We start from the raw sequence: 57,278 nt of genomic DNA, 5'->3' as shown, positions 1-57,278 counted from the left end.
ATAAGATTGGCGTGATTGAAAACCTCCTGGGCAAGGTGGACGCCCTGCTCATTGGCGGGGGCATGGCCAATACCTTCCTGGCCGCCCGGGGTTTTGCGCTGGGCAAGTCGCTGCTGGAAGCGGATCGGGTGGCTCTGGCCCGGGATTTAATGGCCCGGGCGGAAAAGGCGGGCGTCAAGCTGCTGCTGCCCGTGGACCTGGTGGTTGCCGAGGCGGCCCGCCCGGAAGCGGAACCCAGGGTGGTACCGGCGGATGCCGTGCCGGAAGAGTGGATGGCCCTGGACATCGGCCCGAAAACGGTAGAATCCTTTGCCGCCGAAGTGCGCGATGCCGGTACCGTCATCTGGAACGGCCCCATGGGTGTCTTCGAGATGGCCCCCTTTGCCGCGGGCACCTTTGGCCTGGCAAAGGCGCTGGCCGATAGCAAAGCCACCACCATCGTGGGCGGGGGAGATACGGCGGCGGCGGTGGAAAAGGCCGGGGTGGCCGGCAGGATGTCCCATATTTCCACCGGCGGCGGCGCCTCCCTGGAGTTTCTGGAAGGGAAGGTCCTGCCCGGCGTGGCCGTGTTAATGGACACAGGGAAGTGAGGGAGAGATAAACATGCGTATACCCCTTCTGGCGGGTAACTGGAAAATGTATAAGACCGTCACCGAAGCGGTAGAATTCGTGCGGGGGCTAAAAGAGGCCCTGGCCGGCGTCCAGGGGGTGGAGGTGGCCGTCTGTCCCCCCTTTACCGCCCTGTACGCCGTGGCCCGGGAACTGGAGGGCAGCAACATCGTCCTGGGCGCACAGAATATGCACCGGGCCGAAGAAGGAGCCTATACGGGGGAAATTTCCCCGGTCATGTTGAAGGAAATCGGCTGCCGCTACGTGATCCTGGGCCACTCGGAACGGCGGCAGTATTTCGGCGAAAGTGATGAGGATGTCAACGCCAAGGTAAAAGCGGCCCTTAAACACGGGCTCGTTCCCATTGTTTGCGTGGGCGAACGCCTGGAGGAGAGGGAAGCGGGACATACGGAAAGGGTTGTCGGTGCACAGGTGCGCCGTTCACTGGCCGGCCTTTCCGGCACCGAGCTGGCCGGCCTGGTGGTGGCCTACGAGCCGGTGTGGGCCATCGGCACCGGACGCACGGCTTCGCCGGAAGACGCCCAGCAGGTGAACGCCTTTATCCGCTGCCTGCTGGCCGAGATGGGCGGCCGGGAGGCGGCCCGGCAGGTGCGCATCCAGTACGGCGGCAGCGTTAAGCCGGAAAATGCCGCCGAACTGCTGGGGCAGCCCGATATAGACGGCGCCCTGGTGGGCGGCGCCAGCTTGAAGGTGGACAGCTTTGCCGCCATTGTCCGGGCGGCGCTGCGGGAATAGATCGCCAAACGGTGCTTTTGCTGCAAAACAAAGCAGGCCAAACCAGTATTTTCAACATCCTGGAGGTTTCCGATGGAAATAAAGCATATCCCCATGGTCCTGGTTATCCTGGACGGCTGGGGCCTGAGGGATGAACAAAAAGGAAATGCCATAGCACAGGCCAAAACACCCAATATGGATCGCTTTTGGGCCACCTATCCCCACACCACCCTGGGAACATCGGGGGAGGATGTGGGCCTGCCCGACGGCCAGATGGGCAATTCGGAGGTGGGGCACCTCAATATCGGGGCCGGGCGCATTGTCTACCAGGAGCTGACCCGCATTACCCGGGCCATCAGGGACGGCAGCTTTTTTACCAATGAAGCCCTGGTGGCGGCTGTGGAGCATGTCCGGGCCGGCAACGGGGCCCTGCACTTGATGGGCCTTTTGTCCGACGGCGGCGTGCACAGCCACATCACCCACCTTTTTGCCCTGCTGGAACTGGCCAGGAGGCATAATTTGCCGCGGGTATACGTACACTGTTTCCTGGACGGGCGGGACGTTCCCCCCGACAATGCCGGGGAATACATCCGGCAGCTGGAAGAAAAGTGCCGGGAACTGGGTACGGGCAGGATTGCCACGGTCATGGGGCGCTACTACGCCATGGACCGGGACCGCCGCTGGGACCGTACCAGAAGGGCATATGAGGCCATGGTCCTGGGGGAAGGGTTAAAGGCGCCTTCCGCCATGCAGGCCCTGGAAGAATCCTACCGGCGCGGGGAGACCGATGAGTTTGTGCAGCCCACGGTAATTACCGGGGGAGATGCTCCCGTGGCGGTGGTCAAAGACGGCGATGCGGTGATCTTTTATAATTTCCGCCCCGACCGGGCCAGGCAGATCACCCGGGCCTTTGTGGACGAGGATTTTACCGGTTTTGAGCGCCCGGCAAACCGCCCGCGGGTGCATTTTACCTGCATGACCCTTTACGATAAAACCATAAACGCTCCGGTGGCCTTCAAGCCCCACCATCCCACCAACACCCTGGGGGAAGTGATCAGCCGCCTGGGGCTCAAGCAGCTGCGCCTGGCCGAAACGGAAAAATACGCTCATGTCACCTTTTTCTTCAACGGGGGAGTGGAAACGCCCTATCCCGGGGAAGATCGCCTTTTAATTCCCTCTCCCAGGGTGGCCACCTACGATCAGAAACCGGAAATGAGCGCCCCGGAGGTTACGAACGCCTTCCTGGAGCAGCTGGCTGCGGATAAATACCAGGTAATCATCATGAATTATGCCAATGCGGACATGGTGGGCCATACCGGCGACATGGCTGCGGCGGTCAAGGCCATTGAAACCGTAGACCGGTGCCTGGGGAAGGTGGTGGGGGCCGTGCTGGAAAAGCGCGGTACGGTCATTATTACCGCTGATCACGGCAATGCCGATGAAATGCTGGATCCCAACGGGCATCCCCATACCGCCCATACCACCAACCGGGCCCCCTTTATACTGATCGGGGAGGAGCTCGGACAGGTAAAACTCCGTCCGGGGGGCATTCTGGCGGATATTGCCCCAACCATGCTGGACCTGATGGGGATTTCCAGGCCGCCGGAAATGACCGGCGAGTCATTGATTATAGAGCGTTAACCGGGCTGCGCAGTGCGCTCCGGACAGCGCCGCATCTTTGCCATAATACAAGCGAGGAGGAAGAGATTCATGAGCACAACCATAGTTGACGTATACGCCAGGGAGATTCTCGATTCCCGGGGCAACCCCACCGTGGAGGTGGACGTGCTGCTGGAAGACGGCACCCTGGGACGGGCGGCCGTTCCTTCCGGGGCCTCCACCGGCGCCCACGAAGCGGTGGAACTGAGGGATGGCGACCCGTCCCGTTACCTGGGTAAAGGCGTGCAAAAGGCCGTAAACAACGTAATTGAAAAAATCGCCCCCGAGATCATCGGCTTTGACGCCACGGATCAGGTGGGCCTGGACATGACCCTCATCGAGCTGGACGGTACGCCCAACAAGAGCAATCTGGGCGCCAACGCCATCCTGGGTGTTTCCCTGGCCGCGGCCAGGGCGGCGGCCCAGGCGGTGGGGCTACCCCTCTATCAATATCTCGGCGGAGTCAACGCCCGGCGTCTGCCCGTGCCGATGATGAACATTTTGAACGGCGGCAAGCATGCCGACAACAACGTGGACATCCAGGAATTCATGATCATGCCCGTGGGGGCCCCCAGCTTTACCGAAGCCCTGCGGATGGGGGCCGAGGTCTTCCACAACCTGAAAAAGGTGCTCAAGAAGAAGGGCCTGAATACCGCCGTGGGCGACGAGGGCGGCTTTGCGCCCAACCTCGGGTCCAATGAGGAGGCCTGCGCGGTAATTATAGAGGCCATCGAGGCTGCCGGCTACCGGCCGGGGGAAGATGTGGCCCTGGCCATCGATGCCGCGGCCACGGAGTTCTTCAAGGACGGCCGCTACATGCTGGAAGGGAAGACCTTCACCGCGGAGGATTTGATCGATTTTTATGCCTCCCTGGTGGAGCGCTATCCCATCCTTTCCATTGAGGACGGCCTGGCCGAGGACGACTGGGAGAACTGGCCGAAGCTCACCGCCCGCCTGGGTGACAGGGTGCAGCTGGTGGGGGACGACCTTTACGTTACCAATACACAAAGGCTGCAGAAGGGAATCGAACTGCGGGCCAGCAATTCCATTTTGATCAAGGTGAACCAGATCGGCACCCTCACCGAGACCCTGGAAGCCATTGAAATGGCCCGCCGGGCCGGGTTCACCGCGGTGGTCAGTCACCGTTCGGGTGAAACGGAAGATGCCACCATTGCCGACCTGGTGGTGGCCACCGGTACCGGCCTGATCAAGACCGGAGCGCCTTCCCGTACCGACCGGGTGGCCAAGTACAATCAGCTACTGCGCATAGAGGAAGAGCTGGGAGATACAGCTATTTATCCGGGCCGGAACGCTCTGAAAACCTTGCGTCTCTCAAATATCCCGCATGTATAATTGTCAATTATTATTGTTATGTGCTATAATAACAACGAATGGAAGGGGAGGTGCCAGCGGGTGCTAAAGGGCGTTTTAATAGCCTTCCACGTGCTTTTAAGCCTTGCTCTCATCGCAACGGTGCTCTTGCAGTCGGGCAGAAGTGCCGGGCTCTCCGGGGCCATTGCCGGAGGGGCGGAGGTTTTGTTCGGCAAAAAGAAAGGGTTGGACGAATTTTTCAGCAAACTGACTACGGTAGTGGCGGTGTTATTTGCTATTACATCACTGGTTTTGGGCTTATGGATATAAGCCCATTGTCTTATTCTCCGGCAGGCTGCCGGCCACCGGCCAGAAGACTTATATAAAGAAAGGTGTGCGGCGCCTGTTACCGGGAAGGGGAGGTGATTCGGGAGGGGGAGGTTAGGTATTTTTTTTGACAGGTCGTTTTAAAAATTAGCCATGGGGGGGAATATTCTTGGAACAGTCTTGGGTGACCTATTCCGGGATAGTGGCTGCCATTATTGGTATCCTGTTTGCAGGTTATCTGGCCTCATGGGTACTTAGTCGTCCAGCCGGTTCCCAGCGCATGCAGGAAATTTCGGCGGCCATCCAGGAAGGGGCTATGGCCTACCTCAACCGGCAGTATAAGACCATAGCCCTGGTTGGTGTCATAGTAGCTCTGATTATTCTGTTTGGCCTGAACTACTGGACAGCTATTGGCTTTATCATCGGAGCCGTTTTCTCCGGTTTGTGCGGCTACATCGGCATGTACGTGACCACCCGGGGCAATACCCGTGTGGCGGAAGCGGCCAAGTCCGGCATCGGCTATGCCCTGCAGGTGGCCTTCCGGGGCGGTGCCGTGACGGGTATGATGTGCGTGAGCCTGGCCCTTTTGGGCGTATCGGCCATGTACGTCATTTTTAAGGACCCGGTGGCGCTGGTGGGCCTGGGCTTTGGCGGTTCGCTGATCAGCGTGTTTGCCCGTCTGGGCGGCGGCATTTACACCAAGAGTGCCGACGTCGGCGCCGACCTGGTGGGCAAGGTGGAAGCCGGCATTCCCGAAGACGACCCCCGGAACCCGGCGGTTATTGCCGACAACGTGGGTGACAACGTCGGTGACTGTGCCGGTATGGCGGCCGACCTCTTCGAGACCTACGCCGTGACTGCCGTCGGTGCCATGCTCCTTGGTTTCCTGATCTTCAAGGACCAGCCCCAGTTTGTCATTTATCCCATGGTCCTGGGAGCCGTAGCAATCATCGCCTCCATTATCGGTACCTTCTTTGTCCGGATGGGCGGCGGCACCAACATCATGGGCGCCCTGTACAAAGGGCTCTGGGCTTCCGCCATCCTGGCCCTGATCGGCTTCTGGTTTGTCACCGGTGCCGTGTTGGGCTCCACCATCTTCTTCTGGCCTGCTCTCATCGGCGTGGTCGTCACCGTAGCCATCGTGTACATTACCGACTACTATACCTCCAAGAGTTTCCGCCCGGTGAAGTCCATTGCTGAAGCTTCCCAGTCCGGTCACGCCACCAACATCATCACCGGCATTTCGGTGGCCATGGAGTCCGGCGTCCTTCCCGCCATAGTAATTGTAGCCGGTATTCTGGTCTCCTACCTGATCGGTGGCGGCGGGGCGGAAGGTCTCTATGCCATTGGTATTGCTTCCATGGCCATGCTCTCCATGACCGGTATCATCGTGGCCATTGACTCCTACGGGCCCATTACCGACAACGCCGGTGGTATTGCCGAAATGGCCGAACTGCCGGAAGAAGTGCGCAACATTACCGACCCGCTGGATGCCGTGGGCAACACCACCAAAGCGGTGACCAAGGGTTACGCCATCGGTTCTGCCGGTCTGGCGGCCATCGTGCTCTTTGCCGACTACACTCACCACCTGGCGGACTACGTTCCGGGGGAACTGCTCACCTTCTCCATTAACAACCCGTGGGTGCTGGCTGGCCTGTTCATCGGCGCTGCCCTACCCTACCTGTTCTCCTCCCTGGCCATCGGTGCCGTGGGCCGGGCGGCTTACGAAGTGGTCAACGAGGTGCGGCGGCAGTTCCGGGAAATTAAGGGCATTATGGAAGGTACGGCCAAGCCGGAGTACGGCCGCTGCGTGGATATCGTCACCCGCCGTGCCCTGAGAGAAATGATCCTGCCCGGACTGATCCCCGTTCTCTCGCCCGTGATCGTGGGTCTGCTCCTGGGACGGGACGCTCTGGGCGGTATGCTGATGGGCACCATCATCAGCGGTCTCTTCCTGGCCATCTTCCAGACTTCCGGTGGCGGTGCCTGGGACAACGCCAAGAAGTACATTGAAGAAGGCATGTACGGCGGCAAGGGTACTCCCACCCACGCCGCGGCGGTAACCGGCGACACCGTCGGAGACCCGCTGAAGGATACGGCGGGACCGGCCATCAACCCGATGATCAAGATTGTGAATATCGTGGCCCTGCTGATCATCCCGTTGATTGCCAATATCGCCCGCTAGGATCAAAACGGGCATAAAAATGCCCCTGCCGTATGCGGCAGGGGTACTTTTTTATGTGCGTGCTTGAGTTAACTCCCTTTCCAGCTGCTCTTACCCCGGTTCCATTTGCGGTGATTACCGCCTCAACCGAGCAACCCCTGAATGGAAAGGCGGCGCCACACGCCTTTGCCGGTGATGTCGATACTAACCCCGTCCGGGGCCACCCTGGCATTTTTCGGGAGAAATACCTTGAGGCCGTTGGCCTCGGTTTGGTGGAACCTTTCCACATTGGGAGGTGTGCCTGCGTACACGGCAGGCTCATAGGTCATGCCTCCTCACCCGCCGCAGAGTTCCATGACCAGGGTGATGGTATCGGTTTGTTGCAGTATATAGTCCCTGGCCTCGTCGGATACATGTACCTGAACCACAAAAACCACACTCCTATTCTTATGTGATTATTCAATGACCCATAATATTCAGTTAATGTACAGTTGACTTAGTTAAAGCGCGACGTCAGGCACGGCGTTGTCCCGCTCACTCATATGCTCCGCGCCGACAGCACCGCGGCTTGCTTCGGGCCGGCTCTGGCTCTCTGCGGATTGCCCGTAATTAGTTGCGCTTCGTTGTAGGCTTTGAACCAATGTGTATCAAACTTTCTTTTTCGGTTAGCTGATCATGCGTCCTCGAGAGCCGAGCCGGCAGCCTCGCTTCACCGGGTGCTGTTACCGGCGCTTCGCAAAATCGTTCGCTCTAGACAACGCCGTGCCTTTAGGGCGATGGCAGAACGATTACGGGCGCAATGTTAAGTAAACTTTCGAAAGACCTGCATGAATTCATTCATTATGTCTTTAAGTTCCTTGCCTCCCGCCAGGCCCTCCATGATCTCGTCGGCCAGGTGGCAGGCCAGAGTGGTCATGGCCACCTGGTTGATGGCCGCTTTAATAGCTGCCAGCTGGATGACCACCTCGCCGCAGCTGCGCTGGTCCTGGATCATCCTGGATACTCCCCTTACCTGCCCCTCGATGCGCTTTAATCGGGCCAGCAATTCCTCCTGCACTTCCTGCCGGTAAACCGGGTCTTTTTTCATGAAGCCTGCTCCTTTCTCAAGCCCCATACCCCGTATGGTATATAAAAGTTTACTATTAATCCCGCGGTTTGTCAAGAGCAAATACCTAAACTAATATGTCTTGACAATCTGAAAGGACGCGGGTAATATTACAAATGCGACATACCCCTACGGGTATTTGTAAAGGGGGCATAAAAGTTTTTCCAGTAGCCGGCAATCCTGTAAATGGTCCAGAAAAGGAGGAAATTACTATGCTCAAGGAAAAACAGAAAGAGCGCAAACTAAAGCAAAGCTTAACCTGGGTGGGCCTTCCCCTGGTGGCCGTGCTGGGATGGTTCTACCCCTGGCTGGGCTTTTTGCTGCTCGGGTGCATGGTCGGGGCCGTGGGGGTGGCGGCCTTCCGGGGGAGGGCCTGGTGCGACTGGATGTGCCCCCGGGGAGCCTTTTTTGACCTTTTCATCGGTCCCCTGTCCCGCAAGAAGGCCATCCCTTCCTTCCTGCGCAGCCGCGCCGTACGGGTATTCATGCTGGGCTTAATTTTCACCATGATCGGCCTGCAGTGGTACCTGGCCGGGGGAGATGGGGCGGCCATGGGCCTGGCGCTGGTGCGCATTCTCACCATCACCACCCTGGTGGGGATTATCCTGGGGCTGCTTATTCACCCCCGGGCCTGGTGTCACATCTGTCCCATGGGCACCCTGGGCTACTGGCTCTCCCGGGGCAAGGACCCCCTCTCCATCAGCAAGACCTGTACCGGCTGCCGGGCCTGCGCCCGGGCCTGCCCCATGCAGCTGAAACCCTATGAGTACCGACCGGACGGAATTATGGGGGATAATGACTGTATTAAGTGCGGCTCCTGCGTTGCCGCCTGCCCCCGCCGCGCCCTGTCCTTCAGCTCCGGTCACGGTGAAAAGGGAGCTGGCCTGGCGGCCTGATCCCATCCGGTTCTGCTGAAGACTGGCGTTAAAAATGGCCGGCGACAGCCGGCCATTTACCTTAGAGAAGGGTTGTTTTCAGAATCCCTGTGCCTTTTTGAGCCGTTGGCGCTCCGCCCAGAGTTGGTCGGCCACCCGGCCCCACTCCTGGGAGCGACCGTCCAGGCAGGCGGCAGTGGTGCCCTCCAGGACGGTGTCCGCCCCTTCATGGGTCGGGCGGGCGCCGGATTCTTTGACGATGTCCCTCAACGCCTGGGGTACGTCGATAATCGGGCAGGGCCGGAGCAGGTTGTCGTGGAAGGGCTGGCGCTTCTGGTAGGCGGCGAACAGGGGCGAGCGCAGTACTTCGATCAAGCTCTTTTCATTGATGTTGTCCACGGCAAAGTGGACGAAGGCGCAGGGTTCCACTTCCCCGGCGGCGTTGATATGGAAGTAGCGTCGCCCTCCGGCAATACACCCCTCCACCAGTTCGCCGTCGTTCCAGAAGTCGGCAATCTGGATGGGTTTATGGGTGCGGATGTAGGGTATGCGTTCAGCCAGGTAGGCCCTCTGCTCCGGGGTGATCATCAGGTTTACATTGGGGTTGCGGCCGATGGGAATGTAATGGAATGTCCAGCCATAAATAGCTCCTTTATCAATGAGAAAATCGATAAACTCGTCGCTGGTTACTTCCATCACGTTTTCCCTGGTGATGGTGATGGAAACGCCAAAGGCCGCGCCCCGTTCCCGCAGCAGGTCCATGGCCCGCATTACCCTGTCGAAGGTTCCCGGTCCGCGCCGGGCGTCGGTGCGTTCCCGCCACCCTTCCAGGCTGATGGCCGGGGAGAAGTTTCCTACCTCGATAATTCTGTCGGCCATTTTTTCATTGATCAGCGTACCGTTGGTGTAGGCCATGAAAGCCATATCGTGATGTTTGGCCATCAGGTCGAACAGGTGCGGGTAGAGCAGGGGCTCCCCGCCGGAAAACACGATCCAGTAGATGCCCAGCTCTTTGGCTTCGCTGAAAAGGCGGTCCAGCCTCTCCGGGCTCAAGGAGTTCTTGTGGGAATATTTACCCGCCCAGCAGCCCTCACAGGCCAGGTTGCAGGCGCTGGTGGGGTCCACCAGGATGAAGTTGGGAACGTTCACCCCCAGTTTTGCGGACATACTCCTCTGGTGAGGAATACCGAAAATCATGGCGTTCATAAACCAGTTGTATGCCAGCCGGTTACGTATGTTGGGGTGAAGATTTTTGGCCAGCTTGATCATGTACTGCCGGATGGCCGGGTTTTCCCGGAAAGCTGCGGCTATGGTTTCCACCTGGCGCTTGTGGCGCTCCTGAATGGCCAGTAACTTCACCAGGTTTAAGAGACGCGGAAAATTCGTTTCCGGGTTTTTGCTCACGTAGGCCAGAACGTTTTGAGAAAGGTGTGCGGCAAGGAAATTTTTAGCTCGTCCCAGTTTGGAAGTCCCAGAATGCATAAACAGCAACCTCCTGTAAGTTTTTTACATGACCGCTTGCATGCATATCAATATGCATAGGATTTCCCCCCTTTCGCCAAAAAATTCCCCAAGAAACCTAATAGGCCAAAAAGACCCAAAAATATTTTAAAAAAATTACCGTGAACGTTGCAGGGCTTCCGTTAAAAAGCTGGCCAGGAGCCTGCGCTCCTGATTGTCGCATTCGGAAATATGATCCTCAAAGCGGCGGATGCAGGAAAGAATTTTGCTGTTAACCGCATCTTTCATGCTCTTGAGCATGGTTCCGACTGCCAGGCCGGCAAACAGGCTCAAGACCAGCTCGGGTTTGGGGGCCAGTTCGAGGATGTGCTTCAGTGCCGCCATACCCCGGGAGTTAATTTCGTGTATATGGGTGATTAAAAGGGCGATGGTATAGGCACTGAACACCACCGGCAGCTCTATCCGCGACATTTCCTCTAAGAGTTCTTCCTTGATTTTTTGGGGGTTCAGGTTCTTCATATTGTCAACCAGGGATAACAGTTTGCTCCGGGCTGTCGACCAGTCCTCCTGGGTTTTTGATTTTGCTTCCTGTGGGGGCAGGAGCTTAAGGGCCTTTTCCGTCGGTCGAAAAACCACCATTGAACGTCCGGGAGCCTTTTCGTTGCGGCTGAGGGTGTACTCCCTGTGCAGAAAGTCTCCTTTTTCCAGCTCCTTAAGGATGTCGTAGGCCGTCCACTTGCTTACGCCCAGTGCCTGGGCAATGGTGACATAGTGGACGGGAAGACCGGTCTGGTGGAAGAGGTTGACAATTTTATGGAGGAATTCTTTACGCCGTTGGGTAAGGTTCATGGGGTGTCACTCCCAGTGAGAAATGAATCAGGCCCTATCCCAAAAAACCAAAATTTAATTATTATTATACTTTTCCTTTCGGGGCTGTCAAGGTTCCCTCGAAACGTCACCCGTTCTTATTCAGCGCCGGCCCGACGCTACTTGCGATATGACAAATTTTTGGTAAAATATCTTATAAATGTTCAGCGAATCCGGTTGGATGCGGCGCTGTCCTCGCTCACTCCAGTGCTTCGCGCCGACAGCACCGCGGTTCGCTTCGGGCCGGCTCTGGCTCTCTGCGGATTGCCCGTGACTAATTGTACTTCTTTGTAAGCTGTTAACTAATGTGTTTCAAGCTTTTCTTACGCTTAGTCAATCTTGCGTCCTCGAGAGCCGAGCCGGCGGCCTCGCTTCACCGGGTGCTGTTACCGGCGCTTCGCAAGTCGTTCGCTCCGGACAGCGCCGCATCCTCGTCGTTACGGTTTTGCTGAACATTCACGTATACCGTGTTAAAAAAGGGACACTTCTCCATAAGTGTGACGAGTACCTAAAAGCAGGGTGAATGAAGGTTATGTACAGTGTTAGCCGGAGTGACGGCATGTGTTTTGCCTGCAGCCCCAAAAATCCCATCGGCCTGCACCTGGAGTTTTCCCTGGATGGCGATGTTTGCCGGGCCACCTTTACGGCCGGGGAAGAACACCAGGGGTGGGACGGTTTGCTGCACGGCGGCCTCATTGCCACGCTGCTGGACGAGGCCATGGCCCAGTGGCTCTGGCGCCGGGGCGTTGCGGCCATGACGGCGGAAATGCTCACCCGTTTCAGCCGCCCGGTTCCCGTCGGCGTGCCGGTGACCGTGGAAGCCTGGAAGGTGGGCGGTAAAGGGAGGCTGTGGGAGCTTTCCGCCCGCATTATCCTTCCCGGCGGCAGGGTGGCGGCCCGGGCCACGGCCAAGTTTCTGACTATAAAAGAAGGGAGTCTTCAAACGTGACGCGGGATGAAGCCTATACTCTTCTCACCAGGCATTTGAAAACACGCAACCTGGTAAAGCATTCCCTGGCCGTGGAAGCGGTCATGCGCGGCCTGGCCAGGCATTTCGGTCAGGACGAGAATATCTGGGGCCTGGCCGGGTTGCTCCACGACATCGACTACGACTGGACGAAGGACGAGCCCGCCCGGCACAGCATGGAAGGGGCGGACCTGCTGGCTCGCGAGGGTTTGCCGGAGGAAATAGTCTACGCCGTCCGGGCCCACAATGACGCCCACGGCCTGCCCCGGCGGAGCCTGCTGGACAAAGCCCTTTACGCCAGCGACCCCCTCACGGGGCTGATTGTGGCCGGAGCCCTGATCAAGCCGGAAAAGAAGCTCTCGGCCATAGACGTCCCCTTCCTCCTCAACCGCTTCCACGAGAAATCCTTTGCCCAGGGGGCCAACAGGGAACAGATTAAAAGCTGTTCCGAAATGGGCCTTTCCGTGGAGGAGTTCATGGAAATCGGCCTTAAGTCCATGCAGGGTATTGCCGGGGAGATGGGGCTTTAAAGGATGCCGGCCGGCGGGTTCTGTCTGCCGGCTTCTATTTCATACGCGTCCGGTTGCCCCCAGGGGCTTTGGGCCAGAAAATGGAATTGCCTGTTGACATTTGTGCATAGACTGCTATAATAAGTATAGGCTGTTGTAATAAGTATAGGTATTTAAAAAGTTACTTGGCCCAGCCGCCTGGAGGTAGGGCTTTATTTATCAGCAGGGGAGGTGGTCATGGTGGGAAAGGTGGTCACGGTGAACAGGAAAGCCCGCCATGACTATCACATCCTGGAAACCTACGAGGCCGGCATCGCCCTGACCGGCACCGAGGTCAAGTCCCTGCGGGCAGGGCGGGCCAACCTGCAGGACAGCTTCGCGCGTGTTGAAAACGCCGAACTGTTCCTGTATAATATGCACATCAGCCCCTACGACCAGGGCAACCGCTTCAACCACGAGCCCAAGCGGACGCGCAAGCTCCTGATGCATAAAAAGGAGATCCTGCGCTTGCTGGGCAAGAGCCGGGAAAAGGGCCTGGCCCTGATCCCGCTGAAGGTATACTTCAACGACCGGGGCAAGGCCAAGGTGGAACTGGCCCTGGCCCGCGGCAAGAAGGTATACGACAAGCGGGAGGACATGGCCGCCCGGGACGCAAAGCGGGAAATGGAGCGGGCTCTGCGGGGGAAGATGTAATATATGACATGGGGGCGAAAGGTTTCGACGGGGGAAGCGGTGGCAGGAGCAGCGAGCCGGGGTTCCATCAGCCCGTAAAACGGTGGAAAAACAATAACTGCCAACGAAGAATACGCTCTGGCTGCTTAATTTAGCGGCCACATCCTACCCAAGTTCGGCCCGTGACGCGGGATAGGGTGTCAAACTAACGGGCTAGCCGCCGGGACGGTTCTCGGAGGCCCGGCGGGACATTAAAACGAGATAGCCCCTGCGGAGGCTGGCTGTGGCCGCCAAAGGGGCGAAAGCCAAAACACAGCCTGCGCTCGGAGAAACTCCTGTGGCTGTTCTTCCGGACGGTGGGTTCGAATCCCCCCGCCTCCACCAGGGAACAATAACAGACACCCGGAAAGTTGTATCATTAATTTTGGTGTCTGTTTTTTTTATATGTTGGGTACTGTTGCGGGTTCACTCCAAGTAAGCCGATTGCTCAATAGAACCATAGCACTTAATTGACGCAATTATTATACGTTTCAATATTACAGGGGCTTTTAAATGCCGGTCAAATTCATATTTAGCAGGCATGCTTTACTGGAGATGAAAAGCCTGGGGTAATTATTGATTATGATGAAGATGGAAACCCGGTTGGAATTGAAATCCTTGATGCATCCGAGCGTATAACCGAGCCTGCTGGCATCGAGTTTCATCTGCTTCAAGCAAAGTAGATAACTCCTTCAGGGGGTTGGCTAAAACGCAGCCTGCGCTCGGAGAAATTCCTGTGGTAACAAGTGCCCTTGGGCTTAACATCTACTACTTCCCCGGCCTGCTCTTAATTAAGTCGGTCATATCAACCCGTGTAGCGCATAGCAGCTCTTTTACTTCCCCCTGGAAAACCTTGAAGTCCCGCGGCGTGTGCGTACCTTCCACTACCTCAAGACCGGGATAGGCTTCCTTGATTACTTCCATGTACCTGTTCTTAAAGGGGCAGAGTGCGGTCATGCAGTATGAAAGGTGAATGGCATCCACCCTGAACTCGGCCAGGGATCGGACCTTCCTTAAAATTTTTTCCGTGGCACCCAGGGTGGGGCAACCGGCGCAGTTAATTATACCTACGAGTTCCAGTGGCTCTCCGGCGGGGTATTTTTGAAAAAAACCCTTTCGCTTGCGCAAGTCTGCCAGGCATACAACCGAAGCACAATTTAACTCCTGGGTGCAGTTGGAACAGGTAATTATACCAATACGGGCCATAACAATTCCTCCTATCATACATATGTGGATGCATTGTTATTATGTAAGACGCATGAAACACCTTTCAGGTTGCAGAGAATTGTATTTTTCCGGCAACTTTTTCCCGGGGAAATCAGCGGGCCGGAATACATATTTTACCTTGGCCAGGGTGCTGATATCCTCCCAGGGGTTGCCTTCCACGGCCACCAGGAAGGCGGGCCGCCCCGGTTCAATGCGGCCCAGCAGGTGCTCCAGTCCCAGGATGGCCGCGCCGTTGCGGGTGGCGGCCAGAAGAATATCCGCCGGGGAAAGGCCGGCTTTCCGGTAAAGCAGCAGTTCCTCCAGGAAGCCCTGTCCGTGGCATACACCGGTGGCCCCGGCGTCGGTGCCCACCCCCAGGGTAACGCCCATTTCCAGGGCTTTTTTGATCATTTTCACCTGGCGCCGCCAGGTGCGGGTGATGACCTCAACTTCCCGGGCCGTATATTGTACCCGCCATTTTCCCCTTACCTGGCCGGCCACCGGGATTACCGTGGGCACCCAGGCAATACCCCGGGCGGCCATACGGTGCAGGGATTCTTCGCTGATGAAATAGCCGTGCTCTATGGAATCCACCCCGGCTTCCACGGCCAGGCGAACGGCATCGTCCCCGCTGGCGTGGGCCATGATTCTCAGCCCCCGGCTGCGGGCGCGGTAGACTATTCGTTGCAGTTCATCCCGGGTGAACTGGGGTGCGTCCACCCGCCCGTATTGGGAAAAGCTTACTATTCCCGATACCAGAACCTTGAGATGGTCCACTCCCTGCCGGGCCAGGGAATCCACCGCCTTTTCCAGTTCTGCCGGGGTTAAGCCCGGTCCCAGGAAAGAACCGTATTTCCCCTGCCGGTGCAGTGCATGCCCGCAGGCCAGTACCAGAGGCCCGGCCAACCTGCCGGTTATAACCAGTTGTTTTACCTCAAGGCCGATACCCGCCCGATCTCCCCCGTCCCGTACGGCTACAATGCCCCGTTCAAGGGTGTTTGTTAAGTCCGCCTTCACCCGCTCAAGCAATTCCCCCCGGGCGGTCCATTGCTGCCGCGCCCTCGAAAAATCCCTGCCGTCCAGAGCCAGGTGGACGTGGCAGTCGATCAGGCCGGGGATAACGGTGCAGCCAGGAAGCTCAAGGACGTTCATCGGCTCCTTAACAGGGTCATTGCGCTTGTATCCGCCCGTTTGATCGCCGGTTGAAAAGGCCGCTACTTTGCCGTCTTGTAAATAAACAAGCGCTTCCCGGGGCGGCTCCGGCGTCCCGCGCCAGACGCGGGAGGCTTTGATGACCAGGGTCTCACCGGCCTTAAGATTTATCACGGACATGGGGTTACCCTCGTTTCCTAGTCATTACTGCGGAAAAATGAAAAACAAATTTGCTGCCCTTTGGGAACAAAGCAGGTGTTCATAACGTCTATGTTGAAAAGACCTTTAACCATTTTTTATTGAAATAGGAAAAGTAAAACATTAGCACCGCTCCAGCCAGCACTCCGGCACCAAGGCTGGAAAAGGCGAGGATCCAGCCCAGCGGGCCGGGACAAACGTCAAGAATCAGCCCAAAAACCGCGGGGGACACGGTGGCGGCAATATAACCCACAAAGGTCTGCCAGGCCATGATGCGGCCCAGTTTTTCCCGGGGGGCGATTTCCGCCAGCCCTACGGAAAATATGGGTGAATCGGCCGTAACGGTGAAGCTGTAAACCAGGCCTACCAGCGATAAAAGCCACACTGGCGCCGCCAGCAGCCATCCGAAGGTAATGGAACAGGCGGCGCTGGTGAGCATGATGGCCAGGGCGGTGCGGGTACGCCCCAGGCGGTCCGACAACCATCCCGCCAACAGGGTGGAAGGTGCCCCCAACATTACCGAAAGGGCGGTGAGGGTGGCCGCCAAAGAGGTGGGCTGGGCGTAACGATCCTGGAACACGGCAGTTAGAAAAGGGGCCAGCCAGGAGCGCAGGCCGTACATCTCCCACATGTGGCCGGTATAGCCCAGGATGATCAGGGCCATGGCCAGGTTGTGCCGGGCCTTTCCGGCCTGCGGCAGTCCCTTTGCCGGTCCGGGAGAACTGTTTTTCGATACAGGACCGGTCTCTCCAGCTATTTCGGCATTGGTTTCCGGTGTTTTTTCGCGTCTCTTGTAGGGCAAAAAGGCGGCTGCGGGTTGGCGCCACAGCCAGAAAGAAAGGGCAATGGCCCCAAAGCTTACCCCTGCCAGAACCAGGTAGGCCTCCTGCCAGGTTAAAAAAGCGGTAAGGGCCCCGGTGAGGGCGAAGGAAAGGGAGGTGCCCACCAGGTAGGAGGAAACGTAAAAGCCCACTGCCCGGCCGCGGGAGCTGGGGGCCAGGGAAATGACTTTGATCCCGGGCATGTAGATCCCTCCCAGGCCCGCACCGGTCAAGGCCCGTAGCAGGGTTCCCGCCAGGGCTCCCTGGGCGAGCAGGGGAAAGAGGAAATGGGTAACGGCCGATAAAATGGCCCCGCCGGCAAAGACATAACGGGCGTCAATGCGGTCTGTCAGGGGGAGGACCACCAGGGCGGCCGCCACGTATCCGGCCTGGAAGGCGGCAACCATCATCCCGGCTTCGGCATGGCTGATCCCCCATTGTTTTTCCACCAGGGGGAGGACGGCCGGCAGGCAGTAGGACGGCACCAGCACCAGCAATTGAATTAAAGCCAACTGTCCTATAGGGATATGTGTTTCCTCTCTGATATCGCGCATTTTGTCCGTTGTCACCTGCCAGGAGTTACTGGTCAAATAATTCTTCTTTCAGCTCCAAACCCCTGCCTGGCAACAGGTTAAAAGCACTTTTTCTACTGTGCTGGCTAACAAGTTATGAGCCGTACTCCCCCCGGTTGAGGAAGCCTGGGCATGCTTTTTGTAAGGAAAGAATGCAGCAAACGCCTGAAGGAAAGCCCTCATTTCCTCCCGGCTTGCGTCGTGTTCCCGGTGTGCCGTTAATAAGGGGTTATTTGGTTCAAGGATAATATTTACAATGTTGTAACATCACTTCCTGGCGGTTCATATTATGTAATTGGAATCTGCGCCCGGGTGCATTCTCATGAATTCATACGAGGAGGAATTCGGTATGGCTATCTTTTGTCCTGGCGCTTTACCCTGTAGAATTACTGGGGTAGTTGTAGGAGCCCTTATTGCAGCTCTCGCTCTGGTCCTCATCGGTATTATGGCCATCTTCAATTGCATCGTAGCTTGCCCCGTACTGTTTATCCTGGCTGTTCTGGCCTTTATTCTGGGCATCGCCATTATTATCGCCTAAAGCAAGCCATGTGCTTTAACGAGAGGATAATCAGCACAGTTATGTACACGCCTGAGACTCAATCAGGCGTGTTTAGTTTCCATCACCTTTTTCAAGGCCGTGTAAATTTCAGTGGTGCCAGAAGGAGAGCGACCCCCAAAAAGAAAGAAACCTCGCCCCAGGAAGTAGGCAAGTTCTCCAACGCGAAGGCCGGGAAAAAAGAGCAGCGGTTTTTGCTGATATTTTGAGCGGTGAGGTCTCAAAATGGGAAAAATTTTTGTGGAGATACCTGCTGGATCTTGACACGGCTCGACATCAATTTCACTTGACAGGGACGAATTATGATGATTCAATAAAAGCGAAGGTAAAATAATGTAGAATCAATGTCAAATCCCGGTGGGCAAACCCGGCAAAAGCCGGGGACGCAAAGCCACAGGTCTAAAGTTACCCATTGAGGTAACCATGACGGCTGGGTTGCAAGGGAGAAAGATAGCTACAGGGCAAGTGCGTTTTTCTCCCTGTAGCTTTTTATTTTTGGCTTGACGGGCCGAACTAAATTTTTCATTCATATTGGCGTCCTCAAAGGATTTCTTGGCATGGAGGTTTTGTTATGACTGGACAAGCTCTGGTATTAAATACATATGTTCGTAATCCCTGTAAAATACCCCGGGTGCTGTTATATTTAACAGACAATGCATTAATATTAAATCTCCCCTTATTACGTTCCCCTCCCTTATCTCCCTCCCTGTTTGTTCCTTCTTGTCTTACCACCGCATTGGCATAACCACCCCCATCACCCGCCAGGAGAATCTGATTGCAATGTCGCAAGAAATGACGGCCAGATCAACCAGATTGCCATGGCTACCTCCAGCCTTTCCGCCACCTCGGAAGAAGTGGCGGCAACAACGGAAAACCTGAACAGCAGCGCGCAGAAGATCAGGGATGAAATCAAGAAAACCGACGGCATTGTCAACCTCATCGAGGAAATTGCCGAGCAAACCCACCTGCTGGGGTTGAACGCGGCCATCGAAGCGGCCCGGGTGGGCGATGCCGGGCGGGGTTTCAATGTGGTGGCCGGGGAAATACGCAAACTATCCCAGGATACCCAGCGGTCCGTTAAAGAAATCATGCAGACTTTGCATGACGTACAGCAATCAATTATAGATCTGACAAACTCAATTGAACAGGTGTCAAGTGCAGCACAACAGCAGGCTGCTTCGTCCCAGGAAATTAATGCGTCGATAAATGAGCTTACTGCAGTGGCCGGGCAACTAAAAAAGCTGGCCGATGAACTGGTGGTTTAGGGAATAGGGAGTTAAATATATTCGGGGAGGGAAAAAGGATAAACTGGAGACGAGTATTTGACGCTTTGGAGGCGTATGACCGTTTGTTACAGGAAAACCGGGTTGTTGAGGCCCTCAGAATTCTTTTCCAGGAGGCCGGAGCAGATAAGGTTACTGACGATGATTGGCGGGTGGCCCTGGCCCATTTCCGTGCCGTCTATGGCCGACCTCCCCTCTTCCCTGGGGAGCAAGACAGCGGTGAGTGAATTGACTCTTCCTTATGAACCAGGTTAGTCAACCTTTTCCTGTTTGTTTAATTATGGGAGGAGGCAACAATTGCCATGCCGCAGGATTGTTTTTTGTTGTAGCGGTAGCTCAGGCTGCCACTTTTTTGTTGAAAAGGTGGGTGGTATCTGTGGAATCTGTCCTGACCGAGCGCGAGCGGCGGTTGGCTGGGCTCTTCTTGCGGTGCCTCGTCCAGGCCAGTAACTACGGGCCGGTGGACGTGGGCGCCTTCATCCATTCTTTCCGGGAATACCTGTACGGCAGTTTCGTTCCGCCGGAAAAACAAAAGCGTTGGAAGCAGTTCAGATGTCTTAACTGCGGCGTAGGGTTTTTCGCCGAAAAGCCGGATCGGAAGTTCTGCAGCGAATCTTGTGCGGCTGCGTGGAACAGTAAAAACAGGGCCAGAAAGAGAGCATGATAATAAGCCGGGCGCCTTTTTAAGGTGGTGTCCGGCTTTTGCTTTCTGGCCGAAATTGATGCAGGTTGTGTCGCCTTTTTATTATGCCCCAAAAGCCATCCGCTTATCATCTCTAAAGTAGTAGTTGCCGCCAGGATAAAATTATAAAAGGTACGCCCGGCTACCACCTTGGTGCTGCCAGCCCATTTTCCCGTAAGCATTTACATATTCTGGTAATACCTAAAAAGAAAAGGAATAAAGCAGAACCGTGTTGAAATGTGTATTTAGCAGTTTTAAGGGAGAAGCCACTATGGGCATGAGCAACCTCCTTCAACTAACCGGTGAGAAGACCTTCGACCCGACCAATTTAAAAATAGGGAAATGGAGAATTATAACTGTTTTCTTAACCGGGCTCGGCTATTTTTTATTTTGTTCCCGCCAAGTTGAATGGGTTTTCTTCTGGATCGCCTGGTTTATTTACGCGGCTTTATGGTTCCCTTTTCAAGGACGTCACGCCGGTGAAAATCCAAATTGGTGGACATACTTTTTTATGGTAGGCGATGTGCTCTTCTTTGTCTTGGCCGCCAACATTGAACATGATATATTGAACAATTACAGTGCCATGTTGATATTGCCTTTGTTCCAGTACCTGTTGCGTTATGGGCGAAAAGCCGCCCTTTGCTACGTCTGGGTCAGCGTGGCAGCATTTGGTTATATCTGCTTGTTCCATTATGAAGCTCACCCGGCGAGACATTTTGTTGTGGTTGTTGTCATGCTTTTAATTTCTTATAACGAAAGTATGCTGATCCAGGAAAATAGAGAGTTGAGAAAACAGCTTTTTAATTTGGCCATTTATGACGAGCTGACGGGATTGTATAATTTTAGATTTTTCACCCAGGTATTAGAAAAGGAATTGGGTCGCTCCAAAGAATATGGATACGAAGTAACCCTTTTGATGATTGACATAGATAACTTTAAGACAATTAACGATGTTTATGGCCATGAAAAGGGTAATGAGGTTTTGAGATGTTTGGGAAAAATCATTTTGGATTGCGTTAGAGAGAATGATTATGCTGCCAGGTACGGGGGGGAAGAATTTGTTATAATTTTGCCCAAAACTTCTCTTAATGAGGGACACCTTATTGCTGAAAGACTTAAAAAGAGAATTTCCAAACACCCATTTGATTTCGGGAACGTAACCGTGTCGATAGGTGTCTCAACCTACCCGGCGCCCTCCACAAGCAAGGATAGATTGATAAAACATGCTGATAGAGCAATGTACTTGGCGAAGGCAAATGGTAAAAACAGGGTCAAGGTTTACAGTGAATTGTCGAGGTGAAAAAAATTGCTTCTATGAGAAGAAATGTAGCCAGCGTCGGGTCGAAAGGGTGCTGGCTTTTGGTGATTTAAGGAATGGGTTTTACGCCACCCCTGGGTTGAACCGCCGCAGTCTTAGGGCGTTAGTAACCACCGAAACCGAACTGAAGGCCATGGCCGCCCCTGCGATAACGGGGTTGAGAAAGCCAAACGCTGCAAACGGGATGCCTACGGTGTTATAAATTAACGCCCAGAAAAGATTTTGTTTAATGTTTTTAATGGTGGCCCGGCTGAGCCTGATGGCAGTTACGATTCCCCTCAAATCTCCCCGCATCAGGGTAATATCTGCGGCTTCGATGGCCACGTCGGTCCCCGTCCCTATGGCGAAACCGACATCAGCGGTAACCAGGGCCGGGGCATCGTTTATGCCGTCACCCACCATACCGACTACCTTGCCCTGCCTGCGCAGCTTTTCAACCTGGTTTGCCTTGTCTTCCGGAAGCACTTCCGCCATCACGTTCTCTATCCCCACCTGCCGCGCTATGGCTTCGGCGGTACGCCTGTTGTCCCCGGTAAGCATCCAAACTTCAAGGCCCATCTTTTTCAGCTGGGTTATGGCCTCCTTCGCATTTTCCTTGATTGTGTCCGCTATCCCGATAACGGCCACCATTTTACCGTCCAACGCCATTAGCATGGCGGTTTTGCCCTCTCCTTCGAGTTTTTCCACATCCGCCATTATTTCAGCTGCGTTAATGTTGTTTTCCCTCATCAGTTTTCTTGTACCGAGCAGGATTCTGCTACCATCGATTTCAGCCTCTACCCCGTGGCCGGGTATGGCCTTGAACTGAACTGATGCGGGTCATTTATAGGAATCCGCCCCTGAAAACCCACGGGCTTGTCCCGTGGATCGAGCGGGGCGTCGCCCGTCAGGGCGACAAATGTATTCACAAACACCCGTTCTAGTGCTATAATCATGCTATGAATGGAAAAACGAACCACTGCGTCTATAACATCAATTACCATATCGTGTTTTGCCCAAAATACCGGCATAAGGTAATTACCGGCAGGGTGGAAGACACCGTAAAACTGACAATTCAAGAAATCTGCAACACTTACGGATACACACTCATCCAGATGGAAAGGCCTTAAGAAAAAATACTTCTGGGGCAGCGGGATGTGGAGCAGAGGCTACTGCATCGGTACAGCCGTAATGTAAGCGCCGAAACTATCCGCAAATACATCGAAGCTCAAAAATCATTCCGGAAGGAGGTGAAACCAGGTGAGCCGGTGCAAAAACAATGCGGTCAAGGAACTGAAAGCTCATTCCCTGGAGCAAGCCGCAGACGTCCTGGTGGAAAAGTTTCCCCTGTACCTTAACCCGGAGCAAACTCTTTTAGCCCGCAACCTGCAAATGGAAGCGGCCAAGATCTGGAACGCCGCCTGCAACATCCACCGCACCATATACGGCAGGTATGGTTACTGGCTGAACGAAGGTGCAATTAAAGCGCTGCTCAAAGGCAAATACGGCCTCCACTCCCAATCGGTGCAGGCCGTGGTGGAAACCTACTTCGAGTGCTGCGAGCGCACCAGGGAACTGCACCTGCAGGGTCACACTGAATGGAAGTACCCTTACCGCCGGAAAAGGTTTTTCACCGTTACCTGGAAAAAAGCCGCCATTACCCATAAAGGGCGTATATTGAAACTTTCCAACGGTTGGGGCAGAGAACCGCTGATGGTAAAGCTCCCGCAAAGGCTTGCCAGTACCGCAATCCTGCAGGCGCAACTGGTCTGGCACCGTAATCAATACTGGCTGCACGTAACGGTGGAGAAACCGGCCCTGTTGAAAGTTCAGGGCGACGTTTGTGCGGCCATCGACCCGGGCGAAGTGCATGCCCTGACCATCACCGACGGCGATGATGCTTTAGTGATCAGCGGCAGGCTGCTCCGCTCGCTCAACCGCTTGAGAAACAAGGTGCTGCGGCAGTTGCAACGGGCCATTTCCAAAACGAAGGAAGGTTCCAGGAAGCGCAGGAAACTCCTGGCTAAAAAGTACCGTTTCCTCAACTGGATCGAGCGGCGGATAGAACATATCCTGCACGCCATATCCGCCAACGCCGTCCGCTGGTGCCTGGGAAGGAGCGTTAAAACGGTTTACATCGGCAACCCGGAAGGAGTGCGCGAAAGGGACTGCGGTAGACACCACAACCAGCGTATGGGCCAGTGGGCTTTAGGCAAGCTGCGCGATTTGCTGGCATACAAGCTCAAGCGTCACGGTACTGAACTAATACAGGTGGATGAGCGCGGCACCTCCGGCACCTGCCCGGTATGCGGGGAGTACACCAGACAAACCGGGCGCGTATACCGGTGCGGCAATGCTTCCTGCGGGTTTACCGGGATTCACCGGGACGTGCTGGGAGCCAGCGGCATCCTTGACAAAGCTCTGTACGGGAGTTTCACCAGGGGCCGCAGGCTGCCCGGGAAAGTGGAATACCTGCGGCCGCAGGTATTGGCGCCGAAAAGAGCGGCCTGACGTATCTACGATGAGTAGTAGACGCCCATGGACCGGGCCTTCCCGGCAAATGCCGGGATGTAGCTCACGAGGAAAGCGTAAGACCTGCGCTTTAGCGGGCAGCATTCCGATGACATGAGAAACCTCCGGGACGAAGCCCCCGGGCTTGTCCCGGGGGAGGTTCACGGTGATACCTTTTCTCCTGGCAAATGCCACAATGGCCTGGGCGAGGGGATGTTCGGAGTTTTTTTCAGCCCTGGCTGCCAACTGAAGGAGCTCCCATCATGCCTCCGTTACCGAAACCGCCCATCATACCCATGCCCATACCGTTTTTGCTGTGCAAATCTTTCATGTAATCGAAGTGCTGCCTCCAGGCCTGGGCTTGTTCGGGTGTAATTTGCCCGTTCTTTTCGGCATTGTCCACCCAGGTCTTGTGCCAATCAAACATCTGGCTGTAGAAGTCTTCTTGCCGGGTTAATAAACAAAAATTTGTTGTCTCTTTGCCAGAGCGTATGTTAAAATTTATCCACGGGATGGTATCCCCGCGGGAACCATACCTTTTATTAAGAGTACCTCTAAAACCAAATACGTTTTGGCCGCTTGGAGCCGGGAAGGACCGAGACGGAGGTGATGGGGAACATTTGCTGCCTTTCGGGAGCCCGGAAGGCATTTTTTATTGAATTGTAGGGAGTTTCTTTGTTATTTGCCATAATCAGGATTTCAGAAGCCGGGGTGGGACTGATGAGAAAACCTTCGGTGGCAGTAGTGGGCTGCGGTAAAGTGGGCAGCGCCCTGGCCCTGCTTTTAAAGGAGCGGGGTTACCCCGTGGTGGGCGTGGCCAGCAGGAGTCCGGAGCCGGCCCAAAAACTGGCCCGGTCCCTGGATTGCAGCGCTTATGACCGGCCGTGGGAGGCAACGCTAAAGGCCGATCTGGTCTTTATTACCACGCCCGACCGGGAGATTGCCCCGGTGTCGGAACTCATTGCCCGGCAAGGGGGATTCCGTTCCGGCCAGGTGGTGGCCCACACCAGCGGCGCCCATGCATCCAGTGAACTGCACGGTGTCCGGGAAGCCGGGGCCCTGGCCGTGTCCATCCACCCGTTACAGTCCTTTGCCGATGTGGCGGGGGCCAGGGAAAACCTCCCCGGGTCCTACTTTGCCCTGGAGGGGGATGAGGCGGCCATTCCCGTGGCCCGGCAGGTGGTTGACGACTTACAAGGCCATGCCTTTATCATCAAGGCTGAAGATAAGCCCCTTTACCATGCGGCGGCCTGCATTGCTTCCAACTACCTGGTGTCTTTGATGCACCTGGCGACCAGCGTTTACGGCCGGTTTGGCCTCTCCCGGAGGGAAGCTTTTGAGGCGTTGTATCCCCTGGTGCGGGGCACAATAAACAATATCCGGCGGGTGGGACCGGTGGAAGCCCTTACGGGTCCGGTGGCCCGGGGAGATGTGCCCACCATTGCCGGGCACCTGCCGGCCCTGGACCGGCTGGGGAACCGGGAATCCCGGCTCTACCGCCTGCTGGGGCTGTACACCATCCAGGTGGCCAGGGAAAAGGGCAGCATTGATGCCGGGCAGGCCAGGCAACTGGAAGAGGTATTTATGGCTTCGGCCAATGGTGAAGATGTATCCAAATCCAAGGAGGTATCCTCATGAGCAACCAGCGGGTCACCACTGCGTATTTCCGGGAAGCAAAAAAGACCGGGCGGAAAATTACCATGCTCACGGCCTACGATTATCCCATGGCCAGGATGGTGGATGAAGCGGGGATTGATGCCATTTTAGTGGGAGATTCCCTGGGCAATGCCGTCTTAGGCTATGATTCCACCATTCCCGTGACCATGGACGATATGGTTCATCATATTAAGGCCGTCACCCGGGGGGTCAAGCGTGCCATGGTGATCGGTGACATGCCTTTTATGTCCTACCACATTTCCCGGGAAGAGGCCCTGCGCAACGCCGGCCGCATCCTGCAGGAAGGAGGCGCCCAGGCGGTCAAGCTGGAGGGCGGCCGGGAGGTGGCCGATACCATCCGGGCTATGGTGTCCTGCGGCATTCCTGTGATGGGCCACCTGGGTTTGACGCCCCAATCCATTCACCAGATGGGCGGTTACAAAGTGCAGGGCAAGGACGAGGCCCAGGCGAAAAAACTTCTTGAAGACGCCCGGGCCATTCAGGAAGCAGGAGTTTTTGCCATCGTCCTGGAGTGTGTACCCGTCCCCCTGGCCAAACTGCTTACCGAAACCCTGGAGGTATGCACCATCGGCATAGGCGCGGGACCCCATTGCAACGGGCAGGTCCTGGTGACCCACGATCTGCTGGGGATGTTCCTGGGGAAGTCGCCCAAATTTGCCAAGCGTTATGCCAACCTCCACGAAGAGATTGCCCGGGCGCTCAAGGCCTACCGGGAGGAAGTGCAGAGCGGCGCCTTCCCCGGCCCGGAACATGGTTTTGACATGTCGGAGGAAGTGCTGAGCAAATTGTATTAACCGGAGGGGGAGTATCCCTTGCTCATCTGCCGCACGATAAAAGAAATCCGGGATTTTGTACGCCAGGCCCGTTCCCGGGGCCTGACCGTGGGCTTTGTCCCCACCATGGGCTATTTCCACGAGGGTCACCTCACCCTCATGCGCCGGGCAAAAGAGGTCTGTGACGTGGTGGTGGTCAGCATTTTCGTCAACCCACTGCAGTTCGGCCCGCGGGAGGATTACGACCGCTACCCCCGCGACCTGGACCGGGATGTGTCCCTGGCGCGGGAAGTGGGCGTGGATGCTATCTTCCATCCCTCCGTGGAGGAGATGTACCCGCCCGGTTTTACCACCCATGTCGATGTCGAAGGTCTTACTGAATGCCTCTGCGGGCTTTCCCGGCCCGGTCACTTCCGGGGGGTGGCCACGGTGGTGACCAAGCTGTTCAACATTGTGCGCCCCGACAAGGCCTTTTTCGGCCAGAAAGACGCCCAGCAGGCCCTGGTCATCCGGCGTATGGTTGAAGACCTGAACATGGATCTGGAAATAGTTACGGTGCCCACGGTGCGGGAGGAAGACGGCCTGGCCATGAGTTCCCGCAACGTGTACCTGAGCCCGGAGGAAAGGCGGGCGGCCGCCGTGCTCCCCAGAAGTTTGGATGCCGCCCGCCGGGCCTACGAGTCCGGGGAACGGGACGCGGGCCGGCTGGTGGAACTGGTGCGCGGTATGATTGCCGCCGAGCCCCGGGCCCGGATCGACTACGTGGAAATCCGGTCAATTCCCGATTTGAAGCCGGTGTCCAGGCTTGACGGGCCGGCCCTTCTGGCCCTGGCCGTACGCTTTGGCTCTACCCGGTTGATTGATAACCTTGTGCTCGGCAGCCCGGACGGGGTGCTGTAGATCTGAAGTTTTTGTCCGGCCCGGCGCCCGCCTGAAGAATGCCGCCGGGCCGGAAGCCGAACGCCTCAAGGGAAGGGGGTACGCTGGCATGTTTATTACGCTCTTCAAATCTAAAATTCACCGGGCTACTGTAACCGGCGCCAACCTGAACTACATGGGCAGCATCACCATTGACCGGGCGCTGCTGGAAGCGGCCGGCATTTTACCCCACGAAAAAGTGCAGGTTGTCAACAACAACAACGGGGCCCGGTTTGAAACCTACGTCATCAGCGGGCCCCGGGATTCCGGCGTCATCTGTCTTAACGGTGCCGCCGCCCGGCTGGTGCAGCCCGGGGACACGATCATAATCATTTCCTATGCCATGATGACCCCGGAGGAAGCGGCCGGTTTTTCGCCCACGGTGGTCTTGGTGGACGGGCAGAACCGGGTGGTGGAGGTCCGGCGGGAGGAGGCACCGGGAGAGGTGGGCTAGGCCGGACCCTCCTTTTTTGTTGCTGACCGTCCCGGGAACCCCGCCGGAGTCCGAAAATTGACCGCTAGTTTGGTCCCCCAGCACTCACTGTAACCGGAGTTCTTTGATAGGATGATTGCTGCCTAATATAGGCTTTCAATCTCCGGGCAGGTACATGAGTCCGGTGAGTGCTGGGTCTCTGGAGCGAGCGGGAGCTAAATCACGCTTGGCGAAAAAATGGGGATAAATCAGTGTGTAAATTGCTTGAAATATGCCTGGCTGCGTGCTACAATATAAAGTCAGTGCAGAATAATTACCTAAATTTTATGTGCAAGGTTATAAGCTATGCTGGATCAGGTGATAGTTTCGCCACCGTACTCTTTAAATATTTTTGCAGAAAGATTGAAAAACGGTCTTGACATAAGGATTACCGAGTTGGCCGTTTTTTACAACCAAAGCTGAAGGAAGGGACGTATAGAAGATGTTTGTACCAGTAGTCTCAGAAAATACTAATCGTTCCCAGCGCATTGTGGCTCAGATTCGCTCGCTGGTTGCCGAAGGAAAACTAAAGCCCGGGGATCGCCTGCCTCCTGAACGAGAACTGGCTCAGTTGATGAATGTCAGCCGTACTTCGGTGCGGGAAGCTATTCAAATACTGGCCACCATGGGCATGGTGACCATTAAAAAAGGACAGGGTATTTTTATTGCCCAGAACGATGCCACTTCGTTAATGAATACCTTGGGCGAATTGCTGGTGGTCAAAAAGGACGAAATCAAAGATTTGTTGGAAGTGCGCAAGGTACTGGAAACACAGGCGGTCAGCCTGGCGGTGGAAAGGGCCAGCGATGAAGAGCTCCTCACCTTACGGGAAATAGTTGAGGATGCTCTGGCCCGGATTACCACCAATGAAGTTGATCCTGCTTATGCCCGGGAGCACGACGCCCGTTTTCACGGGGCAATTTTTAGCTTCACCCGGAACCATGTTTTAATTGCTATCGTCAGCAGCCTCTATCATGTCTACGACCGCATGCGCAGTCGTACTACAACCATTCCCGGCCGGGCCATCCAATCCATTAAAGATCACCAGCGTATTATGGAGGCCATCAGTCGCCGGGACAAGGATGCTGCGGTACAAGCTATGCTGGAGCATATTCAAAGTGTGGAGCGGGCTCTGTAACTTTTAACAACAGAGGGGGTATTTGTGCGCTATTAAGGTATGACCTCATTCCTCTTTGTTGAAAGACAGGCTGGATTTCTTCGGCTTGCTGCCCCTGGCATGGTTCCCTGCACCTTGGGGTTCGGGAACCAGAGGGCTTTCATACTCAAGGACTTTCATCAGGTTACAGGTGGGCTTAGTGTTTGATCAATAAAATAAGCCCGCTTATAAAGACAAGGATATTAATGTAAATAACAAACTGCTTGTCTGATATCTTTTTAATTAATTTACTTCCCGCCCAGCTACCTAAAAACAAAACCGGAACCAGGAATAAACTGATTTTGACCAGGGGCAAAGTGAGAATTCCCAGCCTGCTAAACATTACTATCTTTAAGCAGTCAGCAAAGAGTAAGAATCCCACCAAAGTGGCCACAAAAGTTTCTTTCTTTAAATTTTGTGTTATTAAATAAATGGTAAGAACAATGCCTCCTGAGTGGGCTATTGCCGAAGCTGTTCCTGCTGCGATACTGATAATGCTACCCTGCCATGGACTGAATTTTATATTTGTAAAAAGTTTTTCTTTTTTTATACGTAAAATTTGAAGGGTTGAAAAAAGTATAGCAATAGTTCCTATTGTAATTTTTGTTTTTTCGGGAGAAGCTCCGACCAGGTAATAGCTACCTAAAATAGTACCCAATAGGGCGCCGGGCAATATTATCAGGAGCTGCTTTTTATCCCACTTTTTCCAGTGGGTACCCAAAGTAGAAAAATCTGTTATAAGCATCATGGGTGCCATTAAAGCCACTGCAGTTTTGGGGTCCATGGTAAGAGACAGCAGGGGAGTTAAAAATACCCCTGCGCCAATGCCGAAGGCAGTTTTTAACAACCCTGCTACAAAGGCGGCTAGCATGGAAAAGATGTTTAGCATAGTATTTTCTCCCTCATTATAGTTATGTAAAGTTGATAGTTATGTAAAGTTGACGATTTTATAAATATGCCCCGAAAGTATTTGATACTTCCGGGGCCTATTCCGTATATATGGGGGTAGTGTGGAGGGGAATAATATTCTTTTTTAATTACTTTGCCGCTCGATAAAAGAGGACTTATGCGCTGCGGTATAGTTTGTTGATGACAAATTCCCTGTGACCCAGGACCTCGGCGGAAGTCAGACGGCCGTTGGCGGTGCGGATGATCATTTCCATCAACTTGTCGGCGGCCTGGTCGAGGGTCAGTTCGCGGCGGAGCACGCCGGATACGTCCACGTCAATGTGCTCGGACATAGTGGAGACGGTAATGGGGTTGGCCGACAGTTTGATGACCGGGACGATAGGGTTACCCACGACGTTGCCCTGGCCGGTGGGGAAGAGGTGAATCACGGCGCCGCCGGCCGCCCACAGGGTAACGGCTTCCGCTGCCGCAGAGGAGGTGTCCATGAACCAGAGTTTGCCGGTCCGCGGAGGAATGTATTCGGCAGATTCAAGGACGCCGTCCACCATGCAATTGCCGATCTTCTGGATGTTGCCCAGCGCTTTTTCTTCAATGGTGGTCAAACCACCGATAATGTTGCCCTGGGTCGGCTGGGAGCCGAGGAGGTCGGCTTCTTCCTGCATAATGAGGGCCTGGTAGTCATTGAAAAGGGCCATGAATTTTTCCCTCAGTTCCGGGGTTCTCATCCTGGCGGCAACAATATGCTCGCCTCCGGTCAGTTCGGTGGTTTCACCAAAGCTGCAGGAGGCACCGGCCGCGGTCAGCCGCTCCACCACTTTACCTACCGTGGGATTGGCAGCCAGGCCGGAGGTGGTGTCCGACTCGCCGCACTTCACACTGACCACCAGGTCGGCGATTTCGCATTCTTCCCGCTGGAGTTCGCTGGCCCAGTGAACGAATTCCTTGGCTTTTCTGGAAGCCCGCTCGATGGTGTTGAAGTCACCGTATCTTTCAATCCCGAACATGGCCACGGGCTTGCCGGTCTTGGCGATTCCCTCGGCTACCCGGGTGGTCCAGTGAGAAGTCTCGATGCCGATGACGATGCAGGCGGCCACATTGGGGTTGCTGCCAATGCCAATTAACTGGCGGAAGAAAAGCTCCAGGTCGCGACCGAACTGAAGGCGGCCGAAATGGTGGGGGAGGGCGATAGTCCCCTTTACATTGTTGGCCACTGCTTCAGCGCAGGCATTGGATATATCATCGAGAGGCAAAATCACAACGTGGTTACGGACCCCCACTCTGCCGTTCTCCCTGCGGTATCCCATAAATTTTAGTGTCATCTTTACCACCTCGCAGTCTTCAGGTTATGGATGTGCACGTGTTCCCCTTTTTTGATGGCCTGGGTAGTTTTGCCGATGGATTCGCCATATTTGATTACAGTGTCGCCGGGGAGAAAATCGCACAGGGCAATCTTGTGGCCCAGGGGAATGTCGTTGAGGGCCGTCACGGTGATTTCAGCGTTGGTGTCCATCACCCAGCCGGTGGCGGTCTCACCGGCTTTGATATCGGCTACCGCGACTCCTACGGTATCCTTCTCGTGGTGTACAAAAAATTTTACCGCCATGGTATCCTCCTCCCTTGACTGGTTAGTTAGCTAGGCCTAGCTCAAAATTTAAAAGATAAAAAGAGGAAAATTTTGGCAATTCGTTATGCAGGGAACCGGCTGAAAAGTGGTATGTGGTATGACCTCTGCTGGGTAAATTATACTTTAGTTACCCACCGGATGTCAACTATTATTTTTTCCTATATTAAGAAGCCTATTATATAGAAGCCAATAAAAATTTTGGCCATAGTTAAGATAGAGCTGTTCAGGAGGTACTACCTCAGACCGATATAATATTGTGGGCATTAAAATTTCTGGGAAGGGGAGAGTGTATGTTCAGGCTCAGGTTACGTGGCAAATTAATCGCGTCTTTCTTACTTTTCTCACTGTTACCTCTTATAGGGCTGGCGTTATTATTTTTCCGCTTTGCCAATGCCGATCTGATCCAGGCGTCTTTTCAGCAAAACCGTGTGATTGCCAAAGGAGTGGTCAGTGAGATCAATAGATTTTTAACCGACCGTGCTGAAATGCTCCAGGGTCTGGCCAGTACCTCCGATGTACAGGAAATGGATCCGGCTAAAGTTACTCCCCTGTTGGTTTCATTACAAAAGAATATTTCCGGTGCTGCTTTGCTGGCCGTAATAGATACCAGGGGATACCAGATAGCCAGATCGGATGGACAGAAGCTACTTTACCTGGGAGACCGGGAATACTTTAAAGAAGGCATGGCCAGACGGGATTTAACCATAAGTGAGGTGGTCATTAACAAAACCACGGGCAAAAACAGTGTAATTATGATTGCACCCATTTTTACACAGGGAATATTAAAGGGCTTTGTTCAAATGACCCTGGACCTGGAATTTTTAGAGGACTTAATAAAGAAAAATAAAGCTGGTGTGGCCGGGTATTCTTTTATCGTGGACCGGCAGGGACGGGCCGTGGTTCATCCTCAAAAAGAAAAGGAGCAGGGGGAAGCCGGACTAATTGATTTGAAGGACGAACTTCCGGTAAAAGAAGTGTTGAGAGGAAAGTCGGGTCACCTTATTTATCAAACTAAAGGCGTAAAATATCTCAGTAATTTTGAGCCTGTACCTTTGGCCGGCTGGGGTGTGGTGGTGAATTTGCCTTTAACCGAGGCAACTGCCCTGGCTCGGGATTTTCTTAAGCAGGTTGGTATGGCAGTAGCCGTGACGGTCGCTGTGGCTGTGCTTATTGGCTTATCCCTGAGCAACACATTAACCAGGCCTTTAAAAGAGTTGGGAAAATCGGCTGATCTCGTTTCCCAGGGTGATCTGACGGTAAAGATAGCATCCACGTCCCGCGATGAAGTGGGAGAAGTGGCCAGGGCTTTTAGAGAAATGGTTGACAGTTTAGCCGGAGCGGTTAAAGAGGTGTCCAATGCTTCCATTTCTCTGGTTCAGGCCGCCGATCAATTAAAAGGCAATGCAGAACAAATCAGTTCTGGAGCCAATGAAACTGCGGCTGCGATTTCTGAAGTGGCTTCTACGGTTAATAATGTGTCCAGCAATGCCCAGGTGGTTGCGGAAATCTCGAGGGAGGCTGCTGAAGCATCCGGACAAGGTAGTATGCTGTCACGCCGTATAGGTCGGGAGATTGAAGCCATTCATTCGGCCATCCGGGAAGTGGCCGATTCGATTATGAATTTAGATGCCAAGGCGGGCAATATATTCCATGTGGCAGATGTGATTGCTAATATTGCCGAAGAAACAAACCTTTTAGCACTTAATGCCGCCATTGAGGCTGCCCGGGCAGGGGAACACGGTCGTGGTTTTTCGGTGGTGGCCGAAGAAGTACGCAAGCTGGCTGAACAGTCGGCAGCATCGGCTAAAGAAATTAACCAACTGGTGGAGGGTATTCGTTCTGAAATCGGCCAGATGGTCAAGAATGCTAAAGAAAATATAAACCGGATAGAAGGCAGCACTCAAGTAGTTAGCCAGGCGGGGGAGTCTTTTGAAAAAATTTCCCAGCGCGTTGAGGAACTGAATAGATACCTCCAGGATGTAGTCGCTTCTATACAACAGGTATCCGCCAGCACCGAAAATATAGCGGCTGTGGCGGAAGAACAGAATGCCGCCATGGAAGAAATCCTGGGGGCCGCAAATAATTTGAAAAAACTGGCTGACCAGCTGCGGGCCATGGTGGGCAGGTTTGTGGTGTCCTAAAGTTTTCCACCATGTTTTGTGTGTTTCTGGTGATCCGAGAATCTTATATTGATGATTGTTGCAAAGCCCCACCCGCCGTGCTGAAAGGTTATAACCCCCGGCACGGCGGGCAGATTTATTTGCGTGATTCCATTCCCAGTAACTCAAAAAGTCTCAATTAACTCAATTAAATTTAAAAATAAGCTTTATAATGTTTAGAAAACATCTTGCAAAGGACATCGAATTTTGGCATAATCTATACATCAGGGGTAAGAGGTATTACCAGTATTGCGGAGGAGACCATGGAATTTTTAGGATATATGAGACCCGACGGTTCGGCAGGCATCCGCAATCATTTGTGCGTCGTTCCGCTGGGTTCTTTTGCGAGTTATGTCTGCCGTCAATTGTTAAGAATGGTACAAGGAATTACACTGGTCAGCGGATTGCCCGGCCAGTTCATCCCAGAGGGAGCACAGTCTTATCTTCGAACTACATTAATTGGTGCTGTTACCAACCCTAACATTGGGGGGGTAATTGTCTTAGCGGGAAGCTTGTCTGATAATTCTGTTGTCGATAGTCTGGCTCACTCTGTTTCCCTTACCGGAAGGCCAGTCCGGGTGATCAGGCTTCCGGATTATGGGGGCATTGGACAGGCTTCGGCTGCAGCCCTCCAGGCAGCGGTGGAAATGAAACGCGATATGTCCACTGCCCGGCGGGAGCTGGTCCCGGTAAACAAGTTGTGTGTGGCTTTTGATTTTTCCGGCAGTATGGCAGTAGAAGAGGGAAAGCTGCTGCCTGTTTTCGACAGGTGTTCTGACCGTTTTGTGGAAGAGGGGGGCCGTACACTCTATTTTGGAGAGATGGAAGAATCCCTTCTGAAATTGCTGGCCCGGCGGGCGACCGGGTCCGGGGTGACTGATATTTTAATGGCTGGCAGGGATAGGGATAACGTTTTTGCCAGGGACGAGCTTAACAATGAAGACCAGTGGGGGTCTTCCCCCATTGAGGGTACTGTAGTTCTTTCGCAGGCGCTACCTGAGAAGCCGGGAGTTTATGTAGCTGTTTCTGATGGGTTCGCTCCTGAGAAAGTTGTTTCGGCAGGGATCCATCTTATTGTTTCAACCCCAGGAGGACAACCACTGGTTGATTCCTTTGTGCCCGTTTTGCGGGTGGCTACCGATACCTGGAATCTGAGGGATATTATCGATCTGGATCTTTCGGGTTTCTTGCGCGGCAAACTGAGTTCCGAGGACGCAGCGATTCTTTTGGTGAGCGAAATTCTGGCCACCTGCTCGGGGAAATTGACCGCGGGGGAAGTTTTCCTGCAGGCAATGGGCGCTGGTTAAAGTGGGGCTATAATAAGGAACTGTTCAGAAAGGGGGGGTAATCCGGGAGAAGCGATTGATTGGGACGGGTCGTTTTGGTGTCAAAAACAGTTTCAAGGAGGCGAAGGTTAAAATGAAAAAGAGGCCCGTAGTGGCAATCCTCACGGTTATTTTGGTGATAGGTTTACTGTCTGCTGGCATTAGCGGATGCGGCAAAAAAGGTGGGGAAGAAAGTCAACCTGGACAGGGAAGCCAGAAGGCCTACAGCTTTGCCACGGCTGGAACAGGTGGAACATATTATCCCATGGGTGGGGCCATAGCAAGCATTGTTAAAGAACAGGGTATTGATATTAGCGTGGAAACCAGCGGCGGTTCGGCAGAAAATTTGCGCCTGATTCAGTCCGGGCAAACCGATATGGCCTGGGCTAATGCTTCGGAAATATACTGGGCATGGAACGGTCAGGAATTCTTTAAAGATCAGAAAATCCAGGACTTCAGATTGGTCGCCTTTGCCTGGGGTGCTGCATTTCACTGGGCGGCTTTGAAGGAAAGTGGAATCAAGACAGTGGCTGACTTCGCGGGAAAAACTGTTTCTATTGGTCCCCAGGGTTCCGGATCAGCCATATTCGGTGAGACTTTCCTTAAGCACATGGGGCTATGGGACAAGGTCAAGGTAATGTACTATCCCCCGGAAGACATGGCTGACGGATTAAAGAACCGTACCCTTGATGTGATGGGGTATTTTTCCCGTGTTCCCTGGTCTGCCATTACAGATGTTTCGGCCCTGACACCGGTTAACCTGATTGATGCTCCTTCCGAAGGAGAGCAAAAAGGATTTGGACAAAAATACCCCTTCTACCTGATTCAAGAAGTGAAAAGTGGTACCTACAAGGGTCAGGAAAAGGATATAAAGTTTTATAACAACCCTGTCTACCTGGTGGTTCATAAGAATGTACCTGAGGAAGTTGTTTACAAGATGCTCCAGGCCATTTATTCCGACAGCGGTCAGGCAAAATTACGACAAACGCACAAGGCCGGGGAGGACATGACGCTCCAAAATGCCCTGGTAGGAATGGACAAACTGGCAGTGCCTCTCCATCCGGGAGCGGAGAAGTTCTTTAAGGAAAAGGGCATGACTATTCCACCTAATATATCCAGCTCTTCTTAAATTAGTGTCTTCAATGGGGGTAGGTAGTTTATAAGCAGGAGCGGGTTTTATGCCCGCTTCCCCCTCCCCTCCCCTAAATAAAGTAAGGAGGTAGCGATGCGTGTTCCTGACTCAGACAAGCAGCCCTGCACCACCGGAAGGTAAGGATATAGAAAAAATGGTGGAAGAATATGAAGGGGCTTCAGCCAGGCGAAATCTTAGTGGCCCCGTTGGCTTGTTTGTTGCTATTGTGGCCGGCCTGTTTGCCCTGTTTTATCTCTACCAGTCGAAATTTGGCATTATTTCTCCTGAAGCTAACCGCGGAATTTACGTCGGTATAACCGTTTTCCTGTGCCTGCTGCTTTACCCGGCGAGCAAAAAATCCCCACGTAACCGCATAACTATCCTTGATGCCGTGCTGGCGTTGCTGGCCGTGGTCGTAACCGTTTATTTCGTAATAAACTACGGCCAGATGGCCAACCGCATTGGTTTTGTAACCACTCCCGATTTAATCATGGGGCTGATAGCCATTGTTTTGTGCATTGAAGCCACTCGCCGGGTAACCGGTAACGTCCTGGCAGTAATTGCTGTTATATTTGTTATTTATGCCCTGTTCGGACCCTATTTCCCCGGCATACTGTCCCATAAAGGCTTTACCCTGCACCGTGTAGCCGGTTTCCTCTTTTCCTCCCTGTACGGGATTTTTGGTGGCGTGGCAGCCATTTTTGCCAACTTTGTATTTATGTTTATGCTTTTCGGGACATTCCTGGAGTTTTCCGGGGCAGGGAAGTTTTTTATTGACTTTCCATACAGCCTGCTCGGCAGGGCCAGGGGCGGTCCGGCCAAAGTGGCCATTGTGGCTTCCGGTTTGATGGGCTCCATCAACGGCAGCGCAGCGGCCAATGTAGTGACCACCGGCACCTTCACCATACCTTTGATGAAAAGGGTGGGCTACAAGCCCCATATGGCTGGTGCCATTGAAGCGGTGGCTTCCACCGGGGGCATGCTGATGCCCCCTATCATGGGAGCCGGTGCTTTTATAATGTCCGAATTCACCGGTATTTCCTACTGGCATATTGCGCTGGTGAGTTTTGTTCCGGCCTTCCTATATTACATGTACCTTTACCTGATGGTTGATTATCAGGCCAGAAACCTGGGATTATCGGGGTTGCCCAAAAGTGAACTGCCCGATCCCAGGCACGAACTGAAGCAGGGGTGGTACTACCTGCTTCCGGTGGCAGTGGTCATTTACTTGTTGGTGAAGGGTTATTCGCCGGCGGCGACTGCCTTCTGGGGTATTGCCGGTAGTGTGGCGCTAAGCTGGGTGCGCAAGGATACCCGCATGGGGCTGAAAGAAATCGGTAACGCCCTGGTGAAGGGTACGGTTCAATCCCTGACCGTGGGGGCGACAGTGGGTACCATCGGGATCATTGTCGGGGTTGTCTACCTCACCGGACTGGCCCTGAAGTTCTCCAGCCTGCTGCTGGCCCTTTCCGGCGGGATATTACCTTTGGCTATTTTGCTGGTCGGTGTTGCCGCTTACGTTCTGGGTATGGGTATTACCGCCACCACCTCCTACGTTATTCTGGCCGTCCTTGCGGCACCGGCTTTGCAGGAACTGGGTGTGGAAGTGTTGCCAGCCCATTTAATCGTATACTGGATGAGCTTGATTGGCAATATCAACCCGCCCGTATGTCTGGCTGCTTTTGCCGGGGCTGCCATTGCCCAGGCGGATCCCATGAAAACAGGCTGGACGGCGGTGCGCTTTGGCCAGCCGTTGTATATCATTCCCTTCTTGTTTGCCTATACACCTATCTTGTTTAATGGCCCCACTCCGGAAGTCATCAGAGCTATTGCCGGCGCTTTTTTGGGGATTTACATGGTGGCCGGGTTCACACAGGGCTATCAGTTGCGCAAGCTTAGCTTGGTAGAAAGGATACTTGCCGGCATATCGGCGGTAATGCTGTGTTGGCCAGATATTTATACAGATATAATCGGCTTTGTGCTGATGATCATGTTGATATTGTGGCAAGTGATTACCATGCGGCGTCAGGGGTCAGCTTCTGCCGATTCTGCTAAATAAAATACAATAGTTTTTGAGGTTAATAATGATTAATGCGCTGTAATTCGCCACAGATTTAATGAGGAGTGAGAAAATGTCAGCGCAGGTCCAGGTTATCTTTGCCACTGCCGTATTCCTGCTAACTTACGCTGTCATTGTTTCGGAAAAAATTCATCGGGCAGTGGCTGCCCTGGTGGGGGCCGCACTTCTGGCCCTCACCGGGATCATGAACCTCGAAGAGGCTGTGCACGCCATTGACTTCAATACCATCGGCCTCCTGGTCGGCATGATGATTATCGTGGGCATTACCCGCCGCACGGGGGTTTTCGAATACCTGGCCGTCAAGGCAGCCCGCCGGGCAAAGGGAGAACCTCTGCGCATCATGGCCGCCCTTTCCCTGGTTACGGCGGTGCTTTCGGCTCTCCTGGATAACGTGACCACGGTGCTTTTGATTGTGCCGGTTACCTTTGCCATTGCCGGCCAGCTGCAGATCAGCCCCATACCCTTCCTGATTGCCGAAATCATTGCTTCCAACATCGGCGGCACGGCCACTTTAATTGGCGACCCGCCCAACATCATGATCGGCAGCCAGACCCATCTGGGGTTCATGGATTTCGTCATCAACCTGACACCGGTAGTGGTGGTAATCTATATTCTGACCATATTCTGCCTGCGCATTATCTACCGGCGACAGCTGGTGTCCCGGCCTGAACTGCAAGAAAAAATCATGCGGATGAATGAAAAGGATGAAATCAAGGACCCGGTGCTGCTGAAAAAATGTCTGGTGGTGCTGTGTCTTACCATTGCCGGTTTTGTGCTGCACCAGTTCCTGCACCTGGAGTCGTCGGTTATTGCCCTGTCCGGTGCCAGCCTGCTTTTGCTCCTGACCCGGGAGGACCCTGAGCACGTCCTTCACGCGGTGGAATGGCCGGTAATCTTCTTCTTCGTGGGACTGTTCATCGTAGTGGGGGCTCTGGAGAAAGTAGGCGTCATCGAGGCTGTGGCCCGCTTTTCCCTGGAAATCACCCGGGGACAGCTGATGCCCGCGGCCATGCTCATCCTGTGGGTTTCCGCCCTGGCCTCGGCCTTTGTGGATAACATTCCTTTCGTAGCCACCATGATCCCGCTGATCCATGACATGGGGCGCCTGGGCCAGATGGGTAATCTGGATCTTTTGTGGTGGGCCCTGTCCCTGGGGGCTTGCCTGGGTGGAAACGGTACCGCAATTGGTGCCTCCGCAAACGTGGTGGTTATCGGCATGGCCGAAAAGAGGGGAGTTCTCATCACCTTCATAAGCTACCTGAAGGTGGCCTTCCCCCTGATGCTCATGTCCATAATTGTGTCCACAGTTTATCTATTGTTCTGGTATCACTATCACGGCTTGATATCCCTGGTGGGCACCCTGGTGGTCGGAGTGGTGCTGGGGGTTTTGAGTATTCCCCTGAACAAATTTCTCTTCTCCGAAAACAAGCTGTCCCAGGGTGGGTTGGTTAAGCATAAGCAAGTTTAAGCGCCCATTGGCATGGAGATGTAGTATCTTCTTGAGCAGCCAGATACAGTGCAAAAACAGCGGATGAATCCCATTCCTGGTAAGACCTTACATATCATATCATTGTTCCCTCAGGGAAGAGGGAATATCAGCGATAAATTTTCAGTGGCTCGACCGCCCCAGAAGGCTTCGAGAAAATGATCTAAAGGGAGGTGGGAGCCCGAGGTAATATGGACAAGCTTCAAAATTTATTATTCATTAAATTTTGGGAGGTGGGCTAATTTATGACAACCGCATCTGTTAACGGGGAACTTTATTCCATCGTTGAGGACACGGCGAAAAGTCTCTATATTAAAGCCCTTAAAGACTTGCCCCCCGATGTGCGGCAGGCCCTTCAAAAGGCTTATGAGACAGAAACGGAAGATACTCCCAGGAAAGTCTTATCCACCATGTTAGAAGCCATTGCCATATCCGATGACAAGCAGCGTCTGCTCTGCCAGGATACAGGTATCCCCCTTTACTTTGTAAAGGTGGGCAGCCGTCTTAATATTGACATCCCGCGCCTGCAGGAGGCCATCGTTCGCGGTACCGAAAGGGCTACCGTAGAGCACCCACTGCGCTCCAGCGTCTGTCATCCCATTAAGAGAACCAACCACCAGACCAGTACTGGTTATCGCATTCCCTTAATCAATCTGGATTTCGTTAAAGATGACGATACCCTGGAGATCTTAATGGTGCCCAAGGGTTCCGGTTCCGAGAACATGAGTTTTCTCAAGATGCTGATCCCTGCCGAGGGCATCCGGGGAGTCAAGAAATTTATTATCGATAGTGTGCTGGAAGCAGGAGCCAACCCCTGTCCGCCGTTTGTGATAGGCGTGGGACTGGGAGGTACGGCCGACCTCTGCGTCAAGCTGGCCAAGCTGGCTGCCGTAACCCGTCCCTTAGGTTCACGGAATGACGATCCCGACATTGCGGCCCTGGAAGAGGAATTACTCGAAGCAGTTAATCAGTTAGGTATTGGGCCTATGGGTTTGGGAGGAAAAACCACGGCCCTGGCCTTAAACATTGAATACGCCTATACCCATATAACCCAGAATCCGGTGGCTGTCAATATCCAGTGCTGGCCGGCGAGAAGAGCCAGGGCGAAAATTGATGCCTGTGGCCGGGTGGAATTCGGGTATTAAGAAGGAGGGATAACCATGGCCGAGTACAGACTGACCACGCCCTTGTCGGAAGAAGATGTCCGGAAGCTGAAGGTCGGCGATACAGTCTTTTTAGAAGGCACTATCTTCGGTATAAGGGATGCCAACCTCATACGCATGTTTGAGCACAATGTTCCGCCTCCGGTCGATCTTACCGGTGCTGCCTGTATTCATACCGCACCCAACGTGCGCAAGGTAAACGGCGGGTACGAAAAGGTTTGCATTGGGACTACCACCAGCTCCCGCATGGACCGGTTTACTCCCGGTTTAATGGGCCAGTATGGGGTGAGGGCAATCATCGGTAAGGCGGGAATGATGGAAGCCAGCATGGAGGCCATGAAAAAATACGGTGGTTGTTACCTGGCTATTGTAGGTGGCGCTGCTTCCTGGGAGACGGAAAAAATCCAGGCCATTGAAGGAGTTTGGTGGGAAGATTTAATGCCTGAGGCCATCTGGAAGTTCCGGGTTAGGGATTTCGGCCCCCTTATCGTGGCAATGGACTCGGAGGGTAACAATATGTACTACCAGGTAAAGGCCCGGGCACGGGACAAGCTTGCGGATATTTATAAGAGGCTTGGCGTTTGAGCAACTTTGGTGCAGGGTGGGCGCCCCGGAGAAAGGGTGCCCACCTGCAATAAATGCCGTTATATTAGGTTTCCAAATAACAAGCAGGAGCGTGTGGAAGAATGTATACCTTTAAAAACAGAAGCCAGGTGTGGGATACCGTAGGCATGTGGGCCTGGTTGTTCCACCGGATTACCGGGCTGGCACTGGTTTTTTACATTATCTTGCACATAGTGTTGATGGGTACTTCCCTGTTGCGGGGACCGGAGACCTTTAATAGTGTGCTCGGTTTCCTGATGGGCAGTACATTGTTTTTGATACTGGATCTGCTGCTGGCTGCCGCAGTTCTTTATCATGGTTTAAATGGGATAAGAATTTTATTGTTTGACATTGGCATAGGATTTAAACGCCAGAAAGAGATTTTTTGGGTCCTGATGGCTGCAGGGCTGGTTATTTACCTATTCCTGTTATGGCGGGTATTGCCGGAAATCTTTTAGCCGTTAGGGAGCGTGATGAAATGTTGAGCGGATGGACATGGCTCTTTCAGCGCATAACCGCTTTCTTTTTAATTCTGGTGCTGGGAGTGCACTTCTGGATCTTGCATTATCAGAATCCCGGTGAAATCCTGGTCTATGCCGATGCAGCCCGGCGACTGCAGACGGCGTTGTTCTTAACGGTGGATTCCCTTCTTTTGGCCTTCGGATTATTTCATGCGCTTAATGGGTTGCACAACGTTCTGGAAGATTTTAATGTAAGATCCCGTTCGATAACCTTCGTGTTGCTGCTGGTGGGGGTAGGCCTGTTTATTATGGGCATATATTCCCTCTGGCAATTCGTCTAATAGGGACGAAAGGGGATGCTGGAAATTGACTCTTAATGTTAAGGTGTTCCGATTCAATCCTGAGACAGATAAGATGCCCAGGTTTGATACCTTTAAGATAGAAGAGTTTCCCAACATGGCCGTACTGGATGTGGTGATGAACATACAGAATTACCACGATCCCACTCTGGCCTACAGGTGTTCCTGCCGTATAGGTATGTGCGGTTCCTGCGCCATGTATATCAACGGCCGGCCCCGTTTGGCCTGCCGGACCCAGGTCAGTTCCCTGGGGACAAAGGATATCACCATTGTGCCTCTTCCTAACTTACCTATTATCAGGGATTTGGCCGTAGATATGGAACCTTTCTTTGAAAAATATAAGAAAATAAAGCCCTACCTGATTCCCAAACAAGATCTAAAAGAGCCGGTAATTTGCAAGCCCGATTCCGGAGAAAGGGAATTAATCGATTACATGCTGGAATGTATTACCTGTGGGGCGTGCTATGGAGCCTGCACCATGGTGGCCACCGATCCCCATTACCTGGGACCTGCCGCCCTGACCAGAGCTTACTGCCTCATTGCCGATAAGCGCGACGCTGCAACTCGTGAGCGGCTGGTCATTGTGGAACAATCCGAAGGCGTCTGGCGGTGTCACACCCAGTTTAACTGTGCGGAAGTGTGTCCCAAGAAGATTGTCCCCACCCAGGCCATCCAGCAACTGAAGAAACGGTGTGTATTCAAGCGATTGGGGCTTTTCAGAGGATAAAGTCCGGTGGTTTCAACAAAGGGGGTATGTATTTCTTATGGAAGAAATTAAAGCCGATATATTAATCCTGGGTAGTGGGGGTGCCGGATTGTTTGCCGCCCTCCATGCTTACGACAGCAACCCGCGGCTTAAGATTGTGCTGGCCACGAAGGGGCTGATCGGTAAATGCGGGTGCAGCCGCATGGTGCAGGGTGGCTATAACGTGGTACTGGACCCTAAAGATTCGGTGGAACTGCATTTTAAGGACACCATTAAGGGCGGTGCGTTTATCAACAACCAGGAACTGGCCTGGACTTTAGTAAATGATGCTCCAAAACGTATTCATGAAATGGAAACCAAAATTGGCTGCTTTTTCGACCGGCGGGAAGACGGGCGTATTCACCAAAAGCCCTTTGCCGGGCAGTCCTTCGACCGGACGGTACACCGGGGCGACCTGACCGGCATAGAAATTATTGCCCGGGCGACGGATCAGGTTTTTGCGCGCGATATTACCGTACTCGAAGAAACACGAGGTCTTGAACTGTTGACCAACAGCAATGGGGACCGGGTGGTTGGGGCCCTGCTGATGAATATTCGTACGGGCCAGTTCATCGTGGTCAACGCTAAAGCGGTGATTGTGGCCACCGGCGGCAGTGCCTCCATGTATAAAATTTCTGCCCCCTCTTTTGACAAAACCGGTGACGGGATGGCCATGTGCTGGCGTGCCGGGGCGGAATTTGTGGATATGGAAATGTTACAGTTCCACCCCACCGGGCTGCTGGCGGGTAAGTCCAGGTTGAGCGGCAGCGTGCTGGAGGAAGGCCTGCGGGGGGCCGGCGGCCGTCTCTACAATGCCATCGGGGAGCGATTCATGGAGCGCTATGACCCGGAAAGACTGGAGCGTTCCACCCGTGACCGGGTAGCCCGGGCCGGTTACATGGAAATAATGGCCGGGCGGGGAACTCCGGCCGGTGGTGTTCTGCTGGACATGTCCCACCTGGGCGCCGAGTTTGTGGAAAGTAAGTTTCCCGGCATGTGCGAGCGGGTAAGGGACATTGGCAAGGACCTGGCAAGGGAACCGGTGGAAGTTAGCCCTACGGCTCACTTCCAGATGGGTGGAGTTAGAATTGATGTTAATTGTTACAGTTCCTTGAAAGGGTTATTTGTGGCCGGGGAAGATGCCGGCGGGGTGCATGGAGCAAACCGCCTGGGCGGTAATGGCATTGCCGACTCGACGGTTTTCGGTGCCCGGGCGGGAGATGCGGCTGCCGAATTTGCCCAAAGCCAGGATTGGGTTCCCGTTGATCAGGTCCAGGTAAAGATGTTTACCAATAATGTGCTCAAATTTTTTGGACGCGCGGACGGTCCCGATGTGTACCAATTACGGGATGAGCTCAAAAACTTAATGTGGGAGAAAGTAGGCGTGGTGCGCACCGGGCAGAAGCTGGAGCAGGCACTGAAAAGGTTGGCCGAAATGTCAGAAGAGGTGGAAAGGGCCAAGCTTCCCACCGGTTCTTTACGGGGCTACAACCTGGCTTTAAACGAAATACTCAATTTGCGAAACCAGCTGGTGGTAGCCCAGCTGGTGGCGGCAAGCGCACTATATAGAAAAGAAAGCCGCGGTTCCCATTACCGTGAAGATTTTCCCGAAACCGATAACCAGAACTGGTTATGCAACATCTTTATGCGCAAAAAAGGAGATGGATATTTCATAGAAACACGCCCGGTGAAGCTTACCCGTCTCCGCCCGGAAGATGTGGCCGCGAAGTAGGTTAAAGCATTCCGCTTATTTGCCTGTGGTCAGGTGGGGGTGCATTCTGGATAAATGCACCCCCCTTTAAATATCGTTGTACGTTTTATGAGACGGTGGCCACTGTTTTCATCCGGTATGACGTTTTCATACAACAGGCGTTGTAAAATTGTCCGCCGGCATTCTACCGCCGGGTGCAGGCTGTCCTGTTTGTCCAGGAAAGCCGGCAGTTCCCGGGCGTCCTTGACCACCGCGGTTAGCCGTTGCCGGCGCCGGGTTTCATCTACCTGTTCCATCTGCTAGTGGTCTATTTTTACATTACCATCACCACTGGGAGGTAGGACACAATGAAATTGAAGAACGCTGTTAGTATTGCATTACTGGTTTTAAATATTCTCGCACTCTGGATGCCCCTAAGCTGGCGTGCGGTTGTCATAATAATTACCACAATGGTTTTGTTTAGTATGGAAATTACTTCCCCAGTTGCCTCATCGTTGATTGTTCTTGTTCTTTTACTTATGTACTTTCCCGCTGTGAATTTACACGATATGTTTTCGGGTTTTCGATCTCCAGTAATATTTTTTTTATTGGCTACAACTATAATGGGAACTGCCTTGTCCAGGTCATCCATTGCAATGCTATTATATAAATTTCTATCTAGCTGGTTGGCAAGGAGGTTACCAGCTTTTTTGCTGGTAGTCCTAATAATGTTCCCGATGGCGTTGTTAATTCCCTCGTCCATAACAAGGAATGCCATGCTATATCCGGTTTTAAAGAATTTTATGGATCTTGAGGAAATGAAAAAAGAGGCCCGGGATATCCTTTTGGTTTTAGGTATGCTGAATCCCCTGGCCTCATCAGCATTTTTAACCGGTGGCTTAGCCCCTATGATTAGTTCCGATTTACTTGGCGGGTTTAACTGGTGGCAGTGGTTTATTTTGATGGGGATACCGTATTTAACTTTGATTCTCGCGGGAGTGATATACCTGCTTATTCGCCGTCAGAAGGAGGAGGCTGCTAAAGGATACGAAACTTTCTGCAAAGAATTAAAGGTCAAAAAGATTTCCTTTGCGAAGGATGATTATATACTGATTGGTATAATGACTTTAGTTATGTTACTGTGGGCTGCTGATTTTTGGCATAGCTTTCATCCAGTAGTACCTGCTCTATTAGGCCTTGTGCTCATTTTAATTTTTCACGCACCTACCAAATGGTCGGAAGTGCAGCAATCAAATGCTCTTGATAATATGATAATCTTAGGTGTGCTCTTTTCCTTAATCAGTATTGTGGAGAGACATGGATTTATAGATCAGTTTAGCCAATATGTTGCCGAACATTTCCCCAGGTACATGCCAGTTCAAAGCTCGTTGATGGTTATCATTGTCCTGACAGCTGTATTTCATCTCTTTATACCTAACATATCAGCTTGCTTAACCATTTTGGTACCCTTATTTTTTAAAATCTCCAGCCTCGTAGGTATTAATCCGATAGTGGTCGGACTCATTGTAACAATGACTGTAGACACACTTAATTTTTACCCGGCACAATCTACACCTCTTTTGATGGTATACGACGGCACATATTTAAAATCTGGAGATATTTTAAAATTTGGGATAGTGATGTCTTTAATTTTTATTTTTATTTTGTTTTTGATAATTCTTCCTTATTGGAACCTGCTTGGCCTTACTCTCAGAGTGTAACCGCAAAATTCAGATTCCGGGTTGGTAGCAAATAACATATAATGAGCGGCACCTGGTTACTCAACGGACTTTGGAAACAGCTGGAGATCAATTTTGCCTTGGACTCAACTTTGACAGTAAAAGCCGGTTTTAGGCTCCATCAACTCTTGAAAACCCAGTAAAATCAAGGATGTATATTGGGAATATCAAAAAATGTTGTGCCACGTATACCATTTACTGCCTTTGAATATCCAGTATTGCCATGTTATAATGACTATGCTATGTTTGTCAGGACTAAAACCTTCGCCAATAAAGATGGCACTAAAAGGACGTACTTGCAAATAGTTGAAGGTGTTCGTGAAAACGGTAAAGTACGCCAGAAAGTTGTTGCTAACCTGGGCCGCATTGAAGATGCCCAGTCGGGTAGCCTCGACCGTTTAATTGAAAGCCTGGCTAAATTCTCAAAAAAGAGGTGGGTTCAAGCTGAAGCCGCCAGGCTCATGGTCTTAGAGGCAAAAGAATGGGGTACCGAGCTGATCTTCCGGCACCTGTGGGAAAAGCTGGGACTGGCTGCCATTATCAAAAACCTTCTTGATAAAACAGAAATAACCAGCCCTCTTGATGAAGCCATATACGCCATGGTCCTAAACCGTATCAGTGACCCATTGTCCAAGCGGGCGGTCAACGAATGGGTCAACGAGATCTACCGGCCCGCCTTTAAGGAACTGGAGTTACACCATTTTTACCGGGCACTGGACTTTCTCATCTTACATAAGGAAACCATTGAACTGGAGTTATTTGAGCAAACGAAAAATCTATTTAACCTGGAACTGGATCTGGTTTTCTGGGACACCACCTCCACCTACTTCACTGGAAATGGTCCCGAAGGTCTGGCGGAATACGGGTATTCCAAAGACCACCGCTCCGACCGGGTGCAGATTATTGTGGGTGTGCTTATGACCCGGGAAGGAATACCGGTGGCTCACCAGGTTTTTCCCGGTAATACTGCCGATATCGAGACCTTCAAGAAGGTCATCCATGATACCCGAACACGGTTTCTACTCCGGCGGGTAATCTTCGTAGCCGACCGGAGAATGGTTAGCCCAACACTTCTGGATGAGTTGGATAAAGAACATATCGAATATATCGTCGGCGTAAAAATGCGTCGGATGCAGGCGGTTGCGGAAGTGTTGAAAACGGGCGGCCGTTATAAAGAAGTGGCCGAGAACTTGAAAGTAAAAGAAGTCTGGCATGATGCCAATCGTTACATTATCTGCTATAACCCAATGGAGGCTGAGCACGACCGAAAAGCCAGGGAAGAGATTGTCAAGAAATTGGAAAAACAGCTCAATGAAAAAGGTCTTAAATCAATGCTATCAAACAGTGGCTACAGCAGGTTTCTGAAAATATCAGGCGCCAATGTTGCCGTGGATCAGAAGGCTCTGGAAGAAGATGCCCGTCATGACGGGAAGTATGTTCTCAGGACCAACTCCCAACTGGACACTGCAGAGGCAGCCCTGGCATACAAAGAACTCTGGCGGGTGGAAAGGGCCTTCCGGGAATTAAAATCCACCCTTGATTTAAGGCCAATCTACCACTGGAAAGACCGCCGGGTAAGGGCACATGTCATGGTTTGTTTTCTGGCGCTGGTGTTGGAATCGGCTTTTTACCGGTATCTCAAGCTGGCCGGCAGCCAGGTTGAATACTTGTATCTCATGAGAGATTTAAAAAATCTAAAAGCTGTCGAGTTAACCCTGGAAGGCATAAGATACTTGTGCCGAACTGAATTACCAGGAAATGCTTTTCAAGCTTTTAAAGCATTGGGAATAGGAGTTCCAAATCATGTGACAATCATTAATTAGCATATCTACCACAATAAGGTAAAATGTTGTGGCACGCCAACTCGTTATGTCCCGGAAGCCTTGATTTTCCGGGGTTTTATTGGGATTGGGTGTTAAAGTTCAGATAACCGGTATAGCCCGTAAGGCTAAATTTTGACCCCTTTCAGCCTTAAATGAGACTTGACAGCTTCCCGGTCGGGGAAATGTTCAGCAATGATGTTCAGGTACTCCGCCACCAGCGTCGGCCCCCGTTTGACCACCCGGGCCATCAATTCCAGCGGGAGGCCGTAAGTGTGCAAAATTAAAACCCGCTCAAAGTCGTCGATGTACCTGTCCACCGCCTCCGGGCTGTGCCGGGTGATCCGGGCAATGTCATGGCTGAAATACCCTTTCAGGTAGAAGCCGATAATGATATCCTTGTGGGTCATGGCGCTGCCGGCATCCAGTATCGTTCCCGGGGTGGGTAAAACCATCTGGTGATCCACCATGAACTGCCGCAAAAGCCGCGAAAAAGTCTGGTATGAGCGTAAGAACAGCTGCTGCAGATCCACCAGGGCCAGCAAACCGCCCTGCAGGTAGGCTTCAGTAAGCACCCGGGCCATCTGGGCCTGCTGAATGGCTTCCAGTTCGCTTAAGGATTTGACCCGGGCCAGGCGCTTTAACTCCTCCTGTGTATGCAGGGTGAGCAGCAGGGGCACCTGCTCCCGGTAGGCCGTCTGGTGCTCCCTTTGCTGACGGTCGGTGGTGCTGATGCCGATCCAGGCTACCTGTCCCGGTCTTACCCGGCTAAGGGGCGGGCAGTACAGCTCCCGCAGGTAGGCCAGCCGGAAGATAATGGCCAATGCCCTGGCCCGGCTGATATGCTCTTCCTGCACGAGAAAGGCCAGCATTTTATCCACTACTGCCTGGGGAACCAGCACATCGTCCTCGGCGGGCCTGTCCACCGTGCGGGCGTTAACCATCTGCGGTGGTGCCAGGGGACCGGCCAGATACCTGGGGAGAGCAGCCTTTTTACGATCCCCGTCCCCGGTATGGGGCAGCCGGTCCCTGGGGCTGATGACGGCTCGTAAGTCCTCCATTGTTGCTCCGGGGACCACACGCTTTACGGCCTTTAGCGCCATTTTTTCCACCGTGGCTTTAGCCCGGGAGAAGCTGCCGCTGCGCTGCAGGATGGAAATTACTTCTGCAGATAAAAGAGGAATGACCACCCGTTTCCCCTGAAAAGAGATCAGGAGTTCTCCGGGTTTTAAGCGTTCAATACCGTCACCGGCCTCATCTTCGTCCATCAACTGGTTAAATCTTAAGCAGATCTCATCGGCCAGCCAGGATTCCTTGTTCAGGTCGAAACGCCGGATTAATTCGCAACGCTGGGCATTGAAGAGGTTTTTCTCTCCCAAAGAGTCGTAAGAAGAGAACCTCTTCCGGCCTATGGAACCATCCCCTTTTTTACCGCCTGTTCGCGGGCGAATATCTGGCGGATGCGTGTGAGCACCCACTGGTATTCAGGTTGATTAAACCGCTCGTAAAGGGCGGCGCAGGTTTTCACCACCCTTGCCGAACGGTGCATTACCTTGCGGATCAGGGGCAAGGGCAGGCCGCGTTCACAAAGCCCCACATAGGTGGCAAAGGTTTTTAGATAGGCCTCTATACTCTCGTAGCTGTGGCCTGTCCGGTGTTTGATCTGGGTTTCCGTGTATCCCTGCAGGTAGAGCTCCACTATTTTGCTCATATGGGAGATACCCGGCCCCATGTCAGCCAGGTTGCCCCGGGTGGGAACAAACACCTGCCTGTTCTCGCTCATCAGGCGCTGGATTACCGAGGGATGCACCCCCAGAAGGAAGGCCAGATCCGGCTGGCCAAGACATGCCCCCTGGGCTTTGGCCTCCCCCGTATAGCGTAAAATGCGCTGCCACTTGAGTTGTGAAGTGGTGTCTGGATTCAGCTTTTCTTCATCCTCGGGGCTGTAAAAACTTAATTTGACGGGTACCAGCCGGCATTCGTCCAGCGGTTTGCCCGGTGGCTCCTGGTCGGAGACGGCGTAGTACACCACGCTGCCGGGAGGACGGTTGTCCCTGTGTTCTTCCAGGTGGTTTTCCAGCAGGCACAAAAAGGCCCGGGCTTTGGCCGGCGAGAAATTGTGCTCCGCCTGCAATACATGGAAAAGCCGGGCTGCCGGGTCCTCCTCTTCATGCGGGTCAGATAAAAGACCCAAAGACACCTTTAGCCGTGAAAGATAGCCTCTGGGAGCCCTTTTAGCCAGCTCCAGGTACTCGTCTACCAATCTGAGGTGAACACCGGTAACCCGGGCAATATGCTCCCGGTTCAAGTCTTTACCGGCCAGGGCGGCCACCCGGCTGAAGTCCAGCTGCCAGCTTTCCCACTGGGATTCGGAGATAAACAGTTCTTCCCGGATTCTTGAGGGTCGTTCTCCGGAAATGGCCATTTGCAGGGCAAAGGTACTGCGAAAAACCCGGTTCCGGCGATGTTTTAGCGCCTGACCGGCCAGAGGAAGGCAAACCCCTTTCTCCCAGAGGGGTTTTAACCGCTCCCGGATGGATTTGGCAGTGATATTGGTGAGCAGTGACAGGTGGGGCTGGTCAAAGACCGCCCCCTGGAGATAGGCCTCTTCAATCAGCCTGAGCAGCCGCGCATTTTGCATGGCTTTCAGGCCAAATTCCCGGTGAATCTCCAGATCATCCGGTGCAAAAGGGGTGAGCACAACCGGCCGTTTGGGTAGAAGAGAATACTTTTCCCGCTGATGGGCATATTCGGCAGAAATGAGGGGGAAAACAATCTGGTTGATCATCCGGTCCGTTTCCTGGTTCAGAAAATCAAGACCTTTGGCAGCAACGGACCTGGCTTCCTCGAAGGACAATCCAAACCGGTCCATGCTTTCCCTGACCAGCCAGTGAAAAAGGCATTTTTGTTCGACAGAATTCGTTTGGACCAGGAGATTTTGGCGGTGAAACCTGGGGCGTCCCATGCAATCACCCCACATCGAATTTTTAGAGGGTCTTATTGGCTGGGGATATGCCGCTCTTGTGGGCAGCAGGCCTGTCCGCAAGTACGACAGTTGCCATGCTGTCGTACACAAAACTAAAACCCGGCTGCCCACAAGAGCTTGGATAACTCTGCGAGTTATCCACATATCCCCAGCCACGACTACGAATGACCATGACCATCATGACTACCATGTTATTCCTGAATACCAGTTTAATAGCGGGACTAAACATTGTCCAGCAACGGGTATAGCCTCTTTCGGGAGAGATTTCCCTTACGGGTTAAACCGGTGGATGGAGTAAAAGCGAGGTAACCTTCCAAAATTTTACCAACCATTTTTTCTAACGTTGCGTGGACCATCATTGGCACTTCGGCCAACGTGGTGGTCATCGGTCTGGCCGAGAAAAGGTAGTTCCCTATTACCTTTGTGGGATTCTTTAAAAGTGTGTCATTAATTGAGCCTGCCGGGCTGGTTATTATGGTGGTGGGTGTTATTTCCCCGGCAGGCCAGAAGGAACGAAAATTTATACCAGTTAAAAAGTGATGGGTAACCGCATCGGAAGGTGATGTGATTCCCCATCACCTTTAAGGGGCTAAATATTTTAAAAGTTCTTAATACTGATGGTGGCGTGCATCAGTATTTTTGACCGAAACCTTAAAATTCAAGTAATAAGTTATGGCATAGCAATTGCTTGTGAAAATAACCGCAACCCTCTTTTTAAATTATGATTTGTATTGGGGTGAGTTGGATGGGGAAGGTAATGTCAGCGCGGGAAGCTGTGCGTCAGTTTATAAAAGACGGGGATTCCGTCCTAATCAGTGGGTTTCCCCATTTGATTCCTACTGCGCTGGGACATGAAATCATCCGGCAGGGGAAAAAAAACTTGATTTTGATCAAGGAATCCCCTGAAGTGCTGGGCGATCTTATGGTTGGAGCCGGTTGCGTTAAGAAAGTAGTATTCGGGTTTATGGGCATTCCCGGGATGGGGCCCTGTCCGGAAATCAGGCGTGCGATTGAGGGAAAAAGTAATTTTGCCCTGGAGGTGGAAGAATATACACACTTTGCTTTTTGCACAGCTATCAAGGCTGGGGCGCAGGGATTGCCCTTTTTACCCATTAGAACTAATTTAGGCTCTGATTATTTAAGCGTCAACAATAAATTAAAGATAATGGATTGCCCCTTTACGGGGGAAAAGCTCTGCCTGGTTCCGGCTATAAAAGCAGATGTTGCTTTATTACACGCTCAGCGTGCAGACCAGAAGGGGAATATTCAAGCCTGGGGAATCCTGGGACTGCACCGGGAAATGGCGCTGGCCGCCCGTAAGGTAATCGTTTCCGTGGAAGAGATAGTGCCAGAGGAAGATATCAGGAGGGATCCGGATCGCACCATTATTCCCGGCTTTAAGGTTGATGCGGTGGTGGAAGAACCCTGGGGCGCTCATCCTTCTTATGTCCAGGGTTATTATGACCGGGATGAAGGTATGTACCAGTTTTATGCCCAATCGGCTAAAACGAGGGATGGCTTTATGAAATACCTGGACGAATGGGTATTGGGGGTTAATGACCGTAAGGGGTACCTCGAGAAATTAGGCTTTGCCAGGGTTTTAGCCCTCAAGGCCAGGTCATTTTACGGTTATTCAGTTAATTACGGTTATTAAGGGACAAGATGAGGTGATTCTGGATGAATGATAAAGTGTACAGTAGAGATTACACTCCAAGAGAGATAATGATTGTTGCGGCTTCAAGAGTGCTGAACGACGGCGAAAAAGTCCTGGTGGGGGTTGGTTTACCCATGCTGGCCGCAGCGCTGGCTAAAAAAACCAGAGCTCCCAATCTGATATTGATGTTTGAGCCCGGGATTATTGACGCCGATATGACCAGGATGCCCAAGGCGGTGGGCGATCCCAGCATTGTAGCCGGCTCGACATGTATAACCGGTCTGTATGAGATGTTTGCCTATTATATCTGCAGCGGGCTGCTGGATGTGGGATTTCTGGGAGCCGCCCAGGTGGATAGGTTCGGCAATATTAATACCACTGCCATTGGTACCTACGAACGACCTGCCGCAAGGTTGCCCGGAAGCGGAGGGGCCAACGACATTGCTTCGATGGCTAAAAAAATCATTATTATCATGCCACACAATAAAAGGAACTTTAAAGAAAGAGTAGACTTTGTTACCAGCCCGGGATTTTTAACAGGTCGAGACAAACGTAAAGCCTGCGGCTTAATGGGCGGCGGCCCGGAAGTAATGGTTACGGATAAGGGTGTCTTTGGTTTTTCCGAACAAACCGGGGAGATGTTCTTGAAAACGTACCATCCCGGAGTAACCATTGAAGAAATTCAAGAAGCTATTCCCTGGCAGTTAAAAATAGCTGAAGACGTCGGTGAAACTGAACCGCCGACGGAAGAGGAGATTCATATTTTGCGCCATGTAATAGGAGTTTAACTGAAGAAGGGGATGTTTATGAGAGAAGTAGCGGTAATCGGGGCAGGCATGTCCCGGTTTGGCGACCGGATGGACAAAGGAGCCGCTGAACTATTGTTGGAGGCGTTTGATGAAGCCGTACGGAGTGTTGATAAGGGAATGGAGATCAAGGATATTCAAATGGCTTTCTTCGGCAATCAGGGAGTGGGCGGTAGCCAGCTGGCCCTTCTGGCCGCCCAGATGGTGGAGGCCATCGGGTTATGCGGGATTCCGGCTTTCCGGGTGGAAAACGCCTGTTCTTCTTCTAGTTTTGCATTTATAAACGCCGTCCAGGCCGTCGCTTCCGGTGTTTGCGACGTAGCCCTTGCCGGCGGGGTGGAAAAGATGAGGGAAATTTCCGGCAAACAGGTGCGCCAGTGGATGGGCGTGGCAGGCGACAATGAATGGGAGCGCCAGGTGGGCATTACTTTTCCCGGTGCTTATGCCCTGGCGGCCCAGCGCCACATGCTGGATTTCGGCACCAGCCGGGAACAACTTTCCATGGTAGCGGTTAAAAACCATGAGTGCGGTTTTTATAATCCCAAAGCCCAATTGAGGATGAAAATTACTTTGGAAAAAGCTTTAAAAAGCCCGATTGTGGCCTACCCGCTTAATATTTTTGACTGCTGTCCCACATCCGACGGGGCCTCGGCGGTAATCATTTGCGCTAAAGAGATAGCTTCAAAGTATACCGATAAGGCGGTAACCGTCCTTGGTTATGGAGCAGCCAGCGATACGATTTCAATTACCAACAGAAAAACAATTACTGCGCTGAAGGCAACCATCCGGGCTGCCCAAATGGCTTACCGGATGGCCGGGATCGGCCCCCAGGAGATTTCCTTTGCCGAAGTACATGATTGCTTTACCATTGCCGAGATCATGGCTTACGAGGACCTCGGCTTTTGTCCCAAAGGCGAAGGCGGGAAATATGTTGAGGCTGGCCATTCAAGATTGGGTGGTATGAGGCCGGTAAATGCAAGCGGGGGGCTCAAGTCCAAGGGGCACCCTCTTGGAGCTACCGGGACGGCGCAGATAGTTGAAGTTTTTAAGCAAATCCGGGGAGAAGCGGAACCGGAGCGGCAAGTTGAAAATAATAAAGTGGGCCTGACTCACAATGCTGGCGGATTTGGCGGTACTGCTACCGTTTGTATATTTGGAATGAGGTGAGCAGAACGTGGTGATGAATGTTGGTATAAGCGGTATGGGAGTTTATTTGCCCCGCTACCGGATTAACAAGAACGAGTATCAAAAATGCTGGCCTTCGTTTCCAGTTGAGGAAAAGACGGTAATGAATTACGATGAAGATGTAATTACCATGGGCGTTGAAGCGGCCAAGCGGGCCCTGAAGAATAGAGGGTGCGAGCCCGCCCTGATTGGGGGTGTTTTTGTCGCCTCCACTTCATTTCCATATGTTGAAAAGAATGTTATCAGTACAATTGCCCAGGCGTGTGGCTTGAACAAGGATGTATTTGCGGGGGTTTTCAGCGGCAGCACACAAGCCGGGACCGCCGCCCTGTTAAGTTGCGTGGATTTTGTGCATAACCGGAAAAAGCCGGTATTGGTTATAATTTCCGATGCTCCCAGAGGTTTGGAGGGGGGACCCCTTGGAGCTGACTTTGCAGCCGGGGCGGTGGCCATGCTGGTGAGCGGAGAGGATGTTTTTATTGAAATTAATACATCGGCGTCAGTTTGCGCGGAGTTACTAGGGGAAAGGTTCCGTCGGGATACGCAAAGCTTTGTCGATGACCTGGAGTTGCGGGCCTACCATAAAGAGGGGTCGCAGCAGGTTATTTTAGCAGCGGCCCGGGCAGCATTGCAGAAATTAGATGAAGCTGGTGTGATAAATAAGGTTATCCTTCCGGTTAAAGATGGCAGGAGCGCTTTAATGCTGGCGAAAAAATTGGGGTTTGATGAGCAGCATGTTTGGGGAACTAAGGTTTTTTCAAAGGTTGGTGATACAGGGGCCTGCATGGTATTTATGGAATTGGCGGGTTGCCTGGCGGAAATTGGTGAAGGGAATATTTTAATGGTTTCTTACGGGTCGGGGGCCTGCAGCGATGCGGTGATCTTAAAGGTTAAAAAAGTGCCTGATATTATGGCTGGTTTTATTAATGATTTGGAAAGCAGCAAAGTTTATATCGATTATCTAACTTACTTAAAAAAATTGAGGCTCATTGGGGTAAATTAGGGAGGGTCAAAAGTGGGAGCTCATATTTCTTTACCGGCTTACACGCGAAGCATCAGCGAAAGATATCAATTGACTTGCTGGAAATGTAAGGAGTGTGGTACTTATCACTTCCCCCCGCCAACTTTATGCACCAATTGTTCGGCCAGGGAATTTGAACAGGTTGTTCCTTCCGGAAGGGGAAAGATTTATTCTTTTACCTGGATTGCTGCTGGCGGGGCGCCGGGGGAATATGCTGAACAGGTTAAACTTAACGGCAGTTACGGGGTTGCCCTGGTTGATCTGGAAGAAGGAGTGAGGGTGATGGGGCAGTTGACAGATTGCGACCTGGAGGAGGTGAAAATAGGTCAGGAGGTACAGATGGTGTTCCGGGTTTTATACAGCCTGGAAGGAGTCATTCGTTATGGATTTAAATTTAAACCCGTGTGATTTAAAGGAGGGCTGTTTATGTATAAGTTATTTAATAAAAAATCATGGATGCTGGTATTGGTTACATTGGTTACGTTAATGATTTTTACTTTGGGCGGTTGCGGCGGCAAAGGCGAGCAGGGCGGGCAGGCAGGAAGCGACAATGAAATGAGCATTTCAGTGGGGGACATAACCGGAGCTGAATTGGTCTTTGCACCTTTTCACATTGCCATGCAGAAGGGTTTCTTTGCGGAAGAGGGTATTAAAATTGAGCGCAGGGTTTTTACCAACGGGCCAAATATGATGATGACTATGTCAAAGGGCGAGCTGGATGTGGCCCTGGCCGGTAGTACTCCGATTTTACAGGCCGCGGCGGAAGGTGCAGATTTGAAAATTGTGATGTCCATAACCAAAGACAACGCTCCGGTGGTGGCCAGGAAGGATATTGCCACTTTTAAAGATCTGGATGGGAAAGTGGTAGGGACTCCTGGATTAGGAACCATTCAAAACACTATGTTAAGCCTAGCTGCGGAAAAGGAAGGAATCAAGTTTGCCCGGCTGGTTCACGGTAAGATTACGGACTTGGTGGTATTTTTCCAGAAGGGGGAAATTGACGGTTTTACCGGTTGGGAATGGATTTGTGCCGATGCAGTGACCAATTATGGCGCGCATTACGTACTAAAAAAACCCGTCCTGCCCAATGCAGAGAGTTGTGAAGTTGCCGTGACGGGCAAGTTAATCAAGGAGAACCCCCAGGCCGTGGAAAAATTTGTGCGTGCTTTATATAAAGCTGTGCGATTTATCCAGGAAAATCCTAGCGAAAGCGTGCAGATTATAAGCAAGTTAACCGGCAAGTCAGAAGAGGTAATCAAGCTTGCTTTCACTACTTGTACGGTGGATAAGCCGGAAGTCGACCTGCCTAGCTTGAAGTTTGAAGTGGAAGACGCCATCAAGACGGGCAAGATCCGTCGGGAGGCCGTCCCAGATGTGGAACAGTTTCTTAAGAGTCATATGGACATGTCTTTCCTGGAAAAGGTAAAGAGCGAATTTAAATAATAATTCAGTGAGAAGTTTAAATTGGCTTGAAAGGAAGGGTTTTAATGAGCGGTAATGTGGGAACCACCATAGTCAATAAAAAAGCCAAAATAAATACCGGGGCGTTTAATGCCCCGGGCCTTAAAAAGCTGTTTTATAACTTAATCAGCCTTGGAATTTTTGTGGCAATCTGGTCCTTGCTGGCTTCTCTTTTCAAGTCCTCATTTTTTCCCACTCCCGACGGGGTGGTAAATGCGCTCGTAAATTTAATTGTTCATGGCGATTTGGAAGGGTACACTTTGTGGGAGCATACCTGGGTTAGTACCGTGAGGATT

At 52.8% G+C, this 57,278-nt stretch carries 56 protein-coding genes, 1 other RNA gene, 3 pseudogenes and 1 riboswitch (2 of these 61 running past the window's edge); of the genes and pseudogenes, 45 read left to right on the top strand and 15 right to left on the bottom strand.

The features are described from left to right. The 6 genes from G7K71_RS17985 to G7K71_RS17960 form a co-directional block, all read left to right on the top strand. Positions 1–590, top strand: partial view of a phosphoglycerate kinase gene (locus G7K71_RS17985; protein ID WP_166349623.1) — the 3' portion only. Its footprint begins 577 nt before the window's first position; the window shows 590 of its 1,167 coding nt (coding positions 578–1,167); the start codon falls outside the window, past its left edge; it ends in the stop codon at positions 588–590. Between the two features lie 13 nt (positions 591–603). Beyond that, positions 604–1,365 carry a triose-phosphate isomerase gene (gene tpiA / locus G7K71_RS17980; RefSeq protein ID WP_166349388.1) on the top strand — a complete coding sequence of 254 codons (762 nt, stop codon included), beginning with the start codon at positions 604–606 and terminating at the stop codon, positions 1,363–1,365. 72 nt (positions 1,366–1,437) lie between these two features. Further along, on the top strand, positions 1,438–2,985 hold the full coding sequence (gene gpmI, locus G7K71_RS17975) for a 2,3-bisphosphoglycerate-independent phosphoglycerate mutase (protein ID WP_166349385.1): 1,548 nt from the start codon (positions 1,438–1,440) through the stop codon (positions 2,983–2,985). A 69-nt stretch (positions 2,986–3,054) separates the two neighbouring features. Continuing rightward, a complete protein-coding gene (gene eno, locus G7K71_RS17970) occupies positions 3,055–4,356 on the top strand; it encodes a phosphopyruvate hydratase (RefSeq protein ID WP_166349382.1) in 1,302 nt (433 codons plus the stop codon). Positions 4,357–4,416: 60 nt separating this feature from the next. Next, positions 4,417–4,644: a preprotein translocase subunit SecG gene (secG, locus tag G7K71_RS19655; RefSeq protein WP_013824282.1), complete on the top strand. Its 228-nt coding sequence runs from the start codon at positions 4,417–4,419 to the stop codon at positions 4,642–4,644. Between the two features lie 166 nt (positions 4,645–4,810). Then, complete coding sequence (locus G7K71_RS17960) at positions 4,811–6,826, top strand: sodium-translocating pyrophosphatase (RefSeq protein ID WP_166349379.1); 2,016 nt, start codon at positions 4,811–4,813, stop codon at positions 6,824–6,826. Between the two features lie 122 nt (positions 6,827–6,948). On the opposite strand, the gene G7K71_RS17955 is transcribed toward G7K71_RS17960, so the two are convergent. Both G7K71_RS17955 and G7K71_RS17950 read right to left on the bottom strand, forming a co-directional pair. Further along, on the bottom strand, positions 6,949–7,233 hold the full coding sequence (locus G7K71_RS17955) for a CC/Se motif family (seleno)protein (protein ID WP_263870383.1): 285 nt from the start codon (positions 7,231–7,233) through the stop codon (positions 6,949–6,951). A 374-nt stretch (positions 7,234–7,607) separates the two neighbouring features. Next, positions 7,608–7,892 (bottom strand): metal-sensitive transcriptional regulator, encoded by a 285-nt coding sequence (locus G7K71_RS17950; RefSeq protein WP_013824278.1) that lies wholly within the window; start codon positions 7,890–7,892, stop codon positions 7,608–7,610. A gap of 230 nt (positions 7,893–8,122) precedes the next feature. Between G7K71_RS17950 and G7K71_RS17945 the strand changes: the two genes are divergently transcribed. After that, positions 8,123–8,806, top strand: a complete 684-nt coding sequence (locus tag G7K71_RS17945; protein WP_166349377.1) for a 4Fe-4S binding protein — start codon at positions 8,123–8,125, stop codon at positions 8,804–8,806. Positions 8,807–8,884: 78 nt separating this feature from the next. Here the strand turns inward: G7K71_RS17945 and G7K71_RS17940 are convergent, their stop codons facing one another. Continuing rightward, positions 8,885–10,267, bottom strand: a complete 1,383-nt coding sequence (locus G7K71_RS17940) for a radical SAM protein (protein WP_013824276.1) — start codon at positions 10,265–10,267, stop codon at positions 8,885–8,887. A 135-nt stretch (positions 10,268–10,402) separates the two neighbouring features. Beyond that, entirely contained in the window at positions 10,403–11,095 is a 693-nt protein-coding gene (locus G7K71_RS17935; protein WP_013824275.1) for a LexA family transcriptional regulator, read from the bottom strand. A 550-nt stretch (positions 11,096–11,645) separates the two neighbouring features. Here G7K71_RS17935 and G7K71_RS17930 point away from each other — a divergent pair. From G7K71_RS17930 to G7K71_RS20310, 5 genes and pseudogenes are all read left to right on the top strand, one after another. Further along, positions 11,646–12,062 carry a PaaI family thioesterase gene (locus G7K71_RS17930; protein WP_243175094.1) on the top strand — a complete coding sequence of 139 codons (417 nt, stop codon included), beginning with the start codon at positions 11,646–11,648 and terminating at the stop codon, positions 12,060–12,062. Beyond that, the gene (locus tag G7K71_RS17925) at positions 12,059–12,610 is read left to right on the top strand and encodes an HD domain-containing protein (protein WP_166349372.1); all 552 of its coding nucleotides are present in this window, start codon (positions 12,059–12,061) and stop codon (positions 12,608–12,610) included. The genes G7K71_RS17930 and G7K71_RS17925 overlap by 4 nt, the downstream gene beginning before the upstream one ends. A 216-nt stretch (positions 12,611–12,826) precedes the next feature. Next, entirely contained in the window at positions 12,827–13,282 is a 456-nt protein-coding gene (gene smpB / locus G7K71_RS17920) for an SsrA-binding protein SmpB (RefSeq protein ID WP_013824272.1), read from the top strand. A gap of 10 nt (positions 13,283–13,292) precedes the next feature. Beyond that, positions 13,293–13,645: a transfer-messenger RNA gene (gene ssrA, locus G7K71_RS17915) on the top strand. 218 nt (positions 13,646–13,863) lie between these two features. After that, positions 13,864–13,983, top strand: a pseudogene (locus tag G7K71_RS20310) (DUF2283 domain-containing protein); the annotation flags it as partial. 85 nt (positions 13,984–14,068) lie between these two features. Here the strand turns inward: G7K71_RS20310 and G7K71_RS17905 are convergent. The 3 genes from G7K71_RS17905 to G7K71_RS17895 form a co-directional block, all read right to left on the bottom strand. After that, on the bottom strand, positions 14,069–14,506 hold the full coding sequence (locus tag G7K71_RS17905; RefSeq protein WP_166349369.1) for a CGGC domain-containing protein: 438 nt from the start codon (positions 14,504–14,506) through the stop codon (positions 14,069–14,071). A gap of 39 nt (positions 14,507–14,545) precedes the next feature. Further along, positions 14,546–15,838, bottom strand: a complete 1,293-nt coding sequence (locus tag G7K71_RS17900) for an amidohydrolase family protein (RefSeq protein WP_166349366.1) — start codon at positions 15,836–15,838, stop codon at positions 14,546–14,548. Positions 15,839–15,926: 88 nt separating this feature from the next. Further along, on the bottom strand, positions 15,927–17,231 hold the full coding sequence (locus G7K71_RS17895) for an MFS transporter (protein WP_013824269.1): 1,305 nt from the start codon (positions 17,229–17,231) through the stop codon (positions 15,927–15,929). A gap of 367 nt (positions 17,232–17,598) precedes the next feature. Between G7K71_RS17895 and G7K71_RS17890 the strand changes: the two genes are divergently transcribed. From G7K71_RS17890 to G7K71_RS17870, 5 genes are all read left to right on the top strand, one after another. Beyond that, on the top strand, positions 17,599–17,787 hold the full coding sequence (locus G7K71_RS17890; protein WP_013824268.1) for a hypothetical protein: 189 nt from the start codon (positions 17,599–17,601) through the stop codon (positions 17,785–17,787). A 368-nt stretch (positions 17,788–18,155) separates the two neighbouring features. Then, positions 18,156–18,248, top strand: a riboswitch (cyclic di-GMP riboswitch). A 375-nt stretch (positions 18,249–18,623) separates the two neighbouring features. Continuing rightward, a complete protein-coding gene (locus tag G7K71_RS19650; protein WP_279286380.1) occupies positions 18,624–19,070 on the top strand; it encodes a methyl-accepting chemotaxis protein in 447 nt (148 codons plus the stop codon). Between the two features lie 83 nt (positions 19,071–19,153). After that, positions 19,154–19,315 (top strand): hypothetical protein, encoded by a 162-nt coding sequence (locus tag G7K71_RS17880; protein WP_166349363.1) that lies wholly within the window; start codon positions 19,154–19,156, stop codon positions 19,313–19,315. A 149-nt stretch (positions 19,316–19,464) separates the two neighbouring features. Then, complete coding sequence (locus G7K71_RS17875) at positions 19,465–19,752, top strand: hypothetical protein (RefSeq protein WP_013824267.1); 288 nt, start codon at positions 19,465–19,467, stop codon at positions 19,750–19,752. Positions 19,753–20,041: 289 nt separating this feature from the next. Then, positions 20,042–21,070 carry a GGDEF domain-containing protein gene (locus tag G7K71_RS17870; RefSeq protein ID WP_166349360.1) on the top strand — a complete coding sequence of 343 codons (1,029 nt, stop codon included), beginning with the start codon at positions 20,042–20,044 and terminating at the stop codon, positions 21,068–21,070. 81 nt (positions 21,071–21,151) lie between these two features. Here G7K71_RS17870 and G7K71_RS17865 read toward each other — a convergent pair. Beyond that, positions 21,152–21,895: pseudogene (locus G7K71_RS17865) on the bottom strand (HAD-IC family P-type ATPase); the annotation flags it as partial. Between the two features lie 131 nt (positions 21,896–22,026). On the opposite strand from G7K71_RS17865, the gene tnpA reads away from it, so the two are divergent. The 3 genes and pseudogenes from tnpA to G7K71_RS17855 all read left to right on the top strand — a co-directional run bounded on the left by tnpA (position 22,027) and on the right by G7K71_RS17855 (position 23,578). Beyond that, on the top strand, positions 22,027–22,197 hold the full coding sequence (gene tnpA, locus G7K71_RS19645; protein WP_243175092.1) for an IS200/IS605 family transposase: 171 nt from the start codon (positions 22,027–22,029) through the stop codon (positions 22,195–22,197). Between the two features lies 1 nt (position 22,198). Continuing rightward, positions 22,199–22,293 (top strand): annotated as a pseudogene (locus tag G7K71_RS20305) (transposase); the annotation flags it as partial. A gap of 34 nt (positions 22,294–22,327) precedes the next feature. Beyond that, positions 22,328–23,578: an RNA-guided endonuclease TnpB family protein gene (locus G7K71_RS17855; protein WP_166349357.1), complete on the top strand. Its 1,251-nt coding sequence runs from the start codon at positions 22,328–22,330 to the stop codon at positions 23,576–23,578. Between the two features lie 229 nt (positions 23,579–23,807). Here the strand turns inward: G7K71_RS17855 and G7K71_RS17850 are convergent, their stop codons facing one another. Then, a complete protein-coding gene (locus G7K71_RS17850; RefSeq protein WP_207713027.1) occupies positions 23,808–24,005 on the bottom strand; it encodes a hypothetical protein in 198 nt (65 codons plus the stop codon). A 293-nt stretch (positions 24,006–24,298) separates the two neighbouring features. Here G7K71_RS17850 and G7K71_RS17845 point away from each other — a divergent pair, with 293 nt between their 5' ends. The 5 genes from G7K71_RS17845 (at position 24,299) to G7K71_RS17825 (ending at position 28,556) form a co-directional block, all read left to right on the top strand. Continuing rightward, the gene (locus G7K71_RS17845; protein WP_243175090.1) at positions 24,299–25,216 is read left to right on the top strand and encodes a Rossmann-like and DUF2520 domain-containing protein; all 918 of its coding nucleotides are present in this window, start codon (positions 24,299–24,301) and stop codon (positions 25,214–25,216) included. Then, complete coding sequence (gene panB / locus G7K71_RS17840; RefSeq protein ID WP_166349352.1) at positions 25,213–26,049, top strand: 3-methyl-2-oxobutanoate hydroxymethyltransferase; 837 nt, start codon at positions 25,213–25,215, stop codon at positions 26,047–26,049. Before G7K71_RS17845 ends, panB begins: the two co-directional genes overlap by 4 nt. 18 nt (positions 26,050–26,067) lie before the next feature. Next, positions 26,068–26,928, top strand: a complete 861-nt coding sequence (panC, locus tag G7K71_RS17835; protein ID WP_166349349.1) for a pantoate--beta-alanine ligase — start codon at positions 26,068–26,070, stop codon at positions 26,926–26,928. An 88-nt stretch (positions 26,929–27,016) separates the two neighbouring features. Further along, positions 27,017–27,400, top strand: coding sequence for an aspartate 1-decarboxylase (panD, locus tag G7K71_RS17830; RefSeq protein ID WP_166349347.1), 384 nt, complete (start codon positions 27,017–27,019; stop codon positions 27,398–27,400). Between the two features lie 460 nt (positions 27,401–27,860). Beyond that, complete coding sequence (locus tag G7K71_RS17825) at positions 27,861–28,556, top strand: FadR/GntR family transcriptional regulator (RefSeq protein WP_166349344.1); 696 nt, start codon at positions 27,861–27,863, stop codon at positions 28,554–28,556. A 175-nt stretch (positions 28,557–28,731) separates the two neighbouring features. Here G7K71_RS17825 and G7K71_RS17820 read toward each other — a convergent pair whose 3' ends face one another. The 3 genes from G7K71_RS17820 to G7K71_RS17810 all read right to left on the bottom strand — a co-directional run bounded on the left by G7K71_RS17820 (position 28,732) and on the right by G7K71_RS17810 (position 31,086). Beyond that, entirely contained in the window at positions 28,732–29,463 is a 732-nt protein-coding gene (locus G7K71_RS17820; protein ID WP_166349341.1) for a sulfite exporter TauE/SafE family protein, read from the bottom strand. A 175-nt stretch (positions 29,464–29,638) separates the two neighbouring features. Continuing rightward, the gene (locus G7K71_RS17815; protein ID WP_013824253.1) at positions 29,639–30,802 is read right to left on the bottom strand and encodes a UxaA family hydrolase; all 1,164 of its coding nucleotides are present in this window, start codon (positions 30,800–30,802) and stop codon (positions 29,639–29,641) included. 2 nt (positions 30,803–30,804) lie between these two features. Then, positions 30,805–31,086 (bottom strand): UxaA family hydrolase, encoded by a 282-nt coding sequence (locus tag G7K71_RS17810; RefSeq protein ID WP_013824252.1) that lies wholly within the window; start codon positions 31,084–31,086, stop codon positions 30,805–30,807. Positions 31,087–31,397: 311 nt separating this feature from the next. Between G7K71_RS17810 and G7K71_RS17805 the strand changes: the two genes are divergently transcribed. The 11 genes from G7K71_RS17805 to G7K71_RS17755 all read left to right on the top strand — a co-directional run bounded on the left by G7K71_RS17805 (position 31,398) and on the right by G7K71_RS17755 (position 44,352). Then, positions 31,398–33,248 (top strand): methyl-accepting chemotaxis protein, encoded by a 1,851-nt coding sequence (locus G7K71_RS17805; RefSeq protein WP_166349338.1) that lies wholly within the window; start codon positions 31,398–31,400, stop codon positions 33,246–33,248. Between the two features lie 281 nt (positions 33,249–33,529). Then, the gene (locus G7K71_RS17800) at positions 33,530–34,573 is read left to right on the top strand and encodes a UxaA family hydrolase (protein WP_166349336.1); all 1,044 of its coding nucleotides are present in this window, start codon (positions 33,530–33,532) and stop codon (positions 34,571–34,573) included. 112 nt (positions 34,574–34,685) lie between these two features. Then, positions 34,686–35,720: a TAXI family TRAP transporter solute-binding subunit gene (locus G7K71_RS17795; RefSeq protein WP_166349333.1), complete on the top strand. Its 1,035-nt coding sequence runs from the start codon at positions 34,686–34,688 to the stop codon at positions 35,718–35,720. A gap of 100 nt (positions 35,721–35,820) precedes the next feature. Further along, the gene (locus G7K71_RS17790) at positions 35,821–37,782 is read left to right on the top strand and encodes a TRAP transporter permease (RefSeq protein ID WP_166349330.1); all 1,962 of its coding nucleotides are present in this window, start codon (positions 35,821–35,823) and stop codon (positions 37,780–37,782) included. A gap of 73 nt (positions 37,783–37,855) precedes the next feature. After that, positions 37,856–39,271, top strand: a complete 1,416-nt coding sequence (locus G7K71_RS17785; protein ID WP_166349328.1) for an SLC13 family permease — start codon at positions 37,856–37,858, stop codon at positions 39,269–39,271. A gap of 263 nt (positions 39,272–39,534) precedes the next feature. Beyond that, positions 39,535–40,434 (top strand): fumarate hydratase, encoded by a 900-nt coding sequence (locus tag G7K71_RS17780; protein WP_166349325.1) that lies wholly within the window; start codon positions 39,535–39,537, stop codon positions 40,432–40,434. Positions 40,435–40,449: 15 nt separating this feature from the next. Next, the gene (locus G7K71_RS17775) at positions 40,450–41,037 is read left to right on the top strand and encodes a FumA C-terminus/TtdB family hydratase beta subunit (protein WP_166349322.1); all 588 of its coding nucleotides are present in this window, start codon (positions 40,450–40,452) and stop codon (positions 41,035–41,037) included. A 101-nt stretch (positions 41,038–41,138) separates the two neighbouring features. Then, the gene (gene sdhC / locus G7K71_RS17770) at positions 41,139–41,513 is read left to right on the top strand and encodes a succinate dehydrogenase, cytochrome b556 subunit (protein ID WP_166349319.1); all 375 of its coding nucleotides are present in this window, start codon (positions 41,139–41,141) and stop codon (positions 41,511–41,513) included. A 20-nt stretch (positions 41,514–41,533) separates the two neighbouring features. Then, the gene (locus tag G7K71_RS17765; protein ID WP_013824243.1) at positions 41,534–41,857 is read left to right on the top strand and encodes a succinate dehydrogenase membrane subunit; all 324 of its coding nucleotides are present in this window, start codon (positions 41,534–41,536) and stop codon (positions 41,855–41,857) included. A gap of 25 nt (positions 41,858–41,882) precedes the next feature. Beyond that, entirely contained in the window at positions 41,883–42,602 is a 720-nt protein-coding gene (locus G7K71_RS17760; RefSeq protein WP_166349316.1) for a succinate dehydrogenase iron-sulfur subunit, read from the top strand. A gap of 37 nt (positions 42,603–42,639) precedes the next feature. Continuing rightward, complete coding sequence (locus G7K71_RS17755; RefSeq protein WP_013824241.1) at positions 42,640–44,352, top strand: FAD-binding protein; 1,713 nt, start codon at positions 42,640–42,642, stop codon at positions 44,350–44,352. Positions 44,353–44,381: 29 nt separating this feature from the next. Here the strand turns inward: G7K71_RS17755 and G7K71_RS17750 are convergent, their stop codons facing one another. Further along, positions 44,382–44,627: a hypothetical protein gene (locus G7K71_RS17750; protein ID WP_166349314.1), complete on the bottom strand. Its 246-nt coding sequence runs from the start codon at positions 44,625–44,627 to the stop codon at positions 44,382–44,384. Positions 44,628–44,678: 51 nt separating this feature from the next. Here G7K71_RS17750 and G7K71_RS17745 point away from each other — a divergent pair, with 51 nt between their 5' ends. Both G7K71_RS17745 and G7K71_RS17740 read left to right on the top strand, forming a co-directional pair. Beyond that, the gene (locus G7K71_RS17745) at positions 44,679–46,031 is read left to right on the top strand and encodes an SLC13 family permease (protein WP_166349311.1); all 1,353 of its coding nucleotides are present in this window, start codon (positions 44,679–44,681) and stop codon (positions 46,029–46,031) included. Between the two features lie 260 nt (positions 46,032–46,291). Continuing rightward, complete coding sequence (locus G7K71_RS17740) at positions 46,292–47,872, top strand: IS1634 family transposase (RefSeq protein WP_166349308.1); 1,581 nt, start codon at positions 46,292–46,294, stop codon at positions 47,870–47,872. 125 nt (positions 47,873–47,997) lie between these two features. On the opposite strand, the gene G7K71_RS17735 is transcribed toward G7K71_RS17740, so the two are convergent. Next, positions 47,998–49,248 carry a DUF1670 domain-containing protein gene (locus G7K71_RS17735; protein ID WP_166349305.1) on the bottom strand — a complete coding sequence of 417 codons (1,251 nt, stop codon included), beginning with the start codon at positions 49,246–49,248 and terminating at the stop codon, positions 47,998–48,000. A 29-nt stretch (positions 49,249–49,277) separates the two neighbouring features. Next, positions 49,278–50,834, bottom strand: coding sequence for a DUF1670 domain-containing protein (locus G7K71_RS17730; RefSeq protein ID WP_166349302.1), 1,557 nt, complete (start codon positions 50,832–50,834; stop codon positions 49,278–49,280). 742 nt (positions 50,835–51,576) lie between these two features. Here G7K71_RS17730 and G7K71_RS17725 point away from each other — a divergent pair. The 7 genes from G7K71_RS17725 to G7K71_RS17695 all read left to right on the top strand — a co-directional run. After that, entirely contained in the window at positions 51,577–52,509 is a 933-nt protein-coding gene (locus tag G7K71_RS17725) for a CoA-transferase (protein ID WP_313885026.1), read from the top strand. Between the two features lie 23 nt (positions 52,510–52,532). Beyond that, positions 52,533–53,297, top strand: a complete 765-nt coding sequence (locus tag G7K71_RS17720) for a CoA-transferase subunit beta (protein ID WP_166349297.1) — start codon at positions 52,533–52,535, stop codon at positions 53,295–53,297. Between the two features lie 18 nt (positions 53,298–53,315). Beyond that, positions 53,316–54,482, top strand: coding sequence for a thiolase domain-containing protein (locus G7K71_RS17715; protein ID WP_166349294.1), 1,167 nt, complete (start codon positions 53,316–53,318; stop codon positions 54,480–54,482). Between the two features lie 463 nt (positions 54,483–54,945). Beyond that, positions 54,946–55,503 (top strand): hypothetical protein, encoded by a 558-nt coding sequence (locus G7K71_RS17710; protein WP_166349291.1) that lies wholly within the window; start codon positions 54,946–54,948, stop codon positions 55,501–55,503. A gap of 12 nt (positions 55,504–55,515) precedes the next feature. Then, positions 55,516–55,929, top strand: a complete 414-nt coding sequence (locus G7K71_RS17705; protein WP_166349288.1) for a Zn-ribbon domain-containing OB-fold protein — start codon at positions 55,516–55,518, stop codon at positions 55,927–55,929. Between the two features lie 18 nt (positions 55,930–55,947). Continuing rightward, positions 55,948–56,964: an ABC transporter substrate-binding protein gene (locus tag G7K71_RS17700; RefSeq protein ID WP_166349285.1), complete on the top strand. Its 1,017-nt coding sequence runs from the start codon at positions 55,948–55,950 to the stop codon at positions 56,962–56,964. A gap of 44 nt (positions 56,965–57,008) precedes the next feature. After that, positions 57,009–57,278: the 5' portion of an ABC transporter permease gene (locus G7K71_RS17695; protein ID WP_166349282.1), read on the top strand. 570 nt of this gene lie beyond the right edge of the window; the window shows 270 of its 840 coding nt (coding positions 1–270); its start codon is at positions 57,009–57,011; the stop codon falls past the right edge of the window.

The sequence above is a fragment of the Desulfofundulus sp. TPOSR genome (assembly GCF_011393055.1).
GTDB classification, from domain to species: Bacteria; Bacillota; Desulfotomaculia; order Desulfotomaculales; family Desulfovirgulaceae; genus Desulfofundulus; species Desulfofundulus kuznetsovii.
This window is presented reverse-complemented; position numbering and strand designations above follow the sequence as displayed.

Bases quoted from the DNA above. Each gene is read 5' to 3' on its own strand.
- tpiA (WP_166349388.1), top strand. From the start codon at position 604: ATGCGTATACCCCTTCTGGCGGGTAACTGGAAAATGTATAAGACCGTC.
- gpmI (WP_166349385.1), top strand. From the start codon at position 1,438: ATGGAAATAAAGCATATCCCCATGGTCCTGGTTATCCTGGACGGCTGG.
- eno (WP_166349382.1), top strand. From the start codon at position 3,055: ATGAGCACAACCATAGTTGACGTATACGCCAGGGAGATTCTCGATTCC.
- G7K71_RS17950 (WP_013824278.1), bottom strand. From the start codon at position 7,892: ATGAAAAAAGACCCGGTTTACCGGCAGGAAGTGCAGGAGGAATTGCTG.
- G7K71_RS17945 (WP_166349377.1), top strand. From the start codon at position 8,123: ATGCTCAAGGAAAAACAGAAAGAGCGCAAACTAAAGCAAAGCTTAACC.
- G7K71_RS17940 (WP_013824276.1), bottom strand. From the start codon at position 10,267: ATGCATTCTGGGACTTCCAAACTGGGACGAGCTAAAAATTTCCTTGCC.
- G7K71_RS17935 (WP_013824275.1), bottom strand. From the start codon at position 11,095: ATGAACCTTACCCAACGGCGTAAAGAATTCCTCCATAAAATTGTCAAC.
- G7K71_RS17930 (WP_243175094.1), top strand. From the start codon at position 11,646: ATGTACAGTGTTAGCCGGAGTGACGGCATGTGTTTTGCCTGCAGCCCC.
- smpB (WP_013824272.1), top strand. From the start codon at position 12,827: ATGGTGGGAAAGGTGGTCACGGTGAACAGGAAAGCCCGCCATGACTAT.
- G7K71_RS17905 (WP_166349369.1), bottom strand. From the start codon at position 14,506: ATGGCCCGTATTGGTATAATTACCTGTTCCAACTGCACCCAGGAGTTA.
- G7K71_RS17900 (WP_166349366.1), bottom strand. From the start codon at position 15,838: ATGTCCGTGATAAATCTTAAGGCCGGTGAGACCCTGGTCATCAAAGCC.
- G7K71_RS17895 (WP_013824269.1), bottom strand. From the start codon at position 17,231: ATGCGCGATATCAGAGAGGAAACACATATCCCTATAGGACAGTTGGCT.
- G7K71_RS17890 (WP_013824268.1), top strand. From the start codon at position 17,599: ATGGCTATCTTTTGTCCTGGCGCTTTACCCTGTAGAATTACTGGGGTA.
- G7K71_RS19650 (WP_279286380.1), top strand. From the start codon at position 18,624: ATGGCTACCTCCAGCCTTTCCGCCACCTCGGAAGAAGTGGCGGCAACA.
- G7K71_RS17870 (WP_166349360.1), top strand. From the start codon at position 20,042: ATGGGCATGAGCAACCTCCTTCAACTAACCGGTGAGAAGACCTTCGAC.
- tnpA (WP_243175092.1), top strand. From the start codon at position 22,027: ATGAATGGAAAAACGAACCACTGCGTCTATAACATCAATTACCATATC.
- G7K71_RS17850 (WP_207713027.1), bottom strand. From the start codon at position 24,005: ATGTTTGATTGGCACAAGACCTGGGTGGACAATGCCGAAAAGAACGGG.
- G7K71_RS17845 (WP_243175090.1), top strand. From the start codon at position 24,299: ATGAGAAAACCTTCGGTGGCAGTAGTGGGCTGCGGTAAAGTGGGCAGC.
- panB (WP_166349352.1), top strand. From the start codon at position 25,213: ATGAGCAACCAGCGGGTCACCACTGCGTATTTCCGGGAAGCAAAAAAG.
- panD (WP_166349347.1), top strand. From the start codon at position 27,017: ATGTTTATTACGCTCTTCAAATCTAAAATTCACCGGGCTACTGTAACC.
- G7K71_RS17825 (WP_166349344.1), top strand. From the start codon at position 27,861: ATGTTTGTACCAGTAGTCTCAGAAAATACTAATCGTTCCCAGCGCATT.
- G7K71_RS17820 (WP_166349341.1), bottom strand. From the start codon at position 29,463: ATGCTAAACATCTTTTCCATGCTAGCCGCCTTTGTAGCAGGGTTGTTA.
- G7K71_RS17815 (WP_013824253.1), bottom strand. From the start codon at position 30,802: ATGACACTAAAATTTATGGGATACCGCAGGGAGAACGGCAGAGTGGGG.
- G7K71_RS17810 (WP_013824252.1), bottom strand. From the start codon at position 31,086: ATGGCGGTAAAATTTTTTGTACACCACGAGAAGGATACCGTAGGAGTC.
- G7K71_RS17805 (WP_166349338.1), top strand. From the start codon at position 31,398: ATGTTCAGGCTCAGGTTACGTGGCAAATTAATCGCGTCTTTCTTACTT.
- G7K71_RS17800 (WP_166349336.1), top strand. From the start codon at position 33,530: ATGGAATTTTTAGGATATATGAGACCCGACGGTTCGGCAGGCATCCGC.
- G7K71_RS17795 (WP_166349333.1), top strand. From the start codon at position 34,686: ATGAAAAAGAGGCCCGTAGTGGCAATCCTCACGGTTATTTTGGTGATA.
- G7K71_RS17785 (WP_166349328.1), top strand. From the start codon at position 37,856: ATGTCAGCGCAGGTCCAGGTTATCTTTGCCACTGCCGTATTCCTGCTA.
- G7K71_RS17780 (WP_166349325.1), top strand. From the start codon at position 39,535: ATGACAACCGCATCTGTTAACGGGGAACTTTATTCCATCGTTGAGGAC.
- G7K71_RS17775 (WP_166349322.1), top strand. From the start codon at position 40,450: ATGGCCGAGTACAGACTGACCACGCCCTTGTCGGAAGAAGATGTCCGG.
- sdhC (WP_166349319.1), top strand. From the start codon at position 41,139: ATGTATACCTTTAAAAACAGAAGCCAGGTGTGGGATACCGTAGGCATG.
- G7K71_RS17765 (WP_013824243.1), top strand. From the start codon at position 41,534: ATGTTGAGCGGATGGACATGGCTCTTTCAGCGCATAACCGCTTTCTTT.
- G7K71_RS17755 (WP_013824241.1), top strand. From the start codon at position 42,640: ATGGAAGAAATTAAAGCCGATATATTAATCCTGGGTAGTGGGGGTGCC.
- G7K71_RS17750 (WP_166349314.1), bottom strand. From the start codon at position 44,627: ATGGAACAGGTAGATGAAACCCGGCGCCGGCAACGGCTAACCGCGGTG.
- G7K71_RS17745 (WP_166349311.1), top strand. From the start codon at position 44,679: ATGAAATTGAAGAACGCTGTTAGTATTGCATTACTGGTTTTAAATATT.
- G7K71_RS17740 (WP_166349308.1), top strand. From the start codon at position 46,292: ATGTTTGTCAGGACTAAAACCTTCGCCAATAAAGATGGCACTAAAAGG.
- G7K71_RS17730 (WP_166349302.1), bottom strand. From the start codon at position 50,834: ATGGGACGCCCCAGGTTTCACCGCCAAAATCTCCTGGTCCAAACGAAT.
- G7K71_RS17725 (WP_313885026.1), top strand. From the start codon at position 51,577: ATGATTTGTATTGGGGTGAGTTGGATGGGGAAGGTAATGTCAGCGCGG.
- G7K71_RS17720 (WP_166349297.1), top strand. From the start codon at position 52,533: ATGAATGATAAAGTGTACAGTAGAGATTACACTCCAAGAGAGATAATG.
- G7K71_RS17715 (WP_166349294.1), top strand. From the start codon at position 53,316: ATGAGAGAAGTAGCGGTAATCGGGGCAGGCATGTCCCGGTTTGGCGAC.
- G7K71_RS17700 (WP_166349285.1), top strand. From the start codon at position 55,948: ATGTATAAGTTATTTAATAAAAAATCATGGATGCTGGTATTGGTTACA.